This window comes from Dactylosporangium maewongense (assembly GCF_039531485.1).
Classification (GTDB): Bacteria; Actinomycetota; Actinomycetes; order Mycobacteriales; family Micromonosporaceae; genus Dactylosporangium; species Dactylosporangium maewongense.
On sequence record NZ_BAAAQD010000033.1, the window covers coordinates 1 to 57,671 of the forward strand.

Here is a 57,671-nt window from a genome sequence, read left to right on the forward strand (position 1 = left end):
CCCCGGGCCCGCGGCCGGACCGCCTGGGTCGGCGGTCCGGCCGCGGCCGGGGGAGGTTCAGGCGTTGGCGGCGGCGACGCGCATCGCCTGGACCGCGTTGCTCTCCAGGTCGAACGCGGCGTCGGCGTCGTCGAGGGTCTGCGCCACCGACGTGACCGCGTGCATCACGCCGCCGGCGGAGATGTCACCGCCGCGGATGAAGTGGGCCAGGATGCTGTCCTGCTGCTCCTCGGTGAACCGCAGCTGCTTGCCGACGACCTTCAGCGTCGTGTCCGGCTCCTTGAGCTCGGTGCCCGCGGTCGTCTCCAGGTCGCGGAGCATCTCCGCGACGTAGTCGGCGTCGAGGAACGCCTTGACCGCGTCGGTGGCCCGCGAGGTGATGAGTTCCAGGGCCTTGGTGTTGGTCTCGTTCGACCACTCCACGACGCCGTCTTCGTCGGTCAGCTGGCTGCCGAGGTGGGTGCGGCGCAGCACATTCTCGCCGATGACGAGGCCGTTGGAGCAGACCTCGAACCGGACCCACGGCTGGATGGAGAACGCCCCGCAGCCGGTCTCGGAGTTGGTGATGGCCAGTCCCGCCGAGACGACCGGCAGGTCGTGTCCGGAGCGGCCGTTGAACGGCGACCGGTAGTTCGCCAGCAGGCGCGGGGCCATCACCTGGATCTCCGGGGAAATCATCTTCACGTACATGCGGCGGTCGGTCAGGTCGCACGCCACCACGTCCACGGCCGCGTCGGCGCGGCGGATACCTTCCAGGGCGGACATGGCGACATCGAGGTTGTCGATGCGGCCGTACTTCGTGGACAGCACCGCCCGCGCCACACCTCCGCCGGCGTTGTTGCGCAGGATCCGGATGAGGAACCGCTTGTCGGTGCGCTCCAGCCAGCCGTTGACGTTTTTGTCGTACAGGTAGGGGTGCTCGGCGGCGAGTTTGCGCAGGTAGGCGGTGGGGATGCCGAGCTTGTCGGCCAGGCCGGCGTTGGCGATGTCGTTGGGCCGGTAGACCCCGGCGGTCATCGTGACACCCTCCGAGCCGATCTCGGGTTCGGTGTCCTCGAGGATCAGGTGGCCGGCGAAGGCGCGCATGCGGCCGGAGCCGGCCTTCACGTCGAGGCGGCGGGTGGACTGGTCACGCAGCAGGTCGATGAGCTGGCCGAGCTGCACGTTGCGGTTGTCGGACCTGGCGATAGCGGGTGCGGTCACGAGTGGACTCCTCGAAGACGCCGGGGCATTCGGTGCGCCGCCCAGCCCGCACGCGACGGTGCGGCTGGTGCCGGAGGTGCCCATCACGAAAATCGCGCTGAGCGGCGGCTCCCGGGCCTCCCCGTGGGGGCTGGGAACGAGGGGCCGCCGCCCGTCTGAGCGCAGCTGGCGTCACAGCCCATGCGCCGGGCCGGAATAAGGCGCACGAAGCTCCCGGGCCGCCAGGCCGGGGAGCTCGCGGGCGCCCCGGCCCGAGCAGGGCTTGACGACGGCCAGCCAGGCGGGAGCGTGCGTCCTCGAACCAGTCCCACAGGGCAGGCACCTGGCCGCCGCCACCCGCACGACACCAACCGGAAGCCGTCCGAACGCGTCTGATGCCATAGCCGTGATCCCCGCCAGCTGCATCCGGCCGGCTGCATCCGACCGCTGCGCCCGACCGGATTGCAGGGTCAGCCCGGGAAACCTCCGGCCACGATCTAGTTAGTTACCGAACCAATGAATCTTTGGATTGGTCCGCGCGGTCGAGGTGCAGACGTTGCCGTTCCAGGACGATCAGCGCCCGCACGGGGGCTTGCCAGCTGTCGTCGCCGGTCGGTGCGGGTGTTGTGCCGTCGGCGAGGGCGCGGAGGGCGGGAATGTGCGTGGCGTAGGCGCCGCCAAGGGTCTCCAGGTCGGCGCAGGCGCGTTCGACGCGGTCGCGGACGTTCTTCGTCCATCGGCCGGGCTGGCCCCACTGGTCGCGGCGACGGCCGTGCAGCGGTCCTTCGCAGAGGTTGGAGGCCAGCCACACCACGGGTGGGCGGACGCCGACGGCGTCGGCCAGCAGAGCGACCTTGTCGTAGTCCCAGGCGGTGCTGACGCCCTGCTGGCGGCGGAACCCGGCCGGTCTCGGGCGGGTGAGCAGGTTCCAGTACACGGGGCGGACCGCAGTGGAGGCGACCAGGTCGTGTTCGTCGGTGAATCCGCCGGCGGTCAGCGCGTGCGGGAGCCGGTCGGTGAGCAGGCGTGCCAGTTCGCGGCGGCTGACCGGCACGGCCGGGTCATCCGCTGGTGTCAGCCGGACCCGCCGGTTTCCTGTCGGCGTTGGTGCCGGCGGCGTGGCTGGTTCGGGCAGGGTGCCGCCGGCGGCGATGTCGGCCAGGAACTCGAGCAACAGTCCACCGAGTTCGGTGAGCATGTGTTCGAAACCGCGACTGCGGTCGCCGTAGTCCGCGCTGGGGATGAAGCGGCCCCCGCCGCGGTGCCGGATCCGGTGACCCACCTCGTGAAACAGGACCGCCAAGGTCCGGTGCTGGTCGGCGAGGACGTCGCGGTGGATGGCGATGTCGCCGTTGCGGGGGCTGTAGAACCCGTCCGCGCACGGGGATTCCTCGCTGTCGCTGTAGACGCGGACCTGGTCCAGGGCGAACGGTCCGATCACCCGGCGCACCAGCGCAGTGGAGACGCTGAGCAGGTCGCGTTCGTTCGTGGTGAGGTCCCGGTCCGGGACCCAGGTGGTCTTGTCGTGGTGGTGTTCGTAGTGCCGCTGCTGGCGGACGCGGGCGACCTCGACGCCGAGCAGCGTCATCAGGACCTGCTCCTGATGGTCGGACAGGCCGCTGGCGGTCACGCGGGTGTAGTCCATGTCCTGCAGGTCCAGCACCGCCTCCTCCTGCCGGTGGCCGGCGTAGAACGCGTTGGCCGGCAGGTGCGCGCGTCCCCACGTCCGCCACGCGACGCGGGGCCGGGGCGCCTCGATGTCGGCGAAGAACTGCTCCGGTTCGCGGAGCTTCCCGCCGGCGATGGCGTGGCCGGCGAACCGGCCGATGACAGCGTCGTTCTCGCTGGCGGCGAGGATGGCCCGGACCGCGTCGCGCAGCGCGCCGGCTTCGATGACGGTCCGGTCGCGGTTCTGCAGGCCCTTGTCGTCCAGCGGAAGGTCGTAGGAGGCGAGCAGGCCGGGCATGGTGGAGACGAGGACGCCACCGATCCACACCCGGCCCGGCGTGCCGGTGAGGACGCAGGTGCCGGGGGCCGCGGGTGGTGTGTAGCCGGGTTCGCTCAGCGCCCGGAACCGCCCGATCGCCTCCTGGGCCAGCTGCTGCGGGCAAGCGACGGTGAAGACGGTCCCGCGGGCCCGGTCGTTGGCGTGCAGGTGGTAGACGAGGACGTCCGTACCCTGCCCGGACAGCGACGGGACCAGCCCTTCGAGCAGCCGCCGCCGTTGCACGGTCGGGGTGAACCCGTAGCCGACGGTCTCGCAGCGCACCGTGCCGATCTCGGGGCTGCGGGCCAGGACGAGGCAGGCGAGCTTCTTGCCTTCGCCGAACTGCCCGATCTGCCGCATGGTCTTGGTGGAGTGGCCGAGGATCATGCCCTCTTCCGGGATGCCCGGGCCGTCGTCGGCGATCGTGAGGACCCCGTCGGCCCACCCGACCGTGGTGGCAGGGTCCTCGTCGAGGGCGTTGGCGATGAGCTCGCACAGCGCACGGACCGGCGTCCCTATCTTCATGATGATCTCGATCCCAGGCATGTCAGGTACATGCGTGCGGAGTCGGCTGAATCATCGATATACAAGGGGTGTTCGGCATTACAGGCATGTTCGTTACGTCGTACCGTCCCGAGCTCGCGGAGTTCACGAAGGACCGGACCGGATGGGTAGTCGTGGGAGCCGACGACTACGTCTTGCACCATGAAGGCTCACTGTTCATCGCGGGGCTGCGGGAGGCCGGCCGGGCCTACAACACCGAGCGCACGTACGCGGGCCGTACGGCGCTGTTCCTTTCGTACTGCGCATTGCAGCGGTTGGAGTGGGCACGGGTCACGGTGTGGCAGCTCGCCCGGTTTCTGCATTGGTTGGTGGAGACGCCGCTGCCGTCACGTGTCCGCGGTGGTGGAGGGCCGGACCGTTTCCGCGACGCGAACACCGCGAGCGCGATCGTCGGGACGGTCTGCGAGTTCCTTCGGTTCGGTGTCCGGATGGGCTGGGTCGAGCCCGAGTTGCTTGGGCAGTTGACCGAGCCGTGTTACCTGCGTTTCCTGCCGGTGGGCTTCGACCCGGGTGAGGGCGACCAGCGGCGGACGGTACGTTCCCGGTTGATCAAGTTCGCGTCGGTCGATGCGGGGATCGAGTGGCTGACGGTCGAGCAGGTCGCGCGGCTGGTCGATGTCACCCGCCATGCCCGCGACCGGTTCCTGGTGCTGCTGTTGTGGTGCACGGGGATCCGGATCGGTGAGGCGCTCGGGCTGCACCGCGAGGATATGCACCTGTTGGCCGACTCGCAGTCCCTGGGTTGTCAGGTCAAGGGCCCGCACGTGCATGTGCGGCGTCGGCTGAACAGCAACGGTGCCTGGGCGAAGTCCCGGCGGCCGCGGGTCGTGCCGGTCACCAGTGAGCTCGGCGTCTGCTACGCCGACTATCTACACGAGCGGGCAATGGTGCCGCAGGCGGAGGGCACGATGCAGGTGCTGGCGAACCTGTTCCGGGAGCCGCTCGGGCGGGCCATGTCCTACTCGAGCGTGAAGGGACTGTTCGACCGGCTGGCCCAGCGGAGCAATCTGATCGCGCGGCCGCACATGCTGCGGCACGGCGCTGCCACCGAGTGGATCCGCCAGGGGACCGACCGCGCGGTGGTCAAGGAGTTGCTCGGGCATGTGTCGGACTCGTCGATGAACGTGTACATCCATGTGCCCGACGGCGCGAAGCGTGCCGCAGTCGAGCGGGCGGACGCCCGGCGCCGGGAGGTGACCCGGTGAGCGTCGCGACTGACACGTACACACCGGCACCGAATGTGATCGCTCTGCCGTTCGACCGGCAGGGATGGCTGGCGTGGCTGATCGAGAACACGCCGCCGAACTGGCGACCGGATGAATGGGACAGCGAACATTGGCTGTTCACCGGAGATCCGGAGAAGCCGGAGACCGCCATCTGGCGGTGCGACGGCCCCGACTGCCACGTCGCGGTGCTCGGGGCACGAAGCCTGTGCCACTCCTGCGACGATCAGCTGCTCGCCAGCGGGTTGAGCCAGGAAGAGTTCGTCGCGTCCGGCGGACGCACGATGGTGCGGTCAGTACCCGGAACGCGGCCGTCGTGCTCGGTCGAACGCGATGGGGTTCGGTGCGCGCAGGAGTCGTCCATCATGGGCGCCTGCCAGGCTCACCACGGACAGTGGCGCTACAGGGTCCAGCGGGGCCTGACATCGCTGAACCTCGAAGACTGGCTGCGGGCCAACGCCGAGCCGCGGCCGGTTCACCTGCCATGCCGGGTGGGTGCCTGCACCAGCGGCGCGACCCAGCGACTGCCGCTGTGCACCTACCACCGGATACGGTGGCACAAGCATCGCAAGGCGACGGGCCTGGTCAACCCCATCGACTCCGATCTGGACAGCTGGGTAGCGGGGCAAAGTCCCTACCTGACCGGTTTCCAGTTCTCGCTGCTCGGGCTGCCCGAGTTGCTGCGCCACGAGTTGCTCTACGCCCTGGCCGAGCGCGACAAGCAGCGCCACACGCTCAGTCCGAACGCCACCCGGATGGTGGCCCGCGGTCTGGCTGGCGTGGAGTCGATCGCCGCGCTGATCGACAAGACGCTTCCTGGTCGCAGTCACATCGACGGCAACGGCAAGGCGCATTGGAACGACATCGTCCGGGTGGTGCGCAGCGCGTTCGGCCGGTTCCGCGGCATCGACCCGCTGGATCAGCCGATCTGGGAACTGAGCGATCTAGGCCTACGCTCGCGCACCCGGTCCGGTGTCCGCGTCAACCCGCGCCAGCTGGACGTCACCCGGCTACGTCAGGACTGGCTGCGCCAACTGCTGACGAACTGGGTCAAGGAGACCAACCCGAGCAACGCCGCGTTCCGCCGGACCTTCGAAGCCTGCCTCGCGGCGTCGCAGGCCCTGGCCGCGCGGCCCGGCGGCGGTCACGACCCAGGCGCGTTGAAGGCCACCGACATGGACGCCGTCGTTACAGTGATCCGCAACCGGCAGCGCCGAGACGGCAGCGGCCCACTGTCGTATACCGCTCGCTCCGAGGTCCTCAGCTCGTTCTGCCAGCTGCTCGACGCCGGTCGCCGCCTACAACTGCTCGACCATCTCGCCTCCGCGTTCGCCCGTCAGCAACACCACACGATCCCGTACGAGGACTCCTCCGAGGACCAGGCTGGCAAGGCGATCCCCGAACTGGTCATCGCCCAACTCGACGCCCACACGCATCTGATCGGCGGCAACACCGCCTACGGCGAGTTCCCGCCCGAGGCGGTGAAAGCCATGTTCCGCACCATCTACATCCTGCTGCGCGACACCGGCCGCCGACCTTGGGAAGTGCGCTGGCTGCGCGTCGACTGCCTGGACACCGACGCCGGCGAGTACGTCCTCATCTGGGACAACCACAAGTCCCGCCGAAACCGACGCCGGCTGGAGATCGGCCGTCAGACCGCGTGCGCCATCCAGGAATGGCTCGCCATCCGGCAGACGCTGAAGATCCCGGCCCGCTCGCGGACCTTCCTGTTCCCCGCGACGAAGAACGGCCACGACGCGTGCATCGACGCCGACACCGTGGCCAGGATGCTGCGCCGCTGGGTCGACAGCCTGCCCGAACTCCTCACCGACACCGTCGATAAAGACGGCCAGCCGCTGCCGTTCGACCGCAGCCGCGTGTTCGCCTACGCCTTCCGGCATACCTACGCCCAACGCCACGCCGACGCCGGCACCGATCTGCATACCCTGCGTGACCTCATGGACCACAAATCGGCCGATACCACCTTGGGCTACTTCAAAGTCTCCGTGCAACGGCGCCGCAGCGCGGTGGAGACCATGCGCAAACACGTCGTCGACCGCTACGGCCAGCCCGCGTCGACCTCGTCGGCGACCGCCTACGAAGCCCGCTCGGTCGCCGTGCCGTTCGGTAACTGCACCGAACCATCCAACGTCAAGGCCGGCGGCGGCAAGTGTCCGATCCGGTTCCAATGCTCCGGCTGCGGCTTCTACCGGCCCGACCCGTCGTTCCTCCCCGCGGTCGAGGACCACATCCGGGCACTCAAAGCCGACCGCGAAACCGCGCGGGCATTGGATGTCGCCGAGTTCGTCGTGCAGAACATCACCGACCAAATCGACTCCTTTCAAAACGTTGTCAACAAGATTCGCACCCAGCTCGCCGTCATGCCGGACAACGAACGCCGCCACCTGGAAGAAGCCGCCGCGGTCCTGCGCAAGACGCGCGCCGCGGCACCACTACCCCTACTTCCTGTCCCATCCATCCCCGCCCGGAGCGACCCCAGATGAGCCAGCCCCGAACCCCCGCCCAGGTCCTCCGCGACGCACGCCAGAAGGACTCCCGCGACAAACGCGGCCGAGTCCTATCGACCGTCGACCGGCTCCTCGCCGACAACGAGCCGATCACCTTCACCGGCGTCGCCCGAGCCGCGAACGTCTCCCACTGGCTCGTCTACGCCGCCGGCATGCGCGAACACATCGACGCCGCCCGCCGCCGCCAAACCCGCGCCACCACCAACGACACCCGCGCCGCCACCATCGCCCCGGCAGGATGGAAAGTCGAACAACAGCTGCTCCAACAGGACAACCGGCGCCTACGCGAAGAAGTCGACCGCCTCAAAACCGCGATCCGCCGCAACCTCGGCCAGCAACTCGACCAACTCGGCGCCGCCGACCTCAGCACTCGCGTCAATGAACTCACTGCGCTGAACCAGCGGCTCCAAAGCGATCTCGAAAGGGCGCAGGCGCTCATCACCGACCTGACCGGGCAACTCAACGAAGCACACGACGATCTAGCCGCAGCTCGGACCAGCATTCGCCAACTGATCCGAGTCGAGAACACTGCCAGCGCCACGCCCTGAACGTTGGGCGGCCGGGCCACGCGCGGCCTGCTTTGAGCTAACGCCGACTTCCGCGGGCGGGACCCCCACCGGCCAATTTGCCGATGGCGGATCCCGCCCTCGCCGTCGCCCGTATCAGCTGGCTGGCGCCTTGGTATCGGCGTACCGGCTCAGTTGCACAGCCGCGTACGCCAAACTCGTACGAAGCAATCATTGGCCGCGGTAACTGGGTGCGCGCTCGGCCGACGAGACGACTGCCTCACGCGAAGGTCACCGACTACGCAATGTGACGCGTAGGCGGGTCCAGCGGCGTCCGGATCTGTTTGATATGCAGGTGATCATGGCTGTACGGATCCGCCGGTCGGACCATCCGGTCGGCGGTCGGGTCGCCTACGCCTACGACGAACCGTTGGGGCCCAGCCGGCGCAGGTTCGCGGCGATCTCGCGACTGTGCGCGTGGTCCGGGCCGATCGCCCGGGCGTGCGGGGAAACAGGGAGACGTCTAGGTGGTGCGGAACGCGGCCATCATGGCCATATCCTCGTGTTCAAGGTTGTGGCAGTGGAGCAGGTACCGGCCCGGGTAGTCGGTGAACCGTACGGCCACGTCCACCGATTCGCTGGGCGCGAGGTCCACGGTGTCCTTCCAGCCCTGGTCGTGCGGGCCGGGGCCGTCGCCACGCCGGGAGAGCACCTGGAACGGGTCGAGGTGCACGTGCACGGGGTGGTACAGGTCCGAGGTGAACCGCCATACCTCGATCTCACCCAGCCGCACGTCGGCGTCGATGCGCTCGGGGTCGAAGGCGCGCCCGTCGAGCAGCCAGCCGGGGTGCTCGCCGGTGGGCGACCGGCGAAAGGTCCAGGTTCGGGTCCGCACGGCCCGCTCCGCGGACAGCGGCTCGATCCGACTCAACTGCGGCGGGATGCGGCTGTTGTCACGGCCGCGACCGGTGACCCGGAACCGCATCACGTCGGCGGTACCTCCGCTGCCGAGGCTGTTGCGCAGTGTGATCTCCGTGCCGGGTGGGAACGCAGCGAAGTCGACGACAAGCTCGCACCGCTCGCCGGGGGCGAGGAGCACAGTGGAGTGCTCGATCGGCTTCTCCAGCAGGCCGCCGTCCGATGCGATCTGCACCAGCGGCGTCCGCGCCGGGTCCATACCGAGCCGGTACCGGCGGGCGTTGGACGCGTTGAGCAGCCGCAGCCGATAGCGGACGGCCGCGACCTCCAGTACCGGCCAGGGCGCGCCGTTGACCAGCACGACGTCGCCGAGAACCCCCTCCATGTGCGCGTCGTCGACGCCCGCACCGTGGTGGCTCGCCGGATAGGAGAACGAGCCGTCCTCGTCGAAGGAACGGTCGCTGATCATCAACGGGACGTCCCGCTCGCCCGAGGGCAGGCCGAGCGCGTCCTGCTCGTCGTCGGTGACGAGGTGGAACCCGGCGAGCCCCCGGTACACCTGCGGGCCGGTGAAGTCCATCCGGTGGTCGTGGTACCACAGCGTCGCGGCCCGCTGCCGCGTCGGATAGGTGTAATCGCGCCGGCCGCCGGGCTGGATCAGATCGGTCGGGTAGCCGTCGCTGTCCGCGGGCGTGTGCCCGCCGTGCAGGTGCACGGCAACGGGTCCGGGCAGGTCGTTGCGGTGGGTGACCACGGCCCGGCGTCCGCTGCGGGTGACCAGCGTGGGGCCGGGGAAGGTTCCGTCGTAGCCGAGGACGCGGGTACGTACCCCGGGCAGGATCTCCTGATCCGCCGCGCGCTGGACGATCTCGTAGTAGTCGGTGGCCGCGTCGGTGCGTACCGGCCGGGCGACCGCCGGGATCGGCAGCGGCACCCGGAACGGCCGGGGCAGCGGAACCCGGCTGGGCACCATTTCGCCGGTCTGCCCGCGCGGGACCGCCAGGGCCAGGCCGCCGAGACTGGCCGCGCCGAGCGCCGAGAGGCCGAGCGCGCTGAGGACGTCTCGCCGCTTCACCGCGCACCGCCCGAAGGCGACGGGAGGGACCGGCGGGAGCGGCGCGGCCGCGCGGACGCGGCGCCGGCGCCGAACAGCCAGATGGTGATCAGGATCTGGGCGACCGTGAGCGAGACCCCGAGCGGCAGGTGCACCACGAGCAGGCGCTCGTACCCCATCCCGACCTGGACCTCGACGGCCAGGGCGACGGCAAGGCTGGCCCAGATCGGCCCCGCCCGCCCGCGCCCGCCCCAGAAGTAGACCACCGCGCAGATGAGCTGGGCCACGGCCAGGCCAGTGACGACGAAGGCGTTGATGTCGTGCAGGGCGAGCGAGTCGACGTCGCCCATGAGGTACCCGCCAGCGAACACCGGTTGGCCGAGGAACGCGAGCGAGTGCAGGACCGCGACGACCCGCAGCACCTGCAGCGAGGCGCGGGGACCGCGATCCGCCGGTGGCGGGGACGCGGCGGGTTCCCCGATGATGGCGTCGGCTTGCATACTCATGCGGCTGCTCCTTGCGTTTGCGCTGGTCTTCGTGTCTTCGTGCCGCCTGACGCTAAATCCGGACCGGGCCTGGCCGCGGCACCAGGCTGTCCACAGCGCCCACCACGACACGCCTCGTCGGGCCGGGGCGAAGCCCCGTCAGCCGTAAGCGGTGCGGTCTTGGTAGCGTTCTGAGCAAGCACAGGGCCGCCACGCGGCGGCTTCGGGTGCGGGCTCGGTCAGTGCCGCAGGGCCGCGATGACGGCCTCACGCAGGGTGGTGGTGGGGCGGCCGAGCAACGTGGCGAGGTCGCTGGTCACGGTCTGCAGCGCCCCCTGGGAAACCTTCACGTCGGTGTCGACGAGCAGCTCGACCAGGAAGTCGGGTAGCCCGGCGCCGGTGAGAATGTGCGCGTACCGCTCGGCGGGCAGGTCGGTGTAGGTGACCGGCTTGCCGGAGGCTGCGGCGGCCTCGGCGGCCAGCTCCGGCAGCGACCAGGCGACCTCGCCGGTGAGTACATAGACCTTGCCGGACTGCGGCTGCTGGCCGGCCAGCACGATGGCGGCGGCTTCGGCGAGGTCGCCGCGGGTGGCCGAGGCGATGCGCCCCTGTCCGGCGGAGCCGACGATCGCGCCGCGCTCGACCGCGCCGGCCAGTGCGGCGGTGTAGTTCTCGGTGTACCAGCCGTTGCGAAGCAGGACCGTCGGCAGGCCGGAGGCGGCGAGCGCTTGCTCGGTGTCGCGGTGCACCCGCGCGACGTTGATCGGGTTGGTGTCGGCGTCGGCGATCGAGGTGTAGGCGACCAGACCCACGCCGGCCGCCTTCGCCGCGTCGACAACCGCGCGGTGCTGGATGATGCGCAGATCGTCCGGCCCGGTGGTCGAGACGAACAGCAGCTTGTCGGCGCCCGTGAACGCGGCGGCGAGGGTGTCGGGGCGGTCGTAGTCCGCCTGCCGGACCTGCACACCGCGGCCGGCGAGGTCGCCTGCCTTCTCCGGGCTGCGTACCGCCACCGCGATCCGCTCGGCGGGCACACCCATCTTGATCAGGTTCTCCACCACGTGGTGGCCGAACTGCCCGGTGGCTCCGGTAACAACGATCATCGCCTTACTCCCTGTCACGTCGAGGGTTTGCCGGGCAGGTCTCCCGGCTTCGATACCGCGCCGCTGGACGGAGCGGTCCTGGGTTCGTTCGCACAGAACACGAACTATTCGACCGCGCAATTAGATCCGTGAGGTGTTGGTGAGCGGTCAGGTCAACTGATGGGGGCCGTGATGCCGGCCAGTAAGACGGCCGGCGTTGCCTGCGGACGAGGCTTGTAGCCCAGGTACTTGTCGGTACGGATAGCCGCGCCGGCCACACCGGGATTCACGCAACAGGGACGCGGTCGAGGAGACGAACTGTGGGCACCGGCGATGAAGAACGTGGCGTCTGGCAATGCGGAGCCAACGAAACCTGTGGCACCTAACAGAGCTACCTTCATCGCATACTCGTAATGCTCGGTAGCGGCAGCACTTGCGCTAACTGCCACCCCAGGGAAACCCAACAAGATCAAAGGGGCGTCGCGACACCAGCCTCGACTGCTGCCACAACTCGAACTGCACAACCGGATACAAGTCTCCAGTTGCTAGGCAAGACAGATGCCTGGCACCGCGACCTTCTGAAAGAGGTGCGGAGTGGCGACCACGGAGGACGGATACGCGGCGAGGCCGGCCTTGAACTCTGGATGCGTGAAAGCGGCGCGGTACTGAGCCATCGACTCCCAAACCGAGTAGTTCACATAGGTCGAACTGTCCCCGATGGCGCGGTGAAGCTGAGTCGAGATGAACCCCGGTTGCCGCTTCATGAAGGCCGCGTCGTTCTGCCAGGCCTCGAGGAAACGTGGCTCATCAGCTTTGTCCAGCATGACCAGGTTTACGAGTACGACGGGCGCGGCATCCACCTCGAGCTGTCGGTCGATCGGAAACGCGGGGTCCAAGGGGCGAAGTAGCGGCATGACAGACTCCTTTCCGGCCACGTTGGTTGTATGATGTCAACGTGGTGCGACGGAGCCTAGAGGTTTGACATCATGATGTCAATATAAGAGTATGGTGACAGATGACGACCAAACGCACGCGGACCGCTGACGCCTTGACCGACCTCATCATCGACTTGCTCAAACTGAACGGCCCCCTCGTGACGGCAGGCGACCGGATGGTGGCGCAACTCGGGCTCACGAGCACCCGCTGGCAGGTCCTCCGAGCCATCATCGACGCCGAACGCGCCCAGCCCGTTGCGTGGCTCGCCCGCGACATGGGCGGAAATCGCCAGAATGTGCAGCGAATCGTGAACGACTTGCAGGAGATGGGGTTCGTGACACTCGAGGAGAACCCCCATCACCGCCGCGCGTCACTCGTCGTGCTGACCGACAAGGGGCGCCGGACGTACGCCGAGGCCAGCCGTCTGCAAGCGCCGTGGGCGAACGGCCTTTCCGAGGATCTGGCGATCAAGGACATCGACACGACTCGCCGCGTCCTCGCGGAGCTGCGGAAGAAGCTCGAGCTGAATGACGAACGGGCTTCGACATGACCTGATCAAGGGATGTTTGTCCGCGAGTGGATGAATCCCGCCGGGTTTCGCGGTCAAGGGACTCGACCTCTTTAGTGCGTCAATTGGCCCTCCCCGGTCGCGGTCCGAGATTGATTCCCTCTCGCTTGAGTCGGTACCGGATGCTCTCGCCGTGGACACCGAACCGCTCACCGAGCCGGCGGACGGACCAGCCGGCTTTGTAGAGGTTGATGGCTTCGGTGATCTGATCGTCGCTCAGCTTGCGGCTTCTCGACGGGATGCCGCGTCGCTTTAGGTGGTTGCCAACGCTCACGCTCAGCTCATCGGGAGGATCGTCGTGCGAGCACTCATTCCGCTCCGCGACGCGATCCTGGCCGACAATGGTGTTACCGCCCTCGCTATTTGAACATCCAGCGGCTGAATTGTCTGTGGACGATTCGGCGCAGCTCGGCGAGGATGGCAGGCTACCTGATCACATAGCGTGACTGCCGACGTGACTAATGGCGCGCGCGTACCCGCCGTTAGGTCGAAGTTACGAGAGGCCGAGCGCCCGAACGTCAGCGATGAGCAGGAGAAACGACTTGGCGCATTGGTAGCCGTTCTGGCTGCACGTTCCATCGCCGACCGGGAGAGGCGGTCGGATCACGGATTTCCTGTGCCCTGATTGGACATCGACATCACGACCGAACGCAACTCGTTCTGGCTACGACCAACTGGTCATCTGGTGATGTTACCGCAGGTCAATCCCCTGATTTGAGATCAACAACGTCGTCACTTCGGGTTAGTTGCCCCGGTCTGGGCCTGACGGAACGTCGTCTATGCCGCGCCGAACAGATTGATCCTTACGCAATCCGGCCTCGCTGGCACGCCTGCCTGCTCGCTCGCATGTATGTGAGCGCGTTCAGCTCATGCGGTCCGAATGTGGTGCCCGACCGCGCTCCCGGCTCTGTAGCCGAGGCTTTGACCTTCGCGGGCGGGGGGCGCGAGTGCCAGGTAGTCGTGGATGAGGCGGATGGCGGTTGAGCCCTCGCCGACGGCGGAGGCCACGCGTTTTGTCGCACCATGCCGGACGTCGCCGGCGGCGAACACGCCTGGAGTGGTGGTCTCCAGCAGGAAGGGCGCCCGCTGCAGGGGCCAGTCCTGACCGGTGTCGGGTCCGGTGAGGATGAATCCCCATTGGTCGCGCTGTATCGCTTCGGGGAGCCAGCTGGTGAACGGCTGCGCGCCGATCAGGACGAACAGGCCGGCGGCTGGTGTCTCTTCGGTCTTGCCAGAGTCGCGGTTGCGGAGTAGCAGCTGCTCGAGATGCCCGTTACCACCGCCGCCCGCGACCTCGCAGCGGTAGCGGACGTCCACGTTGGGTGCGGCTTCGATCTCGCGGATCAGGTAGTCGGACATGCTCGCCGCCAGGGACTGCGAGCGAATGAGAATCGTGACCTGCTGTGCGTATTTCGACAGATGCAGCGCGGCCTGCCCGGCTGAGTTGCCGCCGCCCACCACAAAGGCCGGTTTCCCCGCCACGGCCTGCGCTTCGATGGTGCCCGCGCCGTAGAAGACGCCCGCGCCGGCCAGCGCCTCCAGCTCGGGGATCCCAAGGCGCCGGTACGACACGCCGCTCGCGATCACCACGGCGCGGGCCCGGGCCTGGCTGCCATCTTCCAGCCCGACCACCAGCAGGTCCTGGTCTTTGGCCAGCGACGTCGCCGCGTTGCCGTACACGAGGTGGGTGCCGAACACCCACGCCTGCTCGTAGGCGCGCTGCGCCAGCTCCCCACCGCTGACACCATCAGGGAAACCCAGATAGTTCCTGATCCGTGAGCTCATCCCGGCCTGGCCGCCGAACGCCTCCCGCTCCAGCAGCGCAGTGCGCAGCCCCTCCGACGCCCCGTAGACCGCAGCGGCCAGGCCGGCCGGCCCGGCCCCCACGACGACCACGTCATACACCCCCCCGGCTGGCCGCACGTCCAGCCCGAGCGCCTCGCCCACCTCGGCGTTGGCCGGATCCACCAGCACCACCCCGGTGTACAGCGACAGCACCGGCCCAGCAGGATGGCCCACGCCGAGCCGCCGCAACGCCGCCCGGCCCTCCGGGGAGTCGCTGGCATAAAAGCCGAACGGGACGTTATTGCGGGCCAGCACGTCGCGGATCTCGTGGACCCGGGCCGAGGGATCGTCCCCGATCACCGTAACCAACTCGGACCGCCTGCCCTGCTCGCGCCACCACTCCTCCAGCGATCCGGTGATCACCCGGTGGAACTGCTCGTCCGGTGACCACGCCGGTCTGTTCAGGCAGAACTCCAGCTGCCCCAGCGCCGCCGCCTCCGAGAACGGGGCGGGCGTCGACCGCTCGCCCCAGGGGATCAAAAGCCCGCGCCGGGCCGTGGGAAAGAATTGCCTCACCCGCGCCAGCAGCTGCGTTCCGCTCATCCCCGGCATCTGCTGATCGGCCAGCACCAGTGGCACATCAGCCCCCGCCGCCTTCAGCTCCGCCAGCCGGGCCAGCGCCATCTCTGCCGACGAACTAGACACCACCTGGTAGTGCGCGCCGTACCGCGATTCCAGCTCACCTGTCAGCGCCTGCAGGGTGGTGTCCTCATCATCAACCACAACGAGCACGGGCTTCGCCATGACGGCCACCCTACGCCCCCGCCTCGGCGTCATCGCCCCACAAAGCAGCAGAACACCGGGACCGAGCTGGCAAGAAATGCCCGCCTCTGCCGCATTGTGGTACGTCAGGGCCGTGAGAACCGTGGAGGTCCCGAGCCATCCCAACCGCTGACCCGTAGCCCCAGTTGGCGACGATGTGCGGCATCCCGGGTGGTCACTGCACGTAAGCGCCTGGGCATTCTCCAGCCTGACGCTGATCGCAGAGCGTAGTCAGCACTCGCGCTGGTCATCCACGTGCCCGGCGTCCACTCCTGCTCAGGCAGCTCGAGCAGCCGGCAGGTGCCGGCATCCGCATCTAGCCGCGATCCGAGCGTGGCCGGGCTCCGCCGGTAACTCAGCGTCAGTAGCCGAAGCACGACCTTTCGGGCCAGCGGTCGCCCAAGATCGGCACGCCCGGTGCCCTGATCTATGTACGTCGCCGTACCTGGCTCTGCGCTGGAACCCGTACGCCTACATCTGGGCGGTTTCTCGCTCCGGGTCCTCGGACGTCGTTGGCAAACGGACACCACGGATCCGTGCCTCACATGGCTGAAAGATGCTCAGTTGTTTGACCAGCAACTTGGCTTGACAAATGCAGGTAAGGGTCCATGACTGCACGTAGTCCGGGGAGATCGGCTAGGTGAGGGTGCCGGCAGTCGAGTCGGCGGTGCCGGGTGCGTCGGCCTGGTAGGGGTTGGTGCGTTGGTCGGTGCGGTCACCGGCGGTCATCAGGATCTCCTTCGCGTGGTGGTGGTAGCGGCGTCGTTCGATCGACGGCAGGGGGTCATGGCAGGTGCATGCGACGGCTGAGCACGGACCGGCGGTGGCCGGTCCGTGCTGCCGATGTGGGCATGGATGCGATGGGGTGCCCGGCGGGCTCGCGCATGGGCCAGCGAGCGAGCTGAGCGACCCTCGCTGAGCGGCGGCGGCGCTGTCAGGGTCGTGATCTGGCCTGACCGCGGACCGATACGGGGGCGACTCGGTCCGGGAACAGGGGCGGTCGTGCTCGTCAGAACCGCTGTCACCGGTGCTGATCCGTGTCTTGCGCTGCGGCCGTCGTCCGGATCTTTGGGCGGTCGCGCGCAGCGACCGGCAGTTACTAAGCCCGGCGTTCAGCGGTGTTCGGTGCTCTCCGTGGCGGCCGGGCCGAGCAGGGTGATGGCTTCGGTCAGCTCGTAGGGGCCCGGGCGGTGCAGGGCGGCGAGGTCCGCGAGGGTCCAGGCCAGCCGTAGAATGTGGGTGGTGCCGCGGGTGGACACGGTCCCCGCGGCGAGCGCGTCGCGCAGCGGCGCCAGGTCGGCCGCCCGGATGCGGGCGATGCTCTGCTGGAGGATGGCGTCGGGGACGTCGTGGTTGGTGGCGGCGACATGGGGTGCCCAGCGGGCTGCTGCCGCGGTCCGGGCCGCGGCGACGCGGGCGGCGACCACCATGGACGGCTCTCCCCGGCCGGGCGGCTGCGCCGGTCCGGACGGCAGGAGTGCGCGGATCTCGATCCGGTCCAGCAGCGGCCTGAGCCGGTGCAGGTGGCGGCGACGCCGGGCCGGTGAGCACGTGCACGCGTTGAGGTCGGCGCAGGGGCAGTCTGGGGTGGTAACGACCAGCTGGGTCCGGGCCGGGTAGGTGACCGTCCCGGCGGCGCTGGCCAGCCGGACCAGCTCGGTGTCCAGGGGCTGGCCGAGTGCTTCGACGGCCCTGCTGCCGTATGCGGCGGCGTTGTCGAGGTGCAGTACGCCGCCGTGGGCCAGGCTGACCGCGCCGGGACGTGCCGGGGTGCCGATCAGTGCGGCTGTCGGGGCGGTGTGGTGCGGGGCCTGCCACGGCGGCCGCCGCAGCGCGGTCACCTGCGCTGGGACCAGCCCGGCGGCGCGGTAGAGGTCAGCGACCTGCCGGCTGGTGTCGTCGTCCAGGTCCGGCAGCAGACCCGGCAGGCATCGGGCGAACGCCGTCGCCGCGGCTGCGGGTCCGATCATCGCCAGGTGGTGCGCGCCGGCGGCGGCGACCTCGAGGACGCGCCGCGCCTGCCAGTCACCGGCGGGCAGGTCCGCGAGGTCCGCGACGGGTACGCCCGGGCTCGGCCAGCCAGGCCGCCCGGCCACGGTGGCGATCGCGGGTGCGGAGGCAGGATCGGCGATGTGCAGTTGGGTGACCAGTTCCCGCAGGTGGGTGGCGAGCCACACGCTGATGTCGGGCACCGTGGCGGCCAGATCGCGGGCACCGGTTGGGATGAGGGCGAGCGGGACACCGGCGCCTGCGGCGGTGGTCAGCCGCTGCGCGACCGCGCGGGGTGTACGCAGGCTGCCGTCGAGGCCGAGTTCGCCGATGACGACGGCGTCGCGCAGGCCGCCGGTCGGGATCTGGCCGGTGACGGCGAGCAGCGCGACGGCCACGGCGGCATCGAGGCCGGTGTCCGTTCCGGGCAGCGCGGTGGGAGCGACTTCGACGGCGACGTGCTGCGCCGGCCATCGCAGGCCGGCGTTGTGGATCGCCGCGTAGAGCCGGTCCCGAGTGGTGCCGGCGGTGTCCGGATGCAGGCCGGTGATGGTGCCGGCCGGGCCTGAACTGGTCAGGGTGGCATGGATGTCGACCAGGTGGGTGCTGTCGCCGGCGACGGTGACCGTCGAGACGGTCACCGCGGGGCTGCGCCCGGTCGTGGAATCGGTCATGCGTGCTGCTCCTTGGCCGGTGCTGGACATGGCTGCCTGGCCATCCGCCCGGATTGCCGGACGGATGGCCAGGTGAGAGGGGCCTGGACGGCCGCTACGTCGCGGGCCGGCGGCTTGAAACGTCAGACGCGTCCGGCGTGGGCGCGGTCGGACGCTGCCGGTCGCTGTGGCTTACGGCCGACCCGCGCGGCGTCAGACGTCCACAGCGGATGTGGGGATCGCCGGTGGGATCGGTGTGAGGTGAGGCGCGGCGCTGAGGGCGGGCTGGCGCACGGCATGCAGCAACTGGAAGACCTGATCCGTAGCCGGGCCGGGGCCGCTGCGGTGGACCGGTTCGTTGATGTGCCGCCAGCCGGTCGGGTCGCAGGCCAGCCACCACTGCCGCTGGCGGTGCTGGATGTGCACGACATCACCGACGGACATGGACCGGTTGCCGAACAGTCGGTAGAGGCACGCCACGAGGAAGCTGGTCTCGCCGTCGTCGGTGTCGCGCTCCTGTTCGAGCACGTCCAGGTCCTGGTTGCCGAGGGCGAAGGCCCAGTCGGCGACCGCTTCCGGATGCGCGACGATGTCGATACTGAGGTGGGTGGAGATCGCGGCGGTGAGCTGCTGGCCGTCGATGTATGGCTGCAAGGGGCGGTCGGTGTTGAGGTAGATGGTGATCACGGCCATGACGGGTCCTTCCCGGGCGTACGAGCACGCCTCTGGCAGCCGCACATCCGTGGGCGGGTGCCGAGGCCGTCACCGGATCTGCGGGCGATGGATGCGCGGCCCGGAAAGACGGATCGGGCCGGTTGCGCTGACCCGAGGCGCGGACCGGGTGGATGGCCGTGGCCCTGCCAAGGCCACCCGGAGGTGACATCCAGGTCGGCGGAACCCGTGAGATCCGTACGGCGGCTGTGCATCGCGGCATGCGGGTGTGCCTTGCTGGGCGAGGCCACGGCCGGTACAAGCACGGCAGGGCAGCGCAGCCAGATCGCGAGCCGGGCGGGCCGCGGGTTGCGTCGACCCGCGGCCCGCACATCTGCGGCATGTGGCGGTGGTAGCGGTTAGGAGGGATAGACGTCCACGACCAGCGGCATCCCGGTGGTCTCCTGCTCCGGACGCCGGTCGTCAACGTGGACGTAGAGCTCCGCTCCGCCGAGCCGGCGTCGGCCACGGATTTCCAGGTCCACACCGTGCACGGTGATGACGACCAGTTCCATCAGGTCGTCGCTGCCGCTGTCGGTGTTCACCTCGAAGGCGCGCAGGTCCAGCCTGGTGACGAGGTCACCGGCGGCGATGAGCGCCTCGGTCGTCTGCTGTGGGCCGAGGATGCCGGACCCGGCCCGGGCGGCGGCCGCATGCAGGTCGGTGATCGCGGCGGTGAACGTCGTCCCGGCGGTCCGCCCGGACCCGGTGCCGCCGGTCAGGCCGGTGCTGGTCGGGGTGGTGCCGGTCTGCGGCCGGCCCGGTGCGGGTGTGGCAAGGGCCATCTCGTACGCGGTGTAGAGCTGGCTGGCGATGGCGGCGACGGCGTCGAGGACTGCCGCGGTGGAGGCGAGGGGCTCATTGTGTTGGGTCATCGACGGGTCCGGTCGCCACTGTGGTGAGGCGAGGGACAGGGTGCCGTTCACGGTGACCAGCACCCGCAGGCCGCCATCGCGGTACGCGCCGACGGTGGTCGGCTCAGCGACGACTGCGGTGATCGGCGCACGCCAGTGGAGCACGCCGAGTTCGGCGCAGCGTTGGACGAGGTCGGCGACGTCGGTGCTGAAGCCGTGGGTGTGCGGTTCCAGGAATTCCGGGAAGCCGGACATTTGAGGGTCGCCGGCCAGTTCCAGGCGCAGCATGTCGGCGTCGCTGAGGTGCGTGTGCTCAGGCTCCGTGTACTGGTGGAACGCGGTGATGTCGAAGACGACGGCGGGATGTGCCGGGCGGTGGTCGCGGAGTCGGCGGCCGTGCCGGTCAGCGGCGGCCGGGTGGGTCATGCCGGGCTGGTACAGCGCGTACGACAGCCCGTGGTGACGGGCGTGGAAGAGGGCGATGTTCGCGGTCCGGAACGGCTTGTCACGATCCAGCAGGGCGCCGGGCAGTGCCAGCCCGATGACGCACGACGCCCTCGGCACCGGCCGGTCGCCGCTGGCGCCGTCACCGGCCGGGAGGGGCTGCGCGCGGCCGACTGCGGCGCGGACGGCGGTGGCAGCTTCGATGAGCTGGTCGCGGGTGGTGGCGCCGGGGAGCAGCAGGACGAACTCGTCGCCGCCGAGGCGGCCGATGACCGTACCGTGCGGGGCGATCTCGGTGAGCCGGGCGGCGACGCCGCGGAGCATCGCGTCGCCGGTGTCGTGACCGAACTGGTCGTTGACCGCCTTGAACCCGTTCAGGTCCAGCAGCAGCACGCCCGGCGCGGACCGCAGGTCGCGGAGGGCGTCATGCAGCCCGTCCCGGTTGCGCAGGCCCGTGAGGCCGTCAGTGCCGGACAGGCCGGCCATGCGGCACCGCCACCAGCTGAACGCGGCGATCTGGAGCACTTCGATGACGGCGGCCAGTATCGCGACGGTGATGTGGTGCATGGCTTCTCCTTTCGTGGCAACCAACAGAAGCGGCCCGCCGGGTGGCGGGCCGCTTTCGAACTGAGACCGGGTCTTGCGACGGCGATCGGGCGCCGAAGCGCGGCAGCTTGGCCGGGCTACGCCGGGGTGTGGGGCGGGTCTTCGACGATCTCGGCGAGCAGCGACAGTCACTGCACGTCGGTGATGTCCTGCACGCTGAGGTGCAGCCAGTGGATGTGCTCGGCGGTACTCAGTTGCGTCCAGCCGACCGCGGAACGCTGCTGAGCGCCGCCGTCCACAGTCGGTGCCGCTGCAGCCAGGTAGTTCCGCCGCCGCGAAGGTCGGCGAGCAGCGCACGGCCCTGCGCCGGGAGCGTCCCGCCGGGCGCGGCGCTCATCCGGTGTCCCGACCCACCTGGCCGGCGCGGGCCGGCGCGGACGGCCGGTGCGGCGGGTCGGGGTGCTTGGGGTACGGCCCGAACGGCAGGTCCTTGTGGTCGTCGAGGGTGGCCCAGTCCGCCCGCAACCTGCGGTTGATCTTGACTTGGGCGGCTTGCCGGGCGGTGCCGAGCACTCGCAGGTACCGGTGGCAGCCGCCGTGCTGGATCAGGCTGAGCCCGACCGCTGGATCGTCGCGGACCGCGTCCTGCAACCACGCGGCCGGCTTCTCCCCGGCGCGGATGGGCCGGGCCCCGTACTGCTGCACGAGGCGCCGCTCGGCTGCCTCATGCCCCGGTTTCTGGGCCCGGATCTTCTGCATCGTGACGCCGTTGAGGTACGTCCCGTCCGGCAGCTGCCACTGGGTACGCCGGGTGCTGCGGCCGGCGATGCGGTAGCCGCCTGCCTGGTAGATGTAGCCGACGTGTCCGGCGAACAGCACCCGGCCGCGGGCGTCGACTCTGGGCACTGGATCAGCGAACGACAACACTGCCCGGACCCCGCTGGTGAACAGGTACTCCCGACATCGCGCATCGAGCCACGTCTCTACATTTCCGGGTTCGTCGTCCGCGATCACGAAGCGGCCAAGCTCTAGAGCCTCGGCACCCGGGGTCAGCTCGGGGTAGGCGAGTTGCAACGCCTGCGCGCTGGATACGCAGTACGACGCGACCCCGACGAGTGCGCCGCTGCGGTACAGGCCGAACGACTGCCGGCATGCGACGTGGGTGCCCGAGTAGTGCCGGGCGATGACGAACGGCGCAGCGACGGATCGGTCGATGCGGTGGACCTCGTAGTGGCGGGCATCGAAGCGCTCGCCGGGCACTGCGCGCTGCCAGCGTTGCCGCCGTCCGGTGGCCCACCGCTGGCAGTGCAGCGAGGACGTCGATAGCTCGCGCCGCCGTGGGTCGGGCGGGAGCGGTCCGGCGGGTGCCTGTTCCTCGGTGTCACCGATCGGCGGGCGCTGGCCGGCGTGGCGATGCTCGGCGGAAATGACGGTCGGTGCTGCCACAGACGGTCTCCTTCAACGCAGGCCGGACGTCTCACCCATCCGCGGACAGTGCGTGCCAACCGGCCATGCGTGCGTCGGAGCGGGTTCCGGCGGCGGTGTCGCAGCCCGTGCGGGCTGGGAACGGGGACCGCTGCCCGCCCGGGGCGTAGCCGCTGTCATAGCCCTGCGCCCGGAACGGGAGGATGCGCGCCGGCTTCGGCTGGCGCAGGGCTTGACGGCGGTCGAGCCTGGGCGGAGCGTTGGGCCTCGGACCAGCTGCACGGACGCGGCCAGCGCCGCCCCCACCACCGCGCGGCGCCGGGACGGCCGCTGCGTGCGACATTCGAGTGTGCCGATCACCGCAGCTGCCCGAGGCGCGGTGGCGTCGTGCAGGTGAATGGTCTCGGTGAGGTCGGTGCCGCCGGGTTCATCCAGACCGGTCAGGTCGACGAGGGGCCATGCCACAGCCAGGAACCGGTTCGCGGCCGCGGAAGACACGACTGGCCCCGTCGGACCGGGATCGGACCGCCGTCAGCTGTCTATCCACCGGCGGGTGGTGTCAGGGTGCAGCTCTGCTGCGGTGGCCTTGTGCGCGTTGGTGGTGAACCCGTACCGGGCGCACCGGGTCACTGGTCGACCTCCTTGGCCGCGACTTGGATGTCCTGGACGGTCTCGCTCCAGTGCGCGCCGTACTTGAGCTCACGACACCGCTGATGCACAGTCGGTCGTCGCCCGCGGCCGCGGAGCTGCAGCGCGCCCGCGCCGGGCGACCGTATGGCTGCCCAGGGCGTCTGGGCTGTATGCGCAGATGCAGGCGATGCGGTCGACGGTGGGCCCGGAGGGCGGACGACGTCTCGCGGCGGTTCCGCCGCTGACCCTGTCCGATGATGTTCATGGCTCGGGCCGTGTCGACGTCGGTCGCTCGGATCGGGCCGGATCGGTTCGCGCGGAGGTTGCTTCGTGAACGGCGGTAGGGCGTCCGCCGGCCCGGCGCGTGCGCAGCCTGGGCGGGAGCCGGCTGCTGCGAGCGGCGAGTTGGTGCATCACTGGTTCAACGGGCTGTGGGGTCGGTTCAACCGGCGTGATGTGTACATCCGCACGTCCGGCCCTGGATTCGAACTGGAGTTGCGTCAGGGCGGCGCGGAAGGCAAGCCCTGGCGGCGAACGTTTCCGACCCTCGATGCGGCAGTTGATGAGGCGGAGCGGCACATGGCGCCGGAGCAGCGGTGGACCGACCTGATGGCTGCCCACCGCCGCGGCGCGGTCGCCCGGGCTCGCCGTGAACCTCACGATCCGGCATCACCGTGACGCTCGCGACGACTACTGTTCCGCCGGGCGTCGTCACGGCACCGGGGGCTGGACCGGACAAGCGCGGGAAGTGTCCATTCCTGTCGAACCTTGCGAATCTCGGCCGGTCTGAGCAGTAGCTCGCAAGGTAGGTCTGCGCGGTCGGGCGGGCATTTGGTCAGACTTACCTTGCGGATTCCGTGGATCATTGTCGCGGGCGGGGTCACGACGGTGATGCACGACTGGATCCGCACGATCCGCGAGGGCTGAGCGCGCTCAGGTCCGGCGGCGCCGGGTCAGCAGCATGATCAGCACGGCCAGCAGCAGCACCCCGACGCAGACCGCGCCGGTTGTCAGCATTTGCATCATCGCGTCGCCGAGGGCGCCGGCGAACGTGTCGCTGTCCCCCTCGTCGTCGGGGGCCCCCGGCACGCCCGAGAGCAGCGGGTTGGTGGCGACCGGCGCCACGTCGGCGGTGAGCGCCTTGACCAGGTTCAGCCGGCCGTACCCGTACTCGGGGTCGCGCCCGGGCGCGCCCGCGTCGTCGGCCGTGGCGATGAGCCGCTGCACGACGTCCTTCACCGGAAGCTGCGGGTACTTCGCCCGGATCAGCGCCGCCGCCCCGGACACGATCGCAGCTGCGTTGCTGGTGCTGTTGGTGGACTCGTCGTAGCCGACGACGCGGCGGCCGCGGGCGTTGGAGACCGTCGGGATGTCCACGCCCGGGGCGGCGAGCGCCGTCTCCGGCCCGTGCACCGCCCCGTCCCACGCCTTGCCGTCGCGGTCCACGGCGGTGACCGCCAGCACGCCCCGGAAGGTGGCCGGCTCGAGGACGGCGGTGGTGCCGAGGAACTCCCTGGTGTTGCCGGTCGAGGCGACGACGAGCACGTCGTGGTCCAGCGCGTACTGCACGGCCGACTCGCCGCCGGACTCGACCTGGCCGCCCTTTGAGATATTGATTACCTTCGCGCCGTGGTCAACGGCCCACCGGATGGCCTCCGGGATGTGCGTCCAGGTGCCCAGGGCCGGGGCGGTGCCGGGCATGGTGCGCACCGAGAGGACCTTGGCCTTGGGCGCGATGCCGAGCAAGTGGTCGGCGTCGCCCCCCTTGGCGACGATGAGACCGGCCATCCCCGAGCCGTGGCCCGAGTCGTCGGCCAGGCTGTTGTCGTCGCTGAGGTAGGAGATGCCGGCGAGCGCCTGCCCGTCGATGTCGGGGTGCTTGCCGATGCCGCTGTCGACGACGGCCACGACGACGCCCTCGCCCTGACTGATCTTCTGCGCGGCGGCGACGTCCAGCGTGGTGAGGTACCACTGGCGGTCCCGCATGGTCTGCGCGGAGGCCGCCGGCGCGGCCACCACCGGGGTCGCCGCCATCACGGTGAGGGCCGCGGCCAATACCACCGGGCGCAACACGCGCATCATCGATCTCCCATCGCTGTCGGGGCGCGCCGAACAGCTGCTGCTCCATCGACGTCGGCGCCAGCCTCGCAACCTAAGTCTGACATTCGCAGACCTAGGCGATACCGGACAGGAAGGCGCCGGTCCTGAAGCTGCGGATTGTGGCTTCGACGGTGACTTCGGGACCCGTTTGTCGGCGAGCGTGGGTCCCACGAGCCAGCGGGTGATTCTTGTGTTCGTGAGTTCGGGGCCCACTCATGAGGCCAGCAAGAGAATCACACAGGCGAGCCAACGCCACGCGGGCCGCCGGATGTGTAGGTGAGTTTCACCCGGGATGCGCGGTACGGAGCGTAGCGGCCGCGTACAGGCTGCGGCAGATGCGGACGCCAGGAAGCCCCTACGCGCGTTTCATCAGACGCATTTCCAGGATTGAGTGGACCTTGGGGAGTTTTGCCGACCGACTATGGTTCGCCTCTGCGAACGGAGAACTGAAGTGCCGAGGCGTTCAGTGATCGCCATCGGGTCGGCTTCGTCCGCCGCGAGCGATCCGGTCGAGCGACACGGCTGGCGTAGTTGCGGCAGCCGGCTGCCGGTTTACCCAGTGCACGCTGGCCGGCCTCGGATCGGTGGCCAACCTCAGAGGCGCCGTGGTGTCCGCGGACGATGTCACGGTTCTGGCCAGCGTCTTGGCGAGTGCCCTCGGGATTTCCATCGACGACACTGACCGGCAGCGCTGACCCGAGTCCGCAGACGGTCCGCCGCCCACACAAACAGATTGCTGCCGAGGGTCGCGGTGCAGGCTGGAGTGAGTCAGGTCAGCTGTCTGCGTCGGCAGGAGCGTGCAACCGTCAAGTTCGCCGATGCGGGGGCGCAGGCACAGGTTGTGTCCGGTTGAGCATGGCCATGACGTCGCGGTTGGCTGTCCGCGCTGCCTGGAGATCATCGGTGCGCTCGTCCAGTCGGCTTGTCAGGTCCAGGGATCGCTGTTCGAGTTCGAGGCAGCGGTGTTCGAGCTGTGCCGTCTTGTCGGGCCCGCTGCCGTTCGACCACAGTCAGACGGTTCTGGAAGCGCTGGAGACGGGCCGACGTGAACGACGCCGCCGCATGCGGTTCGCCGGCTGGTTGAGCGAGGCTCCACCGTTGCGGTGGACGGCTTTGTCCTCGGTGCCGGCCATGCGGCAGTCGTGAGTAATCCTTACGTGTGACGCGCTAGAGATAGAGCAAACCCGGAAGATATGCTGAGCATCCCCTGTTCCTCTCTGTGTGACGGGATGTTCCACGCACGTTCATGCAGGGACGCCGTTTGGCGGCCCGTGCCCGGAACGTCCACGACCGCCGGGGCCGCCTCGGCACGAGGGGGACTCCCACAGTGCCGGCCGGAGGACCGCATCTGCGTCCGGACACGCCAAGCCGGTGCGTGGATCAGGTCGCGCAACACGGCACGGGGCACCCGGACAGGTGACTACCGGAGGTGAACAACGTGGATGCGCTGCCAATAGGCCGCCGCGTGGCGTATTGGCGGAACCGGCGGAGGATGTCGCAGCAGGTCTTCGCCGATCGACTCGGCAAGTCGAAGAGCTGGGTCGACAAGGTGGAGCGAGGCGCACGTCGGCTCGACAAGTTCTCCGTGGTGCACGAAATCGCCGAGGTGCTGCAGGTCGACATGCAGGTGCTGCTCGGCGAGGACCTTGAGCGCCGTCCCGAGGACCCCAACGGTGTCGACCCGGTCGAGATCGAGGGCATCCGCGCGCAGCTGGAGCGGTACAACCACCGCATCGCTATCTTCGACCCCCCGTCGGAGCTACCGCCCCTGGACGAGATGCGTAAGGCGGTCGCCCACGCCTGGCTGTCCTTCCAGCATGCGAGGTACGGCATGCTCGCCCGGACCCTGCCCCGCCTCCTGCGGCAGGCGCAGGCCGCTGACAGCGCCTACGGCGACGGGCCGTACGCCACCGAGGCCGCCCACCTGCTCGGGCAGATCGAGCAGATCTCCGCCGCAGTGCTGCACAAGCTCGGCGAGTACGAACTGGCCCGGATCGCCGCGGACCGCTCGGTCCTCGCTTCGCAACGTGCCGGTGACCAGCTGTTGGTCGGAGTGGCGATGAAGCGCGTTTCGATGGCACTGCTGTCTCTCGGGCGGGCACGCTCCGCGTTGGAGATCAATCTCAACGTCGCCTACCGGCTCGCACCCCGCACCGGCAACGGCGACCCCTCGCCCGAACGGATCTCCGTCTACGGCATCCTGCTGCTGCAGGCCGCTGTCGCCGCAGCACGGATCGGGGACAGCGCCACCTCCCGTGACCTGCTGGGCGCCGCGGAGGAGGCGGCGCAGGCCTTGGCCAGCGACGTCAACCATTGCCTGACCAGCTTCGGCCCGACAAACGTTGAGCTGTACCGAGCGGCCGCAGCGGTCGAGCTCGGCGAGGGCAGGATGGCGGTGCAGATCCACGACCGACTCGACCACGAAGGGTTCAACACGCTGCCGGCTGAGCGCCGAGCGCAGCACTACCTCAACCAGGCCCGCGCCCAGACGCTCATCAACGACATCGAAGCGGCCGGCGCGATGCTGCTGGCGGCTGATCGGCTCGCCCCATCCGAGGTCCGCTGCCGGCCACTCGCGCACGAGTTGCTCAGCGATCTGCTGCGCCGCACCCGGGGAACTCCGTCGGCCTCACTTGCCGAACTTGCCACACACCTGAGCGTCAGCGTGTAGGCGCCGAGCATCGTGGACTGACAGACGGCGAGCGCCCGGCCGTCGACGGAAGTGATGCAGCGAAGGCTCACTCAGCCCGGCGTCCCACGACCCGACCAACGCAACATCGACCACAACCAGTTAACGAGCCAGCACAGGCGGAGCCACGATCCGCCGTTGCAGTATTGGTTAGTTAGCGCATGCGGCGAGGACCGTGGCTAAACTGTGTCATGGTTCTGTACGGTCGGTCCAGAGCGGGTGCCGATCGGCGTAATACCTGAACAGGCTTGTGCGGAGCCGCAGGCGCGCCGACGATGGTTGAGCAGAAATCTCATCGGAATCTGTGGTTCTGCGAAGACGCGATCGGCGCCGTATCTCTTACGCGGGGGGCGAGTAACACACGCTTGCGCAGCAGGTCGAAGTCGGCCCGTCCCGTACATATGTTGTTTCAGCATCTTTGATGCAGTTGAGGTTGCCCGCAGACCCCCTCCCGATGTCTTCTGCAACTCGATCCCGAGCGCCGTCCAACGATGAGCGTCAAGTCTGGCAGTTCGTGGAGGCGCAATCGAGATCGGCCAGATATGGCCATCGGGCCGTCGGGCGACGAGCCGAGCGCCGCAATGGAGACCGGCCCGGTACGGCCGGTGACACGACCCGGCTCACGGAGCAGGGCGGCGGCCAGAACGCGCCGCAATGGAGACCGGCCAAGTACGGCCGGTGACACACGCGGCCGGTTGGGCGGGCGCGGTCCGGCGCGACGGCGCCGCAATGGAGACCGGCCAAGTACGGCCGGCGACACCCTTCCTGATCTGGGCATTGTGACTGCACCGCGAAGCAGCCTGCCATCGGAAGCGGACTATTGGTCAGCTTAGTCCACTTTGGCGTCTCGGAGCCTCACGCTCCGGGCGCGCGCACCTGAGATTCCTAGATTCCCTCCTCGCCGTTCGGCAGCGTGTTGAGTTGTCAAGGACGACATCAAGGAACGAGCCGCCGCATCGCGCAGCTGTCAACTTCTCACAGCGTTCCATGCCGGCTCCGTCCGACTGTAAGGGCCCGTGCTGTCGTCCGACAGTTGGATGTGGTGGCCATGGCGTTCACTCGCGAATAGGCGGGTGTGAGCAGGTGATCACGTTAGTCAATCAGATTTGTCGGCAACCTGACACATGTCGTGTTACTGGACGGTTTTTGTCGGAGGGCTTCTATACGGTGCCCGGTGCCGAGGTAGTTCACCGAAGGCGGGGTGAAGGAGGCGACGGTGCCGGGCAGCTTCGATGAACTGGTGCGGCGCGCAACCACGACGGTTGCCGGGGAGGGGTATGGCCCGTATCCGTATCAGCGTCGCTTGGCCGAGGAAGGGCTGCCGGACCTGCTGCGGGCACCGACCGGCTCGGGCAAGACATTGGCCGCGGCGTTGCCCTGGCTGTATCGGCGGCGCTACCACCCTGACGGCGAGGTGCGACGCTTGACGCCGCGGCGGCTGGCGATGGTACTGCCACAACGATCACTGGTGGAGCAGACCCGCATGGTGATCGCCGACTGGCTGGACAACCTCGGTTTGGCCGGTGAGGTCGGGTTGCATGTGCTGATGGGCGGCGCGTCGACCGATGAACGTTCGTGGCTGCTTGATCCGGCCTCAGACGCAATTCTGATCGGTACCCAGGACATGGTCCTGTCACGGTTGCTGCTGCGCGGCTACGCCGAGCCGCATGCCCGACGGCCGATGTCGTTCGGCCTGCTGCACGCCTCGACGCAGTTCGTGTTCGACGAGGTGCAACTGATGGGGCCGGCGCTGCCCACGTCGCTACAGCTGGCCGGGCTCCGTGGTGTGCTGGGCACGGCGGCGCCCTGCCAGAGCATGTGGATGTCAGCCACTGTCGACCCGGGCGACCTGCGCACGGTTGACTATCCGGGGCCGGAGCGCGTCATCGAGCTCGGTCCGGATGACCGGGCCGGTGGTCTGCGGCGGCGGCTGGAGGCGACCCGGACGGTGCAGCGGGCTGACGTGCCGACAGACGCGAAACGCTACGCTGCCGGCCTGGCGCAGCTGCTGATGACCGAACATCGGCCGGGGACGCGCACGATCGTCGTGCTGAACACTGTGGCCCGCGCCAATGAGGTGTACGTGGCGCTGTCGCGGCTGGGCGCTGTGGCCGAGGTGGTGTTGCTGCATTCACGGTTCCGGCCGGGTGAACGCGCCGTGCAGGCCGCGCAGGCGCTCGCCGAGCCCGGCGAGGCAGGCACGATTGTGATCGCTACCCAGGTGCTGGAGGCCGGCGTTGACGTGTCGTCGCGGGTGCTGATCACTGAGTCGGCGCCGTGGTCGTCGATCGTGCAGCGGGCGGGGCGGTGCAACCGCGCCGGCGAGTATGACGACGCGCTGCTGCTGTGGCTTCAGCCGCCAAAGGGGCGGGGCAGTCACCTCCCGTACGACGAGACCGACCTGGCCCACGCCGAGGCAGCGTTGACCGACCTGGAGAACGCCGCGGTGACCACCACCGCGTTGCAGGAGCGGCCAGTAGCCGAGCAACGGCCGGTGCATCCGGTGCTGCGTCGACGCGACCTGATCGACTTGTTCGACACCGCCCCTGATCTGTCGGGCAACGACCTGGACGTCAGCCGGTGGATCCGAGACGCCGACACGATCACTGTCGGGGTGGCATGGCGGGCGCTGCCCGACGGCCCAGCCGACGACGCGGCGTTCCCGGCCCGAGAAGAGTTGTGCCAGGTTCCCGTGGCCGAGCTGCGCGCCGTGGTGAGCACCCGGGCGGTGTGGGTGTTCGACCAGACCGCTGGTGCCTGGCAGCGTGCCCGGCCGGGGGACATCCGTCCGGGTGGGGTCGTTCTGCTGAACGCCGCCGACGGCGGCTACCTGCCCGACCAGGGCTGGGCGCCGGCCAGCAGGACGCCGGTGACTCCGGTCGAACCGCCGCTGCGTGAGGCCACGGACGGCCTGGACGCCGACCCGCTGACCGTCGTCGGTCAATGGGTGGGGTTGACCGAGCATCTCGACGACGTGCGCCGCGAAACCGAGAAGTTGCTCGGCGAGTTCGGCGACCTCGGCGGCCTGACCGAAGATCAGCGTGCCGCGGCCGCACTGGCTGGCCTGTACCACGATGTCGGCAAGGCCCATCCGGTATTCGCGGCGTCGCTGGCCCGGGCGGCCGGTGACCTGCCCGCGGGCGGACCATGGGCGAAGTCTGGCCGGCGCGGCGTGCTGCGCCACCAGCCGCCGCACTTCAGGCACGAGCTGGTCAGCGCGCTGATGCTGCTGGAACCGGACAGCGGGCTGCTGGAAGGTGTCTGCGAGCCGGATCTGGTCGCGTATCTGGTGGCCGCGCATCACGGCAAGACCCGGCTGACGATTCGGTCGGCGCCGGGCGAGAGCCGCGACCTGGTCCTCGGCGTCCGGCCCGTCGAGACGACCCTGCCGGTCGCCCTGCCCGACGGTCGGCATCTGCCGGCGCTGACGCTGCGCCGCGACGTGCTGGCGGTCGGCGGCGACGGTGGCGAGGGTTCCGGCGACTCGTGGCAGGCGCGGGCGTGCCGGCTCCGCGACCGCGCCGACCTTGGGCCGTTCCGGGTGGCGTTTCTGGAGGCGGTGGTCAGGGTGGCGGACTGGCGGGCCAGCGCCAGCTACGACCAGGAGACCACCGCATGATCACCATGGCTGGCTGCCGGACCGTACCGATCGGCTCGTACCTGCAGGGCCTGGGCATGTGGCGGGCGGTGGTGCGCCTGCTCGACCCCGAGGCCAAGGCGCACTGGCACGCAGGCCGTCTCGTGCTGTCCACTCACTTCAGCACCGCCGATGAGCTGATCGAGGCGTTGGCCGGGCGGTTCGAGCCGCTGCCGATCGCGTCGCCGTGGAACGCGGGCGCCGGCTACACCGACAACGGCAGCAACACCACTGCCACGGGCGCTCTGGCTGCCGTGCGGTCGTCGTCCGAGCCGCGGCTGGCACGGCTACGGGCAGTGGTCGAGGCCGCCGACCGGGTCACAGCAGAAGCGCATGCTCGAGGCTGGTCCGGCACGGGCAAGGAGCTGTGGGACAAGGCCCGGAAGCCCGACGTGATGCAGCTGTGCCGCAACGAGTTTCCCGACGACGCGCTGGCCTGGATCGACGCGGCGGTGGTGCTCGGCCGCGACGAGCGCGGCCGACCGGATCCGACCTACAGCCGGCTGCTGGGCACCGGCGGGAACTTCGGCCGCCAGGACGTGTCATCGACCTACGTTCAGGCGGTCCTGGCCGTGCTGGTCAAGTCACGAACTGCGAAACAGTCCGGCGGGTGGCTTCGGGCGGCGTTGGTCGGTGACGAGTCGGTGCCCTATCTGCGCAACACGGTCGGCCAGCTGGACCCGGGCCGAGCCGGCGGTGTGCAGTCCTCACCGCTGGAAAACGACGACGAAGGATTCGCCAACCCGTGGGCGTTTCTGTTCGCCATCGAAGGTGCCGTCCTGTTCGCCAGCGCTGCGGTGCGGCGGGAAGGTGCGCTGACCAGTCGGGTGGCGGTGCCGTTCGCTGTCGACGGCAGCGCGGGAGGCTTTGCCACCGACGCCGATGGTGAGCCAGTGCGTGCGGAGATGTGGATGCCGGAATGGTCACGGCCGGCGACTCTGGCGGAGATCGAACATCTGCTCGGCGAGGGCCGTGTCGAGTGGGGCGGTCGACCGGCCCGTACCGGGCTGGACTTTGTGCGCGCGGTGGCCACGCTCGGGGTGGATCGAGGGATCACGCACTTCACCCGCCACATTGTCACCGACCGGTTCGGTCAGTCGCCCCTCGCCGTGCCGGCTGGCCGGATCGCGGTCCGCGACCACGCCGGCCCAGTCGGCCTGCTTGGCGCGCTGGACCGGTGGCTCGACGACGTCCGGGCTGTCACCAGGTCCGGCGAGGTCACCAGCCGGATGCGGCAACTCGACGTGGCCTGCTTCGATGTCAGCCGTGGCGGCGGTCCGGCCGCGATGCGGACGGTCATCATCGCGCTCGGCCGTCTGCACGAGGCGGTCGCCAACTCGTCGGCGGCCCGTGAGCGGGTCCGCCGACCGCTCGTCGTCGCCGACGCTGCGGGGTGGTGGGCCGCCCTCGGCCCCGACTTGCCGGAGCTGCGTCTGGCCGCAGCGTTCGCGTCCGGCTCCGACGCCGACCTGTCCCAGCCGGTCCGGTTCGGGTCAGCGACGCTGCGGTGCCTGCTCAGCCCGGTCCGGCCCGCGCACGGCGGGAAGCGGCTGGAGTGGAGTGACCGGCCATCAGCTGTTGCTGTGTCCGGCGGTACCGTCGCCGCTCTGGCTGCCGCGCATCGTCGCCGCGGCATTCCCGGCGCCGTATCGGATCCTTTTGCTGGTGACACCGCCCGGCACCGCCCGGTCATCAAGGGGGTGCTCAGCGCCTTCCGACGTGGCCTGCACGCGTCGTTGAGTGATGTCGTTGCCCTTGCCGCCGGCGAGGTCGACGACGCCTTGCTGGGTGACTACCTGCGCGGCCTGGTCCTGCTGGACTGGTCGACTGCACCGTTGAGCCGGCTCACCATCCCCGGCGACGAGGAGCGGCCGTTCATCCCGGCGCCGCTCGCGCTCCTGCTGCCGTTCTTCGCCGTCGACCCGCTACCGATCCGGCTGCGCCGCGACGACCCTACCGACACGGCCGTGGTGCTGCGCCCCGGACCGGGCTGGCTGACCGGGCTCCGGTCTTCCGATCCAGCCGGGGTCTACACCGACGCGCTGCGGCGGCTGGGTGCTGCCGGCATCACCCGCACCGTCACACATGTCGCCGACGGTCTGGATGGCGACGCTGTCACCGCCGCACTGCTGCTGCGGATGCCACGCGGCGACCGGCTCGCCGCGCTGCGGTCCGTCGCCGTGCTTCCCGCACGTCCACCCGCCCGCGTCCTAGGAGAACCCGCATGAGTGCCACCCGCCACGTGTACGACGTGCCCCTGCGTCCCGTGCTCGGCAGCACGTTCCAGCCCACCGGCTTCCCGGACCTGGGCCCGGCCACGTTCGACCGGCTCGACGCCGACGGGGGCGTCACCCCGTCCCTGCTGGTCGAGTCGGTGCAATCGATGGCCAACCGGCTGGAGGCGACCCTGTGGGACCGCGGCGCTCAGCAGCCTGTCGAAGTCACCGACGGTCTGCCGTATGTGCGGGTGGTGCGTGCCGGCACCGACGAGTTCCTCACCTCGAGCCGTCTGGAGGCTCACCGGCTGGCGTCACCGTTCGTCCGGGAGGCCGCCTGCGACGGCGAGAACATGGAAGCCGTGATCGGTCAGCGTCTCGGGCTGGCACGGGACACCCCGCTCAACCTTCCCGCCATGGCCCGTGCGCTGCTGCAGCTCGACCCACTGTGCCTGCTGCACGGCGTCTTCTTCGCCCAGAAGGCGTGGATCGGCCAACCCAGGTTCCCGCGTGCCGTGTCCGCGGTGATCGAGGCGCACGACGTGCGCCGCGCCGTGTCCGGCGGCCGTAAGAGCGACTCGGTCCGCCACCAGCTCAACCGCGACACCGCCAACGGTGAGGACAGCAGCGGCGACACAGGCGTCGAGACGACTGGTGGCGGCACCGCCGAAGGCTACGGATCGGTACCGTTCCACCGTGTGGAGTGGACGGCCCGCACGATCCTCGCCACCTTCGTCGTCGACCGGGAACTGCTGCACTCCTACGGCCTGCCGCAGCCGGCCAGCGACCTGCTGGAGACCCTCGCCCTGTGGGAAATCCGGGCGCTGCTGAGCGGCGGGCTGCGGCTGCGGACCGCCTGCGACCTGGAACTCGCCGACGACATCAGCACCCGCCGCGGCGAACCACTCCCCGAGACCAGCGACTTGACCGGCCGCCTGCGCGACCTCATCGGACAATGCGCGGACCTGCTCGGCGACGGCAAGGCAATCACTGTCCAATGGGGCGGACACAAGACCAACGCCAAGGCCGCGAGCGGCAAGGCGAAGTCGTGACCACCACCCTGGTCGTCCGGTTCGTCCTCGGCCGCTACCATGCGAACCCGTGGGGTCACCACGTCAACGAGGGCCAGGTCGAGCTCCCACCGTCCCCATGGCGGGTGCTGCGGGCGCTATACGCGGTGTGGAAGACCCGCGCCCCCGACCTGGACGACAACACCGTACACACACTGCTGGGCCGGCTCGCCGAGCCGCCGGTCTACTTCGTGCCGCCGTTCCAGCTCGGTCACACCCGCCACTACCTGCCCAACACGAAGCTCCGAGCCGGCGCAGCCAGCCGCGACAAGACCCTGGATGCGTTCGCGGTGTTCGACCGGAACGCCGAACTGGCCATCCGCTGGCCGTTCACTCTGCCCGCCGAGCAGGTTAAGGCGCTCGGCCGGCTCGCCGAGTCGCTGCCCTACCTCGGCCGCGCCGACAGCCTGTGCGAAGCCCGCCTCGACGAAACCTGGCAACCCGGCCAGCACCACACGGTCGCCTCCCCGCTCGACCTCGACGACGGCCTCCAGGACACCGACACGATCAGCCTGCTCACCCCGACGATGCCGCTTGACCTCGCCGCCCTCACCGCACGCCCCGTTGACCTCCGCGCCGGGAACCTGCTGTTCCCTCCCGCGACCCAGTTCCTGGACTACGCACGCCCCTTGGAACAGCAGCCCCGCCGCACGCCGCGGTGGCGCCGCACCTGGCAACCCGTCCCCGCGGTGCGGTTCACCGTCGCCGCGGACGTGCTGCCACCCATCGGTGACGCCGTCGCGATCACCGACCGGCTGCGCCTGGCGGCCGTTGCCAAGCTCAACGCGGTACGCGGCCACGAGCACAGCCACAGTCTGCTCGCCGGCCGGGGCAGCGACGGCCGCCCGCTCACCGACCACCAGCACGCTCACTACCTGGCCCTGCCGAACCCTGAACGTCGTTTGGCCGAACTGGTCATCTGGACGCCCGGCGGGCTCGCCGAAGACGAGCTGACCGCTCTGTCACGCATCGTCGAGCTCCGACCGCCGAAGGGCATGCCGGGCGCTGGCCCGCTCGACGTCCGTATGGCCGCCTACGGCGACACCGTCACCGTCCTTGGCGACCTCACCGGCCCAGCCCGCGCCTGGCAGTCGCTGACGCCATTCGTGCCGCCCCGTCATCCGAAACACGACTGGGGCCAGTTCGTCACCGGCGAGATCCACCGCGAGCTCGCCTTTCGTGGTCTCCCGGCCCCCACCTCAGTTGAGTTGGCCGGCGGTGACTGGACCCAGTTTCTACGCCAGCGGCCGTCCAAACGCTTCGCCCGCACCAATCCGGCTGGCCCCATCATCCGGCGAGGTGCCGACGTGACCCTCACCTTCCCCGAACCGCTACTCGGTCCCTTCGCGCTGGGCTACCTGGCGCACTTCGGCCTTGGTCTGTTCCGCCCAGCAAGTCGCGACTGACTGAACGCGACCATCGCCGACGGTCCTAAGCTTGAACGTGCGTATTCCAGCAGGCTCGTTCCTTGACAACTCAATATGTCGTCGAGCGGGCGGGGAAGCAACCTAGGAACCCCAAGTACGCATGCTCGGAGCGCGGGATTCCGAGGCGTCAAAGTAGACTAAACCGACCAATGGCCCCGAGGTCTATGGCGGGCTGCTTCGCGGCGTAGCCAGAATACCCAGGTCGGGCAGGGTGTCACCGGCCCTACCCGGCCGGTCTCCATTGCGGCACATACAAGGGAGACACCTGATGACCGCACCCGTGCAGGTGTCACCGGCCCTACCCGGCCGGTCTCCATTGCGGCGCGGTCAGCGCGAGGTAGTCCGCGGCGGCCGGCCGCGAGTGTCACCGGCCCTACCCGGCCGGTCTCCATTGCGGCAGCGGCTACGTCGACGAGTGGCCGACGTCATGGGCGGACGTGTCACCGGCCCTACCCGGCCGGTCTCCATTGCGGCAGCGGCTACGTCGACGAGTGGCCGACGTCATGGGCGGACGTGTCACCGGCCCTACCCGGCCGGTCTCCATTGCGGCTTCGACCAGCTCATCGGCAAACGCACGGGCCACCACGAGTGTCACCGGCCCTACCCGGCCGGTCTCCATTGCGGCACCCTGCAGGACCTCGCGGACCTGTACACCGGCCTCACCGTGTCACCGGCCCTACCCGGCCGGTCTCCATTGCGGCGCCCCGTTGCGGATCTCGATGACGTTGCCGGTGGAGATCGTGTCACCGCCCCTACCCGGCCGGTCTCCATTGCGGCTCAGTGAAGTTGAGCCAGTTCTCACCACCATGAGCCATGTGTCACCGGCCCTACCCGGTCGGTCTCCATTTGCGGCCTGGACAAGGTCAACGCGCAGGCATCGAGTACCGGGTGTCACCGGCCCTACCCGGCCGGTCTCCATTGCGGCTGGACCTGGACGACCACCCACCTCGGCCAGTACGTCGTGTCTGTCGCCGGCCCTACTCGGCCGGTCTCCATTGCGGCTTTACTACCGACTTCGCTCCGCGAGTCGGCGTCAAGTGTGTCACCGGCCGTACCCGGCCGGTCTCCATTGCGGCTGGAAGACGTCGGCGCCGTCGCCGACGGCGTTCATCGGGTGTCACCGGCCGTACCCGGCCAGTCTCCATTGCAGCTCCGGCTCGCAGCCGTAGTCGGTGACCACGGTCCAGTGTGTCACCGGCCGTACTCGGCCGGTCTCCATTGCAGCACCTGGCTGTCCTTTGGAGCCGCTGTTGGGATCCTCGTGTGTCACCGGCCGTACCCGGCCGGTCTCCATTGCGGCCGCTCGCCGGTCGCCTCCAGGTAGGCGGGCGTCCCCGTGTCACCGGCCGTGCCCGGCCGGTCTCCATTGCGGCGCCTCGCAGAGCAGGATCAGATCCGGGTCGACGCCCGTGTCACCGGCCGTAGCCGGCCGGCCTCCATTGCGGCGGCGACTACCCGCCGGGTGAGGCGGAGCTGCTGCTGGCGTGTCACCGGCCGTACCCGGCCGGTCTCCATTGCCCATGTAGGTTGACCGAATCCTCGATCCATCTGCTGGCGATGAGTCCAGTGCACGCTCACCGCCGCAGCGTGATCTCGACGCGGTCCGCTGGGTAGTTGTCGGTCGCCGTATCGGGCGTCGTGACCACGAGCAGCGGTGTTGAGGCCCGGCAGCCGAGTGCTGCAAGTTCGGGTTGCATTGGCATGCGGGCGGTGACGATGGTGCCTGCGGAGACGAGGATTGGCGTCCGATCCGGGGCTGGCGCGACCGTTGTCCGGCGTCCCCGTCCGGTGACGATGAGGTCCTCGGCTCGGAGGGCGGCGAGGGCATCGCGGATCAACTCGCGGCCGCACCCGTAAGCCGTGGCGAGTTGCGCTTCCGTGGGCAGCCGGGTGCCTGGCGGGTACGTGCCGTCGAGGAATTGCTGGCGGATCAGGTCGGCGACATGCTGATATCGCGCACTGAAAGGGCTCATCAATTCATAGTAGGGCCATATGGCCCTACTTGGAAGGTGGCGATCGTCGGTTACGGCCGGGGCGTGTTCAGGCAGCCGACTCGGTGAGTTCGGCGAGGTCGACGGCGGCGGCAAAGGTCTCGTACGCGGTGGTTGGGGCGGGCAGGGGGCGGCCGGGTCTCGTTCCCGCGTCAGAGCTCCGCAGGTGCGGGCGTCGGGGATGACTCAGAGGTGTCCCGGCTGCCTCCTGCCCGCCTCACCGGTCCGGGTCGCGTGGTGGGAAGGCGCGGGCTTCGTCGTAGAGTTCGCCGCGGGCGAGGCAGTGGTGCAGCCCGGACAGCAGCCGTCGGGCGACGCGGCGCAGCGCGCCAGCGTAGGTGTCGCCGGCGGCACGGCGGTGCTGGTAGAGCTGGTAGGCGCCGGGGGATTTGGTGAGCGCGCTGAACGCCCACCGGTGGCAGGCTTCCTTCAGGGTGCGGTTGCAGATGCGTCGGTGGGCGACGATGCGGCTGGACCCGCTTTCCCAGGTCAGCGGCGCGAGTCCGGCGTACGCGCACAGCCCGGCCGCGGTTCGGAACCGGTCGGGGTCGTCGCCGATCTGGGCGAGCAGGCGGGCACCGGTCAGTGGCCCGCATCCGGGCATCGACAGGAACGTCTTGGCGGCGGGGTGGTTCTCGAACCGGGCGACGAGCTTGTCGACGAGGTCGTCGCTGCTGGCGCATGCCTGGTTGAACTGGGCGAGCACGACGCGGATCTCCATGGCGAGCGCCTGCTCGACCACGGCCGGCAGCCGCAGGACGGGCTGTGCGAACAGGTCCCGCAGCCGGTATGCCTCGGCGTCGATGAGCCGGGTCCGGCCGGCCGCCGCGAGGACTATGGTCAGGCGGTGCTGGGTGAGGCGGTGCGCGGCGGCAGCGGTCGGGCCGGCGGCGAGAACGGCGCGGGCTTCGGGGCGGCGCAGGCCGTGGTCGAGGTGCGTCCAGGCGGTGACCGCGGCCGGGTGGGCCTGCTGCAGCAGGCTCCGGAGCCGCTGCTGCAGCCGTTGCCGGTGCCGTTGCGCGGACAGCTGCGCGTGGCTGAGCATGGTGATCGCCGAGCACTCCGGCGTGTGTTCGGGCAGCGGCCGCAGCCACACCCAGCTGGCCGACAGGATCGACGCGAGTAGTTTCGAGTCGCTCTGGTCGGACTTCTTTGGTGCTGGGGTGATCCTGCGTCGCTCGGCGGCGACCATCGATGGCGGGATCTGGTAGACGGGTTGGCCTCGCTGCCGCAGGGCGGCGACCAGCAACCCGCGGTTGGTCTCGATCGCGACCGGGACGTGCCTGCGGCTGTGGCTGTGGCTGCGTGACAGCGACCCGAGCAGGGTCAGCAGTTGCTGCACCCCTTCGGGGTTGGTCGGGATCTTCACCCGGGTGTGGAGGTTGCCGTCGCGGTCGATGACTGTGACGTCGTTGAGGCCTTCGGACCAGTCGATGCCGCAGAACCAGCGCGGCCGCCGCCGCGCCCCTGCCGCCGCCGTGGCGGCAGGGGCTGCGGCGGGTCGGCTGTCGGCGCCGTCGTCGTGCGACTGGTGGGATCGGCGGGTCATGCCGTCGGGTCGGCGGGAAGCAGCTGGTGCAGGCCGCGCAGCCGTTCGGGGTGTTGGGTGAGGCGGGCGATGAGCCGGTGCTGCGCGGCGGGCAGCTGCGCTTCGCCGGTTCTGGTGGCGCAGCGAATGAGGTGGGTGAGATCGTCGGCTGTTCCGGCCGGTGCTCCCCAGGTGGTGATGTGCCGGTGCACGGCCAGCCCGGCGTGGAGTCGGGCCGGGCTCGGCGCGGTGACCTGTCCCCACCGTGGCCAGCAGTGCGTGACCAGGCCGGTCGTCAGCTCGAGCAGCGCAGGGTCGGCGGCGTCGGCACGCAGCCGCGCGACGACTGCCGCGGCGGCCAGGTGCGCGCCGAGCTGCCACCGCCCAGCGAACTGGACGACGTCGGGCGGCGCGCCGACTGTAGTGGCGGCCCGCCCGTAGCTGCCGGACAGTCGGTCGACGACCGTCCAGACATGGTCGTGGTCGGGATGGTCGGCGAGGACCGCACCGATCATCCCCTCCGCCGCTGTGACCGCGTAGGCAGGCGGCACCGCCCATGCAGGCAGGTACCGCGCGATCAGCGCAGGGTGCGGGGTGGTTGAACGGTCCATGGACTGGATCCTCTTCTGGGCAGGCGGGCATGCACTGACAGCGAATTCGGCCAGCGTCAACCCCGCTGCGCGGGGACCACCGCCGGACATGACTGGCGGATCCGTTGCGGCGGCAGCGCACACGCCAACCGGGATCAAACGTGTGTCCGACACTCCGGACGGGTGCGGCGGAGCGCCGGGTCGTCGGGCCGGACGGGCGAACGGAGACCATGTTCTGGGGCGTGGTGGCATGGCGGTAGCGCCGTCTCAGAGTCGTCCGGTGAGGGCTTGGATAGCGTGCCAGGCGGCGGTGGTATTGCGGGCGAGCGATGCGGTGGCGGGCAGGGAAAGCTGGGTGGGGTCGTTCGCAGCGGTGCTGTCGCGGAACTCGCGTAGGAATCTGCGGAGATACTGCAGGTAGGCAGTGCTGGCGCGTTCGGTGTCGGTCAGGCGGTGGAAGATCTCGTCGTAGGAGGCGGTGGTCAGTTCGATGGAGAGGCAGGGGTGGACTTCGGCGAGGTGCCGCGTGGTTGCACGCAGTTCGGCGGTGAGTTGAGCGATCGCCGGTGTCGGCGTGATTGGTGGCTTGGCGGTGAGGTGTGCTTGCGCGGATGCTTCGACGGTTCGCGGGCCACGGTCGACAAGAACGATCGGGTGCTGATCAGTGAGTGCGAGAAGGTCGCTCACGCGGGTGCGCTGTGCGGCCAGCAGATCCGCGGCGACGGTGGCGGCTGGTGTCGTGGTGACCCAGGTCGCGAACGCTGCTGGGACTGGCGCGGCGGGCAGGTACGTCCACAGTGGCGGGGCTGTGACGGTGGCGTCGGCCGGGTGGCAGCGGATGAGCTGGTTGATCAGGGTCGTTTTGCCGGTGCCGTCGACACCTTCGACGTAGACGACGACCATCGTGGGTTCACCGGGATGCTGCGGGTGTGTGGCGGTGGATGAGGTCGTCGATGGCGTCGGCGGCGTGGGCGGCGAGGTGCTCGGCGGTGTCGAGATCGGTGGCACCAGCGCGCCGGAACGTGTCGTAGCCGCTGAGCAACTGCCGGATAGGGGCGTCTGCGTAGCGTTGGCCGAGCAGATCGATCAGGGCCGGGAGGCGTAGGTCAGCCTGCTCGTCGGTGGTGAGGGCGAAGAGCCGGGCGACGCTGCAGGTCACGGAGAGGATGCGCCGTGCGCGGTTGCGGCGGGCGGGGGTGTCGCGGACGGGTTGGGTGGTCCGGTCGGCGGCGAATGTCTGTAGTGCGGTCATCGCGGCGAGGGTGTCGGGGTGCTGGAGCGCCGGCGGTTGGATGGTGGGTGCGGCGCCGGCGATGACGGCGACGTCGGTGCCGATGCGGCGCAGCGCGGTGTGCAGTTTCGTGTCGTAGAGCGGTCCGGCGGCGGGTTGGCGGCGCCCGTCGGGGCCGGCAATGTGCAGTGAGATCGACGTATCGAGGCGGGCGGCGGTGTCGCGGACCAGTGCGGTCAAGGTGTCGGCGACTTCATCGTTGTGGGGGAGGCCGTAGGCGATGAGGTCGATGTCGCTCCAGCCGTCGACGAAGTCGCCGCGGGCGGCGGAGCCGCACACGGCCAGGCCGGCTGCGGGGTGCGGGGCGAGGAGCGGCCCGGCAGCGCTGGCGGTGTCGCGGACGGCGTGGTCGAGGGTGGTGCTGAATGGCAGCGGGCCGTCGCTGCGCCACGCCGTGATGCTGGCGGCGCGGTCGAGGAAGGCGACGAACCCGGTGTGGCTGGCCGCTGCGGCAGCCTCGGCGGGGGAGAGCCAGCGTGCCTCGGTGAACCCCTCCCCGATGTGCGCGGCGGTTGTGGTGTCGTCGGTGGTGAGCAGGAACCAGTCGACGGTCTTCGCGGCGGGCGTGCTGTCGCGGTCGGTGAACTGGTACTGCTCGCGGCCGAGGTAGCCGGCGTAGTGCAAGCCGGTCAGGCCCGATTCTTCGGTGACTTCGCGGAAGGCGGCGGCCAGGGGCGCCTCGCCGAGCTCGAGCCGGCCCTTCGGGGCCACGGTCTGCCGCTCGCCGGTGACCCGGGTCTGCTCGAGCAGCAGCAACTGCGGCGCGGCGACACCGGTGACGACGACGGCCCCGGCAGAGGCGTACAGGCGGGTCATGCGACTCCTTCATGACGGGTCAGCTGGTCGAGTGTTCGGTCGAGCTGGTCGAGGAATTCAGCCCGGCCGGTGTCGTTGTCGATCCACCGATCGGCGATCGCGCGCCACAGGTCGAGCTGTTCGGTGACCCGTTTCCGGGCGTCTTTAGCGTCCAGGACGGCCGCAGCCTGCTCGGTGCTCAACTGTCGATCGGCGGTGAGCCGCTGCAGCCTGGTCGTTCGGGTGGCGGTGATGAAGACAATCCAGCAGCGGTCCGGCCAGGCGCGCCGGGTCGCCTCCGCGAGGTCGGTGTCGATGAAGCTTTCGACCAACACTGCCCGCCGGCCGTCGGGTATGGGCAGGTGCAGCATACGGTCGACAAACTCTGCGTGTTCGAACCCTTCGCGCATCGGCACACCCTCGTGCACGGCGGGTATGCCAGAGGTGAGCGTGGTGAGGATCGTTCGGATCTTCACCCGGTGCGCGCCGCGCCCGGCGAGGTACGCGCCGGCGGTCGACTTGCCGGACTCACTCGTCCCGGCCAGCAGCAGGAGCGGCGGCCGGTTCATCCTTTCACCGATCCGACGGCGAGTCCGGCGGCGGCCACGCTGGCTGGAAGGTCAGCCGGAGCGCCGACCCCGACTCGGAACGCAGGCACGGCAATGAGCTGCTGCAGCAACCCGCTGTGGGTAGGCAGCGGTGATGCCTGCTCGGCGAGTGGTCGTCCGGCCGGATCCACCACCTGGCTGGCGTCGGCGAGGATCGATACGTGGTCGAGTTGCGGATCGGTCAGCTTGCAGAGGTGGTCGGTGAGCGCCCAGCGCAGCAGGTGCCGCGCTGCGTCCGGCTCGACCGGCTCGGTCCGTCCGGCTTGCAATCCCTGGTCGGGGATGAGGACGACGTGCAGCGGCGCGTCGCATGCTGCGGTCGCGACCGTTGCGCGCAATTCGCTCGGGTACCGCAGTGGCGCTTCGGTCGGTGCCGGGGCGGTGTATGGGGCCATGTCGGACCGGACATGCCAGGGCAGCGTCGGCGCCGCCGCCAGCACCACACCATCGGGCGTGGTGTGCGCGAAGGCAAACTCGTCCACCAGCAGCCGGCCGTGCGCACGGGCCATCGCCAGCGCGAGGGAGGTCTTGCCCTGGCCGAGACCGCCGTCCAGAACCGCGACCCCCGCACCGCTCGCCACCGTGAATGCACTGCCGTGCAGCAGCACCCGCGTGTCGGCCGACCGCTCCAGAAAGGCAATGCCGCGGGTGACCGCCTGCAACACTCCAATCAGGATGGCAGGCCCTGCCGCGTCAATCGGCAGCGTCAAACTGATCACGCGTCGCATCTCGTCGATGACGAGGCGGGCGTCACCGGCACGTCGAACGATCAGCTGATGTGTCGGTTGCCTTGCCCCGCTCGCACCAGCGATACGGTCGAGAAAGTCGGCGACCGCGCCGCCGTCGGTGTCGACGTCGACCACGAGCTCGCCGAACTGCAGCCGCCTCATGACCGAATGACATTCGGTTTGGTGAGCGCGAGCCACATCGAGTAGGCGCCGTGGCGAGGTCGGACGGGTCTGCGCGAGCCAGCGAGGAGCTCGCGTTCACTGGTCACGGTCGCGAACGTGCCCAACCCGCACGCGGCGGCGAGCTGGTACAGCTCCCGCGCGGTGGTTAGGTGTGCGTAGCCCGGTGCGGCGCCGTTGGCCTTGTTCGCCAGGTACAGGATGTCGCGGGCAGGGAGCGGCAGTGACCGACTTCCGCCCCAGCGCCGGGCTGAGCGAGCGAGCAGTTCCAGGAGATTCGCGGCGCGGATCAGGCCGAACCGTCCCCAGTAGTACCAGTTGAACGCTTCGACGAGCACGGTGCCGCCAGGCGCGCACACCCGCCACAACTCCCGCAGCGTGGCAAGCCGTTCCTGCGGCGTCGGCAGCGCGTTGAACGAGAACCGCAGACACCAGACCTGGTCGAAACTGGCGCCCGGGAACGGCAGATCGGTCATGCTCGCATGGACGAACCCGACTGATGGCGCCGCCGCCCGGGCAACCGCCAGGGCGGAGCCGTTCACGTCGACACCGACGATGTCGCCGCCTCGCGCGGCCACCGCCCGCGTCACCCGGCCAGCCCCGCAGCCCACATCCAGAATCCGGCAGCCAGCACCGACCCGGGCGAACAGCTGATTCTCACATGGGCGCAGCGGCGCGTCCCGGTAGAAGCTGGTCTCGCCGGCGTAGTGGACCTCGTTCAACGCCTGGATCATCGGCCCGTACCCGATCGCCGCGAGCTGCGGTTCCAGCATCAATGGTGTCGTCCTCCCACTATCACCGCGCTCCATGGGTGCTGAGCTGCAGACCGAGCTGTCACCCGGCGACCGGTCCCATTGACTACGGTCTCCGAATCGGTCGAGACAGGGAATACCGACTTACGGTCCGACTTGGTGTACCGACTTGCGGTCCGACCTGGGATTGAGCAGGCAAACACCACCCCTCTGAGAGGGCTGATCTTGAGCGAGATGCGAACAAGCGGTACTGGATGCGGTCGGGCAAGAGCGGACGACCGTACTGCGCCCTGGCGTCATCCTCGGCCCTCACGGGTACGTCGGCCGGCTCACGTCGTGGCTTTCGCGAGTCGGTCCGCCAGCGGTGACTTACCCGCAGGCAAGCCGCTATGCGCGGGTAGCTGCGGCAGTCATGGCTGCCGCGACGTCAGCCCAGTTGTACAGATGGGGAGTGCTGGCAGGCGCCTGCTGTCGGAGTTCGGCGAAGCGCACGCCGCACTGTTGTAACAGCTGCACATTTGCGTGGTAGGCCGGATGGCTTGTCAGGGTCTTCTTCGCATACGGACATGCGAGGATCGGCGTGGCTTCGCCCAGGGCCGACTGCAGGACGGCGAGCGCTGCGTTGTCATTGATGCCGGCCGCCCATTTGTTGATGGTGTTAAAGGTGGCCGGTACAACGACGACCACGTCTGCTCGGCGGGTGTCCCTCGGCTCGTCGGGACTCCGCTGCGCGACGCGGACGAGCCCGCCGACAATCTGGCTGATCATGGTTGTGTCGATCCACGTCGCTGCGGTCGGGGTGACCGTCAGCTGGACGGCCCAGCCGTCGGCACGAAGCAGGGTGACGAGTTCCGTGACGTGCTGGACCGGGGGTGCCGCGCAGACCACCAGATGCGCGCTGAGTTGCCGGCGTTCGGTCATCTCAGCGCCCGATGCCAGCCGCTTCGGCCAGGGTGCGAAGCTCGCGAGCGTCTGTCCCGGTAGACGACTTGAGCATGTCGGCGACGAGCTGTCGATTCTCCGGATGCACCTGAAACAGCTGCGGCGCTATGCGGCCAGCCGACACGACATGATGAACGGCTGTGGGCAGCCCATCGGATCTGGTCACATGGGCGATGACGAGGTCCAGGTGGATTTGTGCCCGTCGGCCGACCAAGCCGCCGGGCAGAGCTGCTGTATTGATGGCGTGGGCGGCTTGGATAGCGTCGTCGTAGCGGTGCAGGGCGTTCTCGGCTGACGTGCGGTGGATCAGGACGTTGGTGGCGTTGAATGCCGTCCAGAGTTGGTTGCTGTCTGCTGGGACGCTGCAAGCGAGCCTGCTTGCCGCGGCGAGGTGGGCGGTAGCGCGTTTTCGGGCGCCGCTGCGGGCAGCGATGACGGCGCCGAGCAGATTCAGTGCCCCAGCAGCTGCGGTCGTTTGCGCCGTGACCTCGGCCCTGCTGAGCTGCGATAGCGACGTGTGGACCAGTTGCTCGGCTGGCCCGCTGTCAGGATAGAGCGACAGGAGGGCGCAACTGCTCTGGTACGCCGCAAGTCCAGCGATCGCCGGCGCGTCGACGGTCGCGGCGATCTGTGCGGCACGGTCGGCTGCCACCCAAGCCAACGACCCGTCGGCGAACTTCGCAGCCACCTTCGACGCAGCGATGTAGGCGAGTGCGAGTGCGTACCGGGCCCGTCGTCGAACGGCGCCGGCGGACTGTTCCGCAAGCTCGTTGGCACGCGCGAGCACGCTGGGCAAGCGGGCTGCAACCTCGAGGTAGCGCGCCTGTTGGTAACCGTCATGTGCCGCGGCGACCGAGCGCCAGATGTGCTCGACTGTAAGTTCATTCAAGTCGGGCGTAGAGCCGCCGCCGATCAGCAGAGCAGCCTGCAACGCGCGCAGGGTCACCCGAGAGCCGTCGGGCAAGGCCGGCTGTCCAGCAGCCACCGTTACTAGTGCCGGAAACAGGAGAGCGGTTCGGCGATACATCACCTCAACGGTATCCGGTGACCGGTCCGTGCCTTCGGTGACATCATCGACCTGACGGAAGCCTGGAGGATGGTTCCTGGGCCCGTCGGTCCGCCGTGGGATGTAGAGGTCGAGTTCGGTGTCGGTGGTGGCGCCGAGGGCGTGGCGGAGGGCGGCTCGTCGTTCGTCGCTGGGCCAGCGGTGTTCGCCGCGTTCGAGTTTGCCGATCCAGCGGCTGTCGACGTAGTGGGCGTTGAGATCCCGGCCGGGGTGCAGCCGGTCGAGGGTGGCGTTGACGAGATCGGCGAGCTCGGAGCGGGACATGCTTTGCCCGGCGCGCAACGGTGAGTGAGTGCGCAGGCGGGCATCGCGCAAGGTGCGGTTCGGTGTGATCACCGCATCGGGATGACGAGGCACCGACCCTTCCCCTCCTGGCGGACCGACTCCGCGACAAAGTTTGGATGCTGCCGCCTGAGACGCAGACAGCGACGCAAGCGTATCGACCGCCGACATGATACGTACACCCGCGGCGACCGTGCACATGCGATCGGTAACCCAGCAGGGGATGCTTGCCGCTGTCCCGGACGGCGTGAGAATCATCTGGTCCGATCACTGTGCGACGATGGTCCGGTGGAGCATCGGGATGCTGGCCTTGTGATCTGGGACGTGGACGGCACGCTGATTCCGGCAGATCTTCGCTGGTTGCGTCGCTCTATCGCTCGTACGTACGAGATCGATGAGGCGGCTGTGACCTTCCCGGAAACGAAGGTCCACGGCTACACCGACGAGTCCATCGTGATCGACACTGCGATCGCCTCCGGCATCGCATCAGTCGACGCCGAAGCCGGCGTCCCACGCTTCCACCAGGTTCTAGCGGAAGTCATGGAGGCGGGCCGCGACGAGCTTGCTCGCGTTCAGCCGCCGTATCCCGGCGTCGCAGCCAGCATCGCCGAGCTGCACCGGCGAGGCTTCGTGCAGACGGTACTCACCGGGAACTTGCGAGTGGCGGCAGAGATCAAGATCCAGTCGCTGGGCCTTGGGGGTGAACTGGACCTGGAGATCGGGGGATACGGCTCCGACGAACGAGACCGGTTCCGTCTTCCTGACGTCGTTGCGCGCCGCTACCAAAGCAAGTATGGAGCGGTTGTCCTGCCGGACCGGACCGTGGTGGTCGGAGACGCGCCGAACGACATCGCCTGTGCGAGGAGCGCAGGTTTCCGGGCGGTGGTGGTCGCGCATCGGGCGAGCCTGGAAGAGCTGTCGAGCTATGGCCCGGATGCGGTGTTGGACTCGCTCGAGCCCGACTTGTTCGTCGCCACCATCGCGTACCTTGTCCAGCAGCGTTGACCCCTTCAGCCGTCTTCCTAGACCGCGGCCATCCTCTCGTCGAGTTCCTGGACGGCGCGTTCGGCGTTCCATCGGCTCAATCCTTCACGGGCGCGCCGGGCACGTGAGATGCCCCGAAGGTTGCCGATCCGCCCGAGCTGTTCGTATGCGTCACCGAGCGTGGTGCAGGCCGTGTCCAGATGACCGGCCAGCGCGTAAGCACTGGCGAGATCGACGTGAGCGGCAAGCGCCACGTTCGTGTTTTCCGGGTCCTGGTCAAGGACCGTCGACGCTCGCTCAAGGTGCAGGATGGCGGCTGCCGGTTCCTTGAGCAGGATGCGGCACGTACCTTCGTAAACATCCAGACGCGAGGCGGTCCAGTCGCTGAAGAGACCGGTCCGGTCGAACGAAGTGATCCCGTTGGCTGCCTGCCGAGCGCGGTCCAGCGCAGCCTCGGTTTCCGCCCGCATGTTCAGTGCCGCATAAGTCTGGGCCTGCTCCGCGGCGATCCTGGCTTGAGCGGCGAAGCTGAGGTGCTCGGCTGCGGCGGCGGCCTCGTCCAGCAGCTGCAGCCCGGTCATGATGTTGCCGTCGGCATGGATCAGTGTGGAGGCTCCGGAGTGCAGGTTGCTCTCGAAGATCCGGGCGGTCGCACCGAGCCGGATGTTGCCAAGCCGTTCGGCGAGAGTTCTTGCGTAGGCGCAACGGTCGAGAGCCATGGATCGGTTTCCCTGCGCGCTCCACAGCCGGCTGGCGACGATGGATGCTTCGCCGAGCATCGCGCCGATGGCGGCGCCCACCGGATCCCCGACTGCGTTTCGGGACAAGGTCAGTAGGCAGTCACGATGCGCCTCCACGAGACTCAGCAGTGCTGCGGGGGCCACCGCTTGCCGCTGCTGGGCAAGCATGCTCGTGACGACTGAAAAGCTGTTCCAGTCGTCGTACTCGCCGTCATCAAGACGAGCCATTTCATCGGTGAGCACACCGGAGAACTGCGCGTCGCCGCTCCATGTCTCGCCAGCTCGACTGACGTCCATGCTGGCCGAGACCCGGCTCTTCGGCGTTGGTGGGGTCGTTCCGTCACTGACGAAACCTTCGGTGCGGCGTGGGATGTAGAGGCCGAGCTCGCCATCGTTGGTGGCGCCGAGGGCGCGCCGGATGGCGGCCCGGCGTTCGTCGCTGGGCCAGCGGTGTTCGCCGCGTTCGAGTTTGCCGATCCAGCGGGCGTCGACGTAGTGGGCGGTGAGGTTGCGGGTGGGGTAGAGCTGGTTGAGGGCGGTGTTGACCTCGTCGGCGAGTTCGCTGCGGGACATGCACTGTCCGGCGCGTCGGGGTGACGGCAGGCGTTCCCGTGCCGCGCTGAGCACCGTATTGGGGGTGATGACAGTGTCGGGATGCCGCGGCATTGCACCTCCCTTGGCCTTGTTGACGTGCTGGGATCGCGACTAGCTCTCGTCCTGGCCGGCGTAGTAGTCGCGCAGCATGTGGTTGGTCCATTCCGGTTCCCGGATGTCGCCGCGTGGTCCCATTGCGGTGAACCAGGGCTTGATGTCGATGACGGGGGTGCCGTCGACGGCGTCGAGGTCTTCGACGTGCAGGTCGAGCCCGTCGACGGCGAGGAGTTTGCAGCGGGAGACGCCGAGCCAGTTGAGGCGGCGCATGTTGCGGTGACCGAAGATTCCGACGGGCGGCCAGTCCGGGTTGTCGCGTGGGCGCCGCGCGCCTGGGTGGAGGTCGGTTGGGTCGGTGAGGTGGAACCGGAAGATCACCTCCAGGTGTGAGAAGTCCTCCAGGCCAGCCGTGGCATCCGGGGGGAACCGCTCGGCGTCGATCCGGATGATGGAGCGGGTGCCGCCCCAGAAGTCGTCGGTCGGTTCGGTCCGACCGCCGACGACCACCGCGACTGCCTCGATATCGAACTTCAGGTGATCCATGCGGTCTTCCTCTCAGCGGCACCCGCCGCGATGGGGACGGTTAGGCAGCGGTGAGGTAGGCCGCTGCGCGTTCGTCGATGTCGCGGGCGGCCGGCATGTGCCGAAGCCACGGCCGTACGGTGCTGCGGATACGTGCGGCGACCTGCCGAGTCCGGCCGGACCTGACACCGGCCATCGCGTCGAGGGCCGTGGACCAGGTGACACACGCGTGTTCGATGTCGCCGGTTTCGGCGTGGATCGCACCGAGATATCCCAGGGTGACGGCGTGGGTGCGGGCGAACTGGCTGGCCTTGCGCAGGCGGACACTTCGCTCGAACTGCTCCTCGGCCCTGGTGTGGTCGCCGAGGACGTGGAGCGTGCGGGCGGTTTCGTGCGCGAGCGCGGCTTCGGTGAAGAAGAACACCCGGGTGGGTTCGTCATCGCCGGCGGTCGCGGACCGCAGGTCGTTCTCGGCGCGGATGAGGGCGGTCGCCGCGGCCGTGGGGTTGCCGGTGACTGCGAGAGCGCGAGCGTGCACCACGCCGAGCAATGCCCGCTCGCGCGGGCTGGCCTCGGTATACCTGGCTCCGTCCACCGACGCCGTCGCCAGGTCCAGTGCCCGCTGTGGCTGGTCGAGGTCCAGCGCCTGGTGCGCCAGGGCGCGTAGGACGTGGCCGACCAGGGCGGGTTCGTTAGCGTGGTGCGCGAGGTGGGCCGCGAGCGTGAGGTAACGGGTAGCGGCAGTGTGGTCGGAGTCGTCGAAGCCCATCCAGCCGGTCAGGTAGGCAACCTCCGCTGCGGCGGCCTGCAACGCGCGTCGCGTGCGGTCGTTACCGCCGGCCGCGAGCAGATCGGCGACATCGGAGTGGAGGTACTGCGTGACGGCGGTGCGCCCGTGGCCACCACCGCGGCGCTGCTCGGCCCGCGAGAACAGGTCCAGCATCTCCCGAACGGCCTCGACGTCATCAGCGGTTGCCTGCCGAATTGTGCGCTGCTGGGGACGCCCGATGGGTGGGACGAGCAGCCCGACGGCGGCGGAGGCGGCTGCCCCAAGCAACTGCCGGCGAAGTGTGTCCACGTCCACGCTCCCGAGATCACGTACCCCGTCCAGCGTATCGATGACCGAGTCGGCACGATGCGGCCCGTCCCCGCCGGTGGGCTGGTGCGCGGGCTGGCCTGGTGGCACGAGCAGGCCGGACCCGTCCTTGCGGTGCGTCCGGCCATCAGTACGTCGGGGAACGAAGAGCCCGAGCTGCAGCTCGGTAGCAGCGCCGAGCACGTGACGCAGCGCAGCACGACGTTCCTCGCTGGGCCAGCGGTGCTCGCCACGCTCAAGTTTGCCGATCCACCGAAAGTCGACATAGTGAGCGCTCAAGTCACGGCCGGGATACAGCAGGTCCAACGCGGCGTTGGCGGCATCGGCCAGTTCCGCCCGTGACATGCACTGTCCCGCCCGCCGCGGCGAGGCAATCCGCTCGCGTGCCGCGCCGAGCTGGTAGTTGGGCGTGATCACAGTGTCCGGGTGGCGCGACATCAGTTGGCCCGGCGCGGCGGGCGATTCAGGCCAAGATCCTCGTCCGTTGTCGCGGCGAGCACGTCGCGGAGCGCAGCTCGACGTTCAGGGCTCGGCCATCGGAACTGCCCACGTTCGAGCTTGCCGATCCAGTGAGCGTCGACGTGTATTGCTCCGTGCTCGCTGGTTGTGGACAGCTGATCTGGGCTCGCATGTACGAGCTCGGCCAGGTCGTCATGGGACATGCATCGTCTGGCCGACGCCGGTGACGACCTGCTTCGACGAGTGGCAACGAGCTGCACATTCGGTGCAGGCGTCGGATCGGGTTGGCGGGGCACGGCGCCGACCTCCCTGCGGGCGAGAACTATCACCGGGGTGTGATCACCCAGCAACCTGCTGTGAATAGATCGGTAGCATTGCAGGATTCGGGCGCATCGCGCCACCCCGGGCCGGCGGCCAGCGAGGCAAGGCGTCCCGCCCAGCCCGGAGTCCGTCAGCCACATGAGTTCGGTCGAAACGGACAACTTACACATCGCTGCTCTCCCCCGATCATGGGGTCCGCGACCTGATTCGCTGCTTCATGTCTGGTAGAAGCGGCTGCGTTGGAAGGCTGGCACTACGCAATGCCAGCCAAGGGTCCAGAAGCGCTACTGGTCGAACGTGCCGGCCTGGACGTCGTCGGTGAACTTCCGCCAGGCGGCCGGGCTGAATTCCAGGACGGGCCCGGCGGTGTCTTTGGAATCGCGTAGGCCGACAGTGCCATCGTCGGCACGGGCCATCTCAACGCAGTTGCCGTCGTCGCTGCGGGTGGACTTGCGCCAGTCGGTGTACTGCCGTGTGGTCATGCTGCTGCTCCTTCGATCGGTGACAGCTCCTGCGCGGCGGCATGGAGCAGGCGGAGGCTCGCCTCGGAGGCGAGGGCTGCGGCCTTGAGTCGGCGGTGGAGACTCAGATATGGATCGATCTCGTCCGGCTCGGTGAGTACGAGATCCTTCGTGAGCGTGTCGACGGCAACAGCGACTCCGGGTTCAACGCCATAGCGGTAAATCGAGTACGCGGACCGGGGTGCGCTGTGTCCCTTGATGGGCGCGTTCATCGGCAGGACCTGGACTGTCACAGTCGCACGTGCTGCGCACACCGCCACAATATGCCGCAGCTGATCGGCGACGACGCCGGGTTCGGCCGCGCAGCGGCGGATCGCGAACTCGTCGAGCACGACCTCATAACGCGGTCCGCCGCTGGCGAGCAGCAACTCCTGGCGGTGCGCACGGGCGGCAACTGCGGCGGCCGGGTCAAACGTTTCGGGGTAACGGGTCGGGTCGCTCCGGAGCCGGGCGTCGGCGAATCCGGCCGTCTGTAGTAGGCCGGGAACGAGCGCGAGGGCGTACTCGGCGATCGTGGTGGTGCCGCTTTCCAGGTCCGCATAGAGAGCCTGACGAACTCCCATGCGTTGCGTGTCCGCGTCCCACCAGCCACGTGCCCAGCCGTCAGCGGCGGCATCCATGATCGCCGTGCGTCGCTTGATGCCGACGGTCAGATACTCGCAGATCGCGCTCACCAGGTCGATGTCCGGGCCGAGGTGCCCGTTTTCCAATGCACTGAGCTGCTGGCGTGGAAACCCGACGGCACGTGCGAGCGGTTCGGCAGTCATGTCGTGCTCGCCTCGCAGGCGGCGGATTTCACGTCCCAGCCATCGTCGCCGGACGTACGGACTGGGACGAGTCACCGGCAGCCTCCACGATGGATCCACGCGAACCCGAGTGGCGTTGAGTGCCGTCCGGGCGTCGTCAATGTAACCCCGACTGCCGTCTTGACGATCTTGGTGCCATGTGTGACGTCGCGTGAATGCGCAGGTCAACCGCCGGTCGGACTGAAGGTCGGTATGCGAAGTCGGACCGCAGGTCGGCATTCCCGCCCGCGCGGGATTCCGTGATCGTTGACTTGCAACGAGTTGACCGTCGATGCATCACCGCGATGGCCAGGTGGTCGGGACCGCTGTTTGCGGCACCGCACCCATCCACTTCCGCCAATGTGATGTGGCTGCCGCGGTGACGCTCGACCATCTGCCGATGTTGCGAATCGCCTGATGTGGCGTGAGGAGGGTGACTGTGATGAGCCTTTGGGTTGTGCGGAGCGTGTCCGTGCCCTCGTGCACAGCGCGGCGGCGCTCGTTACCCAATGAAGCTGGCCGGGGGTGGGTGCTAGCCACGACGCCGCTCGCCTCCGGCCGAACGCGTAAGGCTGTGACCCGCCTCTGGTGCCGAGGGATGCCAGGGCCCAGCTGTGCTCGCCTGCGGTACTGGTTGAGCGGTTCGCCATGTTCCTCGTGCCGAGGAAGCCACCATCGCCCGAGCTCCCGCCGCTCGCCGGAGTCCTCGACGCGCATCCCCGCGCATGTCCGGGACGCCGGCCGTAGGTGGCGCGGTGGTGTGCCGGTAGGCGGCCGGCACGTCACCGCGCTGCCGAAGCTCACGCCGATTCTGAGGGGGTTGTTCTGATGCGCACGGCCGTATCCGATGCACTGCTGGCGGCTGCGCCTGCCACCGCTGCTGATGCGGCGTTGTGGCTGCACGGCGCTGCGCTCGCCGAGCGGCATCGGGCCGATCCGGTGGCTGGCGGGTGCGGCGACCCGGGCTGCTGGGCGGGTCGGCGGGGCGTCTGCTGGGTTCGGCCGTTCGCGCAGCGGTTGATGGAGGCGAGCTGTGGGTCCTGGGTGCAGCGGTGGACCGCTCGCCATGACGCCCGGTCGTGTGGGCTGCCGGTTTCCGAGGGCCGGGCCGCTGCCGGGACGATTGAGGCGCGACGGGCGTGACGGGGCAGGACTCTCGGCGTCTCCAGCCGCCGATTCGTCGCCGGTGGCTGCGTGAACGCCGCATCCGTACGAAGCTTGCGCTGATTCTCATGCTGCCCGTGGCCACGATCGTGGCGCTGACCGGTTTGAACGTGGTCTCCGCTGCCGGGCGAGCTGCCGACGCCGGCCGCGCCCGGGAGGTCGTCGCGGTGGGTGGCGTGGCGGCGCGGTTGATCGCGTCGTTGCAGCGGGAGCGCGCTGCTGCGGCGCTGACGTTCGCGGTGCCGGGCGGTGCGGGTGCTGACTACAAGGGTCGTAGCGCGGACACCGACGCCCTGGTTGTCGAGTTTGCCGACGGCGTGGCGTCGACGCGGCTACCGGACAGTTTGGCGCCGCTCGTTGCGCGGATCCGCATGGAGTTGGCCGGCCTGACGGGGTTGCGGCAGAAAGTCAGCACAGCTCCGGATGCAGTGCTGAGCGTGGTGACGTTCCGGTATCGGTCGATGATCTCTGATCTGATCAGTTACCGGCAGGCGCTGGGCCAGGTCGATGTGTCGTCGGCGACGGCGAACGGCCTGAGGTCGGTGGCCGCCCTGTCCGAAGCGATCGAGTCGGCGTCGCTGCTGCAGGTGGCGGCGGTGCGGGTGATGGCCGCCGGTCGGCTGACACCGGCTGGGCAGCAGGAGATCGTCGGGGCGGATACCGGCATCACCGAGGCCTTGCAGACGTTCGCGGATCTCGGTCCCGGGGGTTGGCCCGCGCTGCTCAACAGCCGGCTCAGCGGACCGCAGGTGTTGCAGGCAGAGCGGTTGCAGAGCCTGCTCACCCGCAGCCAGCCGGGCCGGGAACTGGCGCTGGGCACGGATGCGCAGGGCTGGTCGGCCGCGGTGGGCGCACGCATCGACCTAATGCACGGGGTGGAAGCTGACCTCGACACTGGTCTGCTGCGCGCCGTGACGAGCGAACGCGACGCGCAGCGCCAGGCGGCCTTGATCGCGGTCGCCGTGGTCGGGGTGCTGCTGCTGGTCGTGGTCGTGGTCGGCGCCGTCGTGGCGCGGTCGCTGACGCGTTCGCTGGTTCGGCTGCAGAGCGATGCGATCGATGTGGCGCAGAACCGGCTGCCGCAGATGGTGGGCGAGCTCGACGTCTACAACGCCGATCCGGCCACGGTGCAGCGACTCCTGGCGGTCGCGGCCGAACCGATCCTCGCCGACGGTGCTGATGAGGTCGCGTCCGTCGCCGCCGCGTTCAACAAGGTGACCCAATCGGCGGTGCGGCTCGCCGGTGAACAGGCCGCGACTCGGGCAGGCGTCGGCGCGATCCTGGTCGCGTTGTCCCGGCGCCTGCAGCGACGGGCTGACGGGATGATGGCCAGCCTGGACCTGCTGGAGAAGGACGAGCACGATCCGGATCGGCTGGCCAGCCTGTTCCAGCTCGACCACACCGCCACGCTGATCCGCCGGCTGATCTTCAACCTGCGGATCCTCGCGGGCGGGCGCGGCGGCACCCCCCGGCAGGACGCGGTGAGCCTGCGGGACCTGCTGCGTGCGGCAACTGCCGAGATCGACCACTACACACGGGTCAACGCCGTCGCCGTCGACGACGGCGTCCAGGTCGACGGCGAGGTCGCCGCGGAACTCATCCACCTGCTGGCCGAGCTGCTGGACAACGCCACCCAGTTCTCGCCTCCGGATTCCGCTGTTGAGGTGGAGGCGCGTCACGTGGGTGATCAGGTGCACGTGCAGATCCGCGACGAGGGCGTCGGTATGACACCGGACGGCCTGGAAACGGCCCGCCGCAGGATCGCTCACCCGCCGATGGACCATCAGACCGCGGAGCGCATGGGCCTGCCCGTCGTCGGCATGATCGCGCAACGACTCGGCCTCAGGATCGAGATCCGGGCAGAGGCACACCGTGGCACCCGCGTCGACCTGACCATCCCCGGCAAGCTGTTCCGGGTCCTGCCGGCCACTCCACGTACGTCGGCCGCGCCGCCCGCTGAGCACGCGCCAGCGCGGCCGGCCGCATGGCCGTTGCCCGGAGGACCGGCGGCGACCGTCGAGCCGGTCATCTACCACGAACTGACCAGCCACCGCAGCGCGTGGTTCGACCCGCAGGCCGCACCTGACCCGCAGGCCGAAACCGCTGAACTGGCGTTGGTCGGTGCCGGCAGCGGTCGGCACGCCATGGCCGGCATCGGCGCGGATCTTGCCGGCCACGCCACGGACGGGGGGCTGCCGGTGCGGCAGCCGGGCGAGCACCTCGGCCGGCAACTCAGGTCCCGACCGCCTGAAGAGAGCCCCGTGCCGGTTGCGGTGCAACGGGATCCGAACAGGCTTCGCCAGCGGATGTCGGCGTTCCAGGCCGGTCTCGGCCAAGCGGGCCGGCGAACGCCCACCAACCAGTGAAGGACGACATGCCATGACAGACATGGACTTCCTGCTCGACCAACTCTGCGCTGTCCGAGGGATCACCCATGCGTTGGTGGTCTCGGGCGACGGGCTGCCGATGGCCAGCAGCCCAGGCCTGCCCAACGTCGATCAGCTGGCGGCGGTCACCTCAGGTCTGGCATCGCTCACGACCGGCGCCGCCGGGTTCATGGACGCCAGCCCGGTGGAGCAGATCGTGGTGGAGATGTACGGCGGTTTCCTGATCACGATGGCGATCAACGACAAGTCGATCCTCACGGTGCTGGCCCGCAAGGACAGCGAGCTCGGGCAGGTCAGCTACGAGATGGCGATGACGATCGGCCGGGTCGGGGCGATCCTCACCCCGAACCCGCGCCAGGCACAGCGGGTCTGACCGCGCACCATGCCACTACACAGCACTGGCCTGCAGCCATCGGCAACCGGCCGTCCTGGACAGACCGCCGCGGGCCGCCGCGTCACTTCGGTGAAGATCGTCATTGCAGGCGGATTCGGCGTCGGTAAGACCACCTTCGTCGCAGCGGTCTCCGAGATCACGCCGCTGCGCACCGAGGAGGTCATGACCGCGGCGAGCGACGGCGTCGATGACGTGTCCGCGGTGCCGGACAAGACGACCACGACGGTGGCGATGGACTTCGGTCGGATCGGTATCGACGACACGCTGATCCTGTATCTGTTCGGCACTCCGGGCCAGGACCGTTTCTGGTTCATGTGGGATGAGCTGTGCCGGGGTGCCATCGGCGCGGTCGTGCTGGCCGACACCCGCCGCCTGGCCGACTGTTTCGCGGCCGTGGACTACATGGAGCACCGCGCGCTGCCCTACGTCATCGCGCTCAACACGTTCCCCGGCACGCCCGCGCATGACCTAGCCGAGGTGCGCCGCGCGTTGCGGGTGCCCGACCACGTGCCGGTGCTGCGCTGCGACGCCCGCAGCCGCGACGACGTCCGCCATGCGCTCATCGAGCTGGTCGAGTACGCGCACAGGCTGCTCAAGCGCCGCGTCACCGCCGGTTGACATCAGCACCGGCCAGCCCACCGCCCTTCTAGAGGAACCGACCGCGTGGCGGGTCGCCTGTGTGCACAGCTCACCCCTTGCCCCCAATCGCACCGTATGAAAGCGAGGACCTCTCCGTGTACCGACGACGTTCACTGCCCGCTGCATTGGCCGCAGCGACGGCCGTGGCGCTGCTGCTGGCCGGCTGTTCAGGTTCCAGCCTGGGCAGTGACAGCACCCCGAGCGGTGGCCCGATCCGCATTGGC

General features: G+C 69.2%; 42 protein-coding genes, 1 pseudogene and 1 CRISPR repeat array (1 of these 44 running past the window's edge). Of the genes and pseudogenes, 16 read left to right on the forward strand and 27 right to left on the reverse strand.

What is annotated here, in order from left to right; genetic code table 11:
* Positions 1-57: 57 nt before the first annotated feature.
* Together ABD332_RS50085 and ABD332_RS50090 are read right to left on the reverse strand one after the other, a co-directional pair.
* Positions 58-1,203 carry a DUF932 domain-containing protein gene (locus ABD332_RS50085; protein ID WP_344512452.1) on the reverse strand — a complete coding sequence of 382 codons (1,146 nt, stop codon included), beginning with the start codon at positions 1,201-1,203 and terminating at the stop codon, positions 58-60.
* 484 nt (positions 1,204-1,687) lie between these two features.
* Positions 1,688-3,694, reverse strand: a complete 2,007-nt coding sequence (locus ABD332_RS50090; RefSeq protein ID WP_344512454.1) for an ATP-binding protein — start codon at positions 3,692-3,694, stop codon at positions 1,688-1,690.
* A gap of 68 nt (positions 3,695-3,762) precedes the next feature.
* On the opposite strand from ABD332_RS50090, the gene ABD332_RS50095 reads away from it, so the two are divergent.
* From ABD332_RS50095 to ABD332_RS50105, 3 genes are read left to right on the forward strand one after another with little or no spacing between them, the layout of a single operon-like run.
* Positions 3,763-4,938, forward strand: coding sequence for a tyrosine-type recombinase/integrase (locus tag ABD332_RS50095; protein ID WP_344512456.1), 1,176 nt, complete (start codon positions 3,763-3,765; stop codon positions 4,936-4,938).
* Positions 4,935-7,460, forward strand: coding sequence for a tyrosine-type recombinase/integrase (locus ABD332_RS50100; protein WP_344512458.1), 2,526 nt, complete (start codon positions 4,935-4,937; stop codon positions 7,458-7,460). The genes ABD332_RS50095 and ABD332_RS50100 overlap by 4 nt, the downstream gene beginning before the upstream one ends.
* Entirely contained in the window at positions 7,457-8,032 is a 576-nt protein-coding gene (locus ABD332_RS50105; protein WP_344512460.1) for a DUF6262 family protein, read from the forward strand. Before ABD332_RS50100 ends, ABD332_RS50105 begins: the two co-directional genes overlap by 4 nt.
* A gap of 481 nt (positions 8,033-8,513) precedes the next feature.
* Here the strand turns inward: ABD332_RS50105 and ABD332_RS50110 are convergent, their stop codons facing one another.
* The 4 genes from ABD332_RS50110 to ABD332_RS50125 form a co-directional block, all read right to left on the reverse strand.
* Entirely contained in the window at positions 8,514-9,983 is a 1,470-nt protein-coding gene (locus ABD332_RS50110; protein WP_344512462.1) for a multicopper oxidase family protein, read from the reverse strand.
* Positions 9,980-10,468: a hypothetical protein gene (locus tag ABD332_RS50115; RefSeq protein ID WP_344512464.1), complete on the reverse strand. Its 489-nt coding sequence runs from the start codon at positions 10,466-10,468 to the stop codon at positions 9,980-9,982. Before ABD332_RS50115 ends, ABD332_RS50110 begins: the two co-directional genes overlap by 4 nt.
* Before the next feature lie 218 nt (positions 10,469-10,686).
* Positions 10,687-11,550, reverse strand: a complete 864-nt coding sequence (locus tag ABD332_RS50120) for an SDR family oxidoreductase (protein ID WP_344512466.1) — start codon at positions 11,548-11,550, stop codon at positions 10,687-10,689.
* A 524-nt stretch (positions 11,551-12,074) separates the two neighbouring features.
* Positions 12,075-12,443, reverse strand: a complete 369-nt coding sequence (locus ABD332_RS50125) for an antibiotic biosynthesis monooxygenase family protein (RefSeq protein WP_344512468.1) — start codon at positions 12,441-12,443, stop codon at positions 12,075-12,077.
* 101 nt (positions 12,444-12,544) lie between these two features.
* Here ABD332_RS50125 and ABD332_RS50130 point away from each other — a divergent pair, with 101 nt between their 5' ends.
* Positions 12,545-13,015 (forward strand): MarR family winged helix-turn-helix transcriptional regulator, encoded by a 471-nt coding sequence (locus ABD332_RS50130; protein WP_344512470.1) that lies wholly within the window; start codon positions 12,545-12,547, stop codon positions 13,013-13,015.
* Between the two features lie 885 nt (positions 13,016-13,900).
* Here ABD332_RS50130 and ABD332_RS50135 read toward each other — a convergent pair.
* The 5 genes from ABD332_RS50135 to ABD332_RS50155 form a co-directional block, all read right to left on the reverse strand.
* Positions 13,901-15,622 (reverse strand): NAD(P)/FAD-dependent oxidoreductase, encoded by a 1,722-nt coding sequence (locus ABD332_RS50135; RefSeq protein ID WP_344512472.1) that lies wholly within the window; start codon positions 15,620-15,622, stop codon positions 13,901-13,903.
* A 1,130-nt stretch (positions 15,623-16,752) separates the two neighbouring features.
* Positions 16,753-18,303, reverse strand: a complete 1,551-nt coding sequence (locus ABD332_RS50140) for an ATP-binding protein (protein WP_344512474.1) — start codon at positions 18,301-18,303, stop codon at positions 16,753-16,755.
* 192 nt (positions 18,304-18,495) lie between these two features.
* Complete coding sequence (locus ABD332_RS50145; RefSeq protein WP_344512476.1) at positions 18,496-18,975, reverse strand: hypothetical protein; 480 nt, start codon at positions 18,973-18,975, stop codon at positions 18,496-18,498.
* 377 nt (positions 18,976-19,352) lie between these two features.
* Positions 19,353-20,858: a GGDEF domain-containing protein gene (locus ABD332_RS50150; protein WP_344512478.1), complete on the reverse strand. Its 1,506-nt coding sequence runs from the start codon at positions 20,856-20,858 to the stop codon at positions 19,353-19,355.
* A 372-nt stretch (positions 20,859-21,230) separates the two neighbouring features.
* Complete coding sequence (locus ABD332_RS50155; protein ID WP_344512480.1) at positions 21,231-22,283, reverse strand: Mom family adenine methylcarbamoylation protein; 1,053 nt, start codon at positions 22,281-22,283, stop codon at positions 21,231-21,233.
* 1,017 nt (positions 22,284-23,300) lie between these two features.
* Between ABD332_RS50155 and ABD332_RS50160 the strand changes: the two genes are divergently transcribed.
* Positions 23,301-23,570 (forward strand): hypothetical protein, encoded by a 270-nt coding sequence (locus ABD332_RS50160; RefSeq protein ID WP_344512482.1) that lies wholly within the window; start codon positions 23,301-23,303, stop codon positions 23,568-23,570.
* A 255-nt stretch (positions 23,571-23,825) separates the two neighbouring features.
* On the opposite strand, the gene ABD332_RS50165 is transcribed toward ABD332_RS50160, so the two are convergent.
* A complete protein-coding gene (locus ABD332_RS50165) occupies positions 23,826-24,971 on the reverse strand; it encodes a S8 family serine peptidase (protein ID WP_344512484.1) in 1,146 nt (381 codons plus the stop codon).
* A 1,459-nt stretch (positions 24,972-26,430) separates the two neighbouring features.
* On the opposite strand from ABD332_RS50165, the gene ABD332_RS50170 reads away from it, so the two are divergent.
* The 5 genes from ABD332_RS50170 to csb2 all read left to right on the forward strand — a co-directional run bounded on the left by ABD332_RS50170 (position 26,431) and on the right by csb2 (position 36,010).
* On the forward strand, positions 26,431-27,663 hold the full coding sequence (locus ABD332_RS50170; protein WP_344512486.1) for a helix-turn-helix domain-containing protein: 1,233 nt from the start codon (positions 26,431-26,433) through the stop codon (positions 27,661-27,663).
* Between the two features lie 1,219 nt (positions 27,664-28,882).
* A complete protein-coding gene (gene cas3g, locus ABD332_RS50175; RefSeq protein WP_344512488.1) occupies positions 28,883-31,300 on the forward strand; it encodes a type I-G CRISPR-associated helicase/endonuclease Cas3g in 2,418 nt (805 codons plus the stop codon).
* Positions 31,297-33,546: a type I-G CRISPR-associated protein Cas8g1/Csx17 gene (gene cas8g1 / locus ABD332_RS50180; protein ID WP_344512490.1), complete on the forward strand. Its 2,250-nt coding sequence runs from the start codon at positions 31,297-31,299 to the stop codon at positions 33,544-33,546. The genes cas3g and cas8g1 overlap by 4 nt, the downstream gene beginning before the upstream one ends.
* Entirely contained in the window at positions 33,543-34,586 is a 1,044-nt protein-coding gene (cas7g, locus tag ABD332_RS50185) for a type I-G CRISPR-associated RAMP protein Csb1/Cas7g (protein ID WP_344512492.1), read from the forward strand. Before cas8g1 ends, cas7g begins: the two co-directional genes overlap by 4 nt.
* The gene (csb2, locus tag ABD332_RS50190; RefSeq protein ID WP_344512494.1) at positions 34,583-36,010 is read left to right on the forward strand and encodes a type I-G CRISPR-associated protein Csb2; all 1,428 of its coding nucleotides are present in this window, start codon (positions 34,583-34,585) and stop codon (positions 36,008-36,010) included. The genes cas7g and csb2 overlap by 4 nt, the downstream gene beginning before the upstream one ends.
* A 232-nt stretch (positions 36,011-36,242) precedes the next feature.
* A CRISPR array of direct repeats spans positions 36,243-37,182; the repeat unit is 37 nt; unit sequence GTGTCACCGGCCCTACCCGGCCGGTCTCCATTGCGGC.
* A 423-nt stretch (positions 37,183-37,605) separates the two neighbouring features.
* Here csb2 and ABD332_RS50195 read toward each other — a convergent pair.
* The 8 genes from ABD332_RS50195 to ABD332_RS50230 form a co-directional block, all read right to left on the reverse strand.
* Positions 37,606-38,004 carry a winged helix-turn-helix domain-containing protein gene (locus ABD332_RS50195; RefSeq protein WP_344512496.1) on the reverse strand — a complete coding sequence of 133 codons (399 nt, stop codon included), beginning with the start codon at positions 38,002-38,004 and terminating at the stop codon, positions 37,606-37,608.
* 235 nt (positions 38,005-38,239) lie between these two features.
* On the reverse strand, positions 38,240-39,571 hold the full coding sequence (locus ABD332_RS50200; protein ID WP_344512498.1) for an IS110 family RNA-guided transposase: 1,332 nt from the start codon (positions 39,569-39,571) through the stop codon (positions 38,240-38,242).
* Positions 39,568-40,161 (reverse strand): hypothetical protein, encoded by a 594-nt coding sequence (locus ABD332_RS50205; RefSeq protein WP_344512500.1) that lies wholly within the window; start codon positions 40,159-40,161, stop codon positions 39,568-39,570. The genes ABD332_RS50200 and ABD332_RS50205 overlap by 4 nt, the downstream gene beginning before the upstream one ends.
* 246 nt (positions 40,162-40,407) lie before the next feature.
* On the reverse strand, positions 40,408-41,043 hold the full coding sequence (locus ABD332_RS50210; RefSeq protein WP_344512502.1) for a hypothetical protein: 636 nt from the start codon (positions 41,041-41,043) through the stop codon (positions 40,408-40,410).
* 7 nt (positions 41,044-41,050) lie between these two features.
* Positions 41,051-42,247, reverse strand: coding sequence for an NUDIX domain-containing protein (locus ABD332_RS50215; RefSeq protein WP_344512504.1), 1,197 nt, complete (start codon positions 42,245-42,247; stop codon positions 41,051-41,053).
* Positions 42,244-42,795 carry a hypothetical protein gene (locus ABD332_RS50220; protein ID WP_344512506.1) on the reverse strand — a complete coding sequence of 184 codons (552 nt, stop codon included), beginning with the start codon at positions 42,793-42,795 and terminating at the stop codon, positions 42,244-42,246. The genes ABD332_RS50215 and ABD332_RS50220 overlap by 4 nt, the downstream gene beginning before the upstream one ends.
* On the reverse strand, positions 42,792-43,724 hold the full coding sequence (locus ABD332_RS50225; RefSeq protein WP_344512508.1) for a hypothetical protein: 933 nt from the start codon (positions 43,722-43,724) through the stop codon (positions 42,792-42,794). The genes ABD332_RS50220 and ABD332_RS50225 overlap by 4 nt, the downstream gene beginning before the upstream one ends.
* Entirely contained in the window at positions 43,721-44,515 is a 795-nt protein-coding gene (locus ABD332_RS50230; protein ID WP_344512510.1) for a class I SAM-dependent methyltransferase, read from the reverse strand. The genes ABD332_RS50225 and ABD332_RS50230 overlap by 4 nt, the downstream gene beginning before the upstream one ends.
* Positions 44,516-44,723: 208 nt before the next feature.
* On the opposite strand from ABD332_RS50230, the pseudogene ABD332_RS60285 reads away from it, so the two are divergent.
* Positions 44,724-44,843, forward strand: a pseudogene (locus ABD332_RS60285) (NAD-dependent epimerase); the annotation flags it as partial.
* Positions 44,844-44,881: 38 nt separating this feature from the next.
* Here ABD332_RS60285 and ABD332_RS50235 read toward each other — a convergent pair.
* On the reverse strand, positions 44,882-45,415 hold the full coding sequence (locus ABD332_RS50235) for a flavoprotein (protein ID WP_344512512.1): 534 nt from the start codon (positions 45,413-45,415) through the stop codon (positions 44,882-44,884).
* A 1-nt stretch (position 45,416) separates the two neighbouring features.
* On the reverse strand, positions 45,417-46,838 hold the full coding sequence (locus ABD332_RS50240; RefSeq protein WP_344512514.1) for a helix-turn-helix domain-containing protein: 1,422 nt from the start codon (positions 46,836-46,838) through the stop codon (positions 45,417-45,419).
* A 234-nt stretch (positions 46,839-47,072) separates the two neighbouring features.
* Between ABD332_RS50240 and ABD332_RS50245 the strand changes: the two genes are divergently transcribed.
* Positions 47,073-47,789, forward strand: coding sequence for an HAD family hydrolase (locus ABD332_RS50245; protein ID WP_344512516.1), 717 nt, complete (start codon positions 47,073-47,075; stop codon positions 47,787-47,789).
* A gap of 17 nt (positions 47,790-47,806) precedes the next feature.
* On the opposite strand, the gene ABD332_RS50250 is transcribed toward ABD332_RS50245, so the two are convergent.
* From ABD332_RS50250 to ABD332_RS50270, 5 genes are all read right to left on the reverse strand, one after another.
* Entirely contained in the window at positions 47,807-49,174 is a 1,368-nt protein-coding gene (locus ABD332_RS50250; protein ID WP_344512517.1) for an NsdA family TPR-like regulatory protein, read from the reverse strand.
* Between the two features lie 39 nt (positions 49,175-49,213).
* On the reverse strand, positions 49,214-49,702 hold the full coding sequence (locus ABD332_RS50255; RefSeq protein ID WP_344512519.1) for an SAM-dependent methyltransferase: 489 nt from the start codon (positions 49,700-49,702) through the stop codon (positions 49,214-49,216).
* 40 nt (positions 49,703-49,742) lie between these two features.
* Entirely contained in the window at positions 49,743-51,194 is a 1,452-nt protein-coding gene (locus ABD332_RS50260) for an NsdA family TPR-like regulatory protein (RefSeq protein ID WP_344512521.1), read from the reverse strand.
* 647 nt (positions 51,195-51,841) lie between these two features.
* Positions 51,842-52,039: a DUF397 domain-containing protein gene (locus tag ABD332_RS50265; protein WP_344512523.1), complete on the reverse strand. Its 198-nt coding sequence runs from the start codon at positions 52,037-52,039 to the stop codon at positions 51,842-51,844.
* Positions 52,036-52,944 carry a helix-turn-helix domain-containing protein gene (locus ABD332_RS50270; protein WP_344512525.1) on the reverse strand — a complete coding sequence of 303 codons (909 nt, stop codon included), beginning with the start codon at positions 52,942-52,944 and terminating at the stop codon, positions 52,036-52,038. The genes ABD332_RS50265 and ABD332_RS50270 overlap by 4 nt, the downstream gene beginning before the upstream one ends.
* Positions 52,945-54,104: 1,160 nt before the next feature.
* On the opposite strand from ABD332_RS50270, the gene ABD332_RS50275 reads away from it, so the two are divergent.
* The 4 genes from ABD332_RS50275 to ABD332_RS50290 all read left to right on the forward strand — a co-directional run.
* Positions 54,105-56,393 carry a sensor histidine kinase gene (locus tag ABD332_RS50275; protein WP_344512527.1) on the forward strand — a complete coding sequence of 763 codons (2,289 nt, stop codon included), beginning with the start codon at positions 54,105-54,107 and terminating at the stop codon, positions 56,391-56,393.
* Positions 56,394-56,406: 13 nt separating this feature from the next.
* The gene (locus ABD332_RS50280) at positions 56,407-56,787 is read left to right on the forward strand and encodes a roadblock/LC7 domain-containing protein (protein ID WP_344512529.1); all 381 of its coding nucleotides are present in this window, start codon (positions 56,407-56,409) and stop codon (positions 56,785-56,787) included.
* Positions 56,788-56,796: 9 nt separating this feature from the next.
* Positions 56,797-57,426 carry a GTP-binding protein gene (locus ABD332_RS50285; RefSeq protein ID WP_344512531.1) on the forward strand — a complete coding sequence of 210 codons (630 nt, stop codon included), beginning with the start codon at positions 56,797-56,799 and terminating at the stop codon, positions 57,424-57,426.
* A 146-nt stretch (positions 57,427-57,572) separates the two neighbouring features.
* On the forward strand, positions 57,573-57,671 hold the 5' portion of the coding sequence (locus ABD332_RS50290) for an ABC transporter substrate-binding protein (protein WP_344512533.1). The gene runs 1,065 nt beyond the window's last position; the window shows 99 of its 1,164 coding nt (coding positions 1-99); its start codon is at positions 57,573-57,575; its stop codon lies off the right edge, out of view.

Excerpts from the sequence above, each read along its gene's own strand:
- ABD332_RS50090 (WP_344512454.1), bottom strand. The coding sequence starts at position 3,694 with ATGAAGATAGGGACGCCGGTCCGTGCGCTGTGCGAGCTCATCGCCAAC.
- ABD332_RS50105 (WP_344512460.1), top strand. The coding sequence starts at position 7,457 with ATGAGCCAGCCCCGAACCCCCGCCCAGGTCCTCCGCGACGCACGCCAG.
- ABD332_RS50115 (WP_344512464.1), bottom strand. The coding sequence starts at position 10,468 with ATGAGTATGCAAGCCGACGCCATCATCGGGGAACCCGCCGCGTCCCCG.
- ABD332_RS50120 (WP_344512466.1), bottom strand. The coding sequence starts at position 11,550 with ATGATCGTTGTTACCGGAGCCACCGGGCAGTTCGGCCACCACGTGGTG.
- ABD332_RS50125 (WP_344512468.1), bottom strand. The coding sequence starts at position 12,443 with ATGCCGCTACTTCGCCCCTTGGACCCCGCGTTTCCGATCGACCGACAG.
- ABD332_RS50130 (WP_344512470.1), top strand. The coding sequence starts at position 12,545 with ATGACGACCAAACGCACGCGGACCGCTGACGCCTTGACCGACCTCATC.
- ABD332_RS50135 (WP_344512472.1), bottom strand. The coding sequence starts at position 15,622 with ATGGCGAAGCCCGTGCTCGTTGTGGTTGATGATGAGGACACCACCCTG.
- ABD332_RS50140 (WP_344512474.1), bottom strand. The coding sequence starts at position 18,303 with ATGACCGATTCCACGACCGGGCGCAGCCCCGCGGTGACCGTCTCGACG.
- ABD332_RS50145 (WP_344512476.1), bottom strand. The coding sequence starts at position 18,975 with ATGGCCGTGATCACCATCTACCTCAACACCGACCGCCCCTTGCAGCCA.
- ABD332_RS50150 (WP_344512478.1), bottom strand. The coding sequence starts at position 20,858 with ATGCACCACATCACCGTCGCGATACTGGCCGCCGTCATCGAAGTGCTC.
- ABD332_RS50165 (WP_344512484.1), bottom strand. The coding sequence starts at position 24,971 with ATGCGCGTGTTGCGCCCGGTGGTATTGGCCGCGGCCCTCACCGTGATG.
- cas8g1 (WP_344512490.1), top strand. The coding sequence starts at position 31,297 with ATGATCACCATGGCTGGCTGCCGGACCGTACCGATCGGCTCGTACCTG.
- cas7g (WP_344512492.1), top strand. The coding sequence starts at position 33,543 with ATGAGTGCCACCCGCCACGTGTACGACGTGCCCCTGCGTCCCGTGCTC.
- ABD332_RS50195 (WP_344512496.1), bottom strand. The coding sequence starts at position 38,004 with ATGAGCCCTTTCAGTGCGCGATATCAGCATGTCGCCGACCTGATCCGC.
- ABD332_RS50200 (WP_344512498.1), bottom strand. The coding sequence starts at position 39,571 with ATGACCCGCCGATCCCACCAGTCGCACGACGACGGCGCCGACAGCCGA.
- ABD332_RS50205 (WP_344512500.1), bottom strand. The coding sequence starts at position 40,161 with ATGGACCGTTCAACCACCCCGCACCCTGCGCTGATCGCGCGGTACCTG.
- ABD332_RS50210 (WP_344512502.1), bottom strand. The coding sequence starts at position 41,043 with ATGGTCGTCGTCTACGTCGAAGGTGTCGACGGCACCGGCAAAACGACC.
- ABD332_RS50215 (WP_344512504.1), bottom strand. The coding sequence starts at position 42,247 with ATGACCCGCCTGTACGCCTCTGCCGGGGCCGTCGTCGTCACCGGTGTC.
- ABD332_RS50220 (WP_344512506.1), bottom strand. The coding sequence starts at position 42,795 with ATGAACCGGCCGCCGCTCCTGCTGCTGGCCGGGACGAGTGAGTCCGGC.
- ABD332_RS50225 (WP_344512508.1), bottom strand. The coding sequence starts at position 43,724 with ATGAGGCGGCTGCAGTTCGGCGAGCTCGTGGTCGACGTCGACACCGAC.
- ABD332_RS50230 (WP_344512510.1), bottom strand. The coding sequence starts at position 44,515 with ATGCTGGAACCGCAGCTCGCGGCGATCGGGTACGGGCCGATGATCCAG.
- ABD332_RS50235 (WP_344512512.1), bottom strand. The coding sequence starts at position 45,415 with ATGACCGAACGCCGGCAACTCAGCGCGCATCTGGTGGTCTGCGCGGCA.
- ABD332_RS50250 (WP_344512517.1), bottom strand. The coding sequence starts at position 49,174 with ATGCCGCGGCATCCCGACACTGTCATCACCCCCAATACGGTGCTCAGC.
- ABD332_RS50255 (WP_344512519.1), bottom strand. The coding sequence starts at position 49,702 with ATGGATCACCTGAAGTTCGATATCGAGGCAGTCGCGGTGGTCGTCGGC.
- ABD332_RS50265 (WP_344512523.1), bottom strand. The coding sequence starts at position 52,039 with ATGACCACACGGCAGTACACCGACTGGCGCAAGTCCACCCGCAGCGAC.
- ABD332_RS50280 (WP_344512529.1), top strand. The coding sequence starts at position 56,407 with ATGACAGACATGGACTTCCTGCTCGACCAACTCTGCGCTGTCCGAGGG.
- ABD332_RS50285 (WP_344512531.1), top strand. The coding sequence starts at position 56,797 with ATGCCACTACACAGCACTGGCCTGCAGCCATCGGCAACCGGCCGTCCT.